Source organism: Bradyrhizobium niftali (assembly GCF_004571025.1).
In the GTDB taxonomy this organism is placed as follows: domain Bacteria; phylum Pseudomonadota; class Alphaproteobacteria; order Rhizobiales; family Xanthobacteraceae; genus Bradyrhizobium; species Bradyrhizobium niftali.
The window spans coordinates 865,074-922,022 of sequence record NZ_SPQT01000001.1; the positions used below are offsets into that span (position 1 = coordinate 865,074).

General features: G+C 61.5%; 52 protein-coding genes and 3 pseudogenes (2 of these 55 running past the window's edge). 32 read left to right on the plus strand and 23 right to left on the minus strand.

Going from position 1 to position 56,949, the window contains the following annotated elements; all coding sequences use genetic code 11:
- Positions 1-2,110, minus strand: the 5' portion of a protein-coding gene (locus E4K65_RS03815; RefSeq protein ID WP_235885455.1) for an adenylate/guanylate cyclase domain-containing protein. 1,079 nt of this gene lie to the left of the window's left edge; 2,110 of the gene's 3,189 nt are visible here — the first part of the coding sequence; it begins with the start codon at positions 2,108-2,110; its stop codon lies off the left edge, out of view.
- A 1,048-nt stretch (positions 2,111-3,158) separates the two neighbouring features.
- Here E4K65_RS03815 and E4K65_RS03820 point away from each other — a divergent pair.
- A complete protein-coding gene (locus tag E4K65_RS03820) occupies positions 3,159-4,058 on the plus strand; it encodes a fumarylacetoacetate hydrolase family protein (RefSeq protein WP_135172961.1) in 900 nt (299 codons plus the stop codon).
- A gap of 112 nt (positions 4,059-4,170) precedes the next feature.
- Here E4K65_RS03820 and E4K65_RS03825 read toward each other — a convergent pair whose 3' ends face one another.
- From E4K65_RS03825 to E4K65_RS03845, 5 genes are all read right to left on the minus strand, one after another.
- A complete protein-coding gene (locus E4K65_RS03825; RefSeq protein WP_347340939.1) occupies positions 4,171-5,088 on the minus strand; it encodes a LysR family transcriptional regulator in 918 nt (305 codons plus the stop codon).
- A gap of 160 nt (positions 5,089-5,248) precedes the next feature.
- The gene (locus tag E4K65_RS03830; RefSeq protein WP_135172962.1) at positions 5,249-6,427 is read right to left on the minus strand and encodes a muconate/chloromuconate family cycloisomerase; all 1,179 of its coding nucleotides are present in this window, start codon (positions 6,425-6,427) and stop codon (positions 5,249-5,251) included.
- 67 nt (positions 6,428-6,494) lie between these two features.
- The gene (locus E4K65_RS03835; RefSeq protein ID WP_135172963.1) at positions 6,495-7,364 is read right to left on the minus strand and encodes an intradiol ring-cleavage dioxygenase; all 870 of its coding nucleotides are present in this window, start codon (positions 7,362-7,364) and stop codon (positions 6,495-6,497) included.
- Between the two features lie 71 nt (positions 7,365-7,435).
- On the minus strand, positions 7,436-7,960 hold the full coding sequence (locus E4K65_RS03840) for a flavin reductase family protein (RefSeq protein WP_135172964.1): 525 nt from the start codon (positions 7,958-7,960) through the stop codon (positions 7,436-7,438).
- Complete coding sequence (locus E4K65_RS03845; RefSeq protein ID WP_235885456.1) at positions 7,957-8,580, minus strand: nucleotidyl transferase family protein; 624 nt, start codon at positions 8,578-8,580, stop codon at positions 7,957-7,959. The genes E4K65_RS03840 and E4K65_RS03845 overlap by 4 nt, the downstream gene beginning before the upstream one ends.
- 276 nt (positions 8,581-8,856) lie before the next feature.
- On the opposite strand from E4K65_RS03845, the gene E4K65_RS03850 reads away from it, so the two are divergent.
- The 3 genes from E4K65_RS03850 to E4K65_RS03860 all read left to right on the plus strand — a co-directional run bounded on the left by E4K65_RS03850 (position 8,857) and on the right by E4K65_RS03860 (position 12,681).
- Positions 8,857-10,434, plus strand: coding sequence for a 4-hydroxyphenylacetate 3-hydroxylase family protein (locus E4K65_RS03850; protein ID WP_235885457.1), 1,578 nt, complete (start codon positions 8,857-8,859; stop codon positions 10,432-10,434).
- 111 nt (positions 10,435-10,545) lie between these two features.
- Complete coding sequence (gene catC / locus E4K65_RS03855) at positions 10,546-10,836, plus strand: muconolactone Delta-isomerase (protein ID WP_135172965.1); 291 nt, start codon at positions 10,546-10,548, stop codon at positions 10,834-10,836.
- 141 nt (positions 10,837-10,977) lie between these two features.
- A complete protein-coding gene (locus E4K65_RS03860) occupies positions 10,978-12,681 on the plus strand; it encodes a class I adenylate-forming enzyme family protein (protein ID WP_209312027.1) in 1,704 nt (567 codons plus the stop codon).
- Between the two features lie 767 nt (positions 12,682-13,448).
- On the opposite strand, the gene E4K65_RS03870 is transcribed toward E4K65_RS03860, so the two are convergent.
- Positions 13,449-14,753, minus strand: a complete 1,305-nt coding sequence (locus E4K65_RS03870) for a PucR family transcriptional regulator (protein WP_135172966.1) — start codon at positions 14,751-14,753, stop codon at positions 13,449-13,451.
- Positions 14,754-14,794: 41 nt separating this feature from the next.
- Here E4K65_RS03870 and E4K65_RS03875 point away from each other — a divergent pair, with 41 nt between their 5' ends.
- On the plus strand, positions 14,795-17,353 hold the full coding sequence (locus tag E4K65_RS03875) for a flavin-containing monooxygenase (RefSeq protein WP_209312028.1): 2,559 nt from the start codon (positions 14,795-14,797) through the stop codon (positions 17,351-17,353).
- A 147-nt stretch (positions 17,354-17,500) separates the two neighbouring features.
- Positions 17,501-18,178: a TetR/AcrR family transcriptional regulator gene (locus E4K65_RS03880; RefSeq protein ID WP_135172967.1), complete on the plus strand. Its 678-nt coding sequence runs from the start codon at positions 17,501-17,503 to the stop codon at positions 18,176-18,178.
- Positions 18,179-18,606: 428 nt separating this feature from the next.
- On the opposite strand, the gene E4K65_RS03885 is transcribed toward E4K65_RS03880, so the two are convergent.
- The gene (locus E4K65_RS03885) at positions 18,607-19,392 is read right to left on the minus strand and encodes an IclR family transcriptional regulator domain-containing protein (protein WP_167770496.1); all 786 of its coding nucleotides are present in this window, start codon (positions 19,390-19,392) and stop codon (positions 18,607-18,609) included.
- A 116-nt stretch (positions 19,393-19,508) separates the two neighbouring features.
- Between E4K65_RS03885 and E4K65_RS03890 the strand changes: the two genes are divergently transcribed.
- The 8 genes from E4K65_RS03890 to E4K65_RS03925 all read left to right on the plus strand — a co-directional run bounded on the left by E4K65_RS03890 (position 19,509) and on the right by E4K65_RS03925 (position 28,064).
- Positions 19,509-20,726, plus strand: coding sequence for an ABC transporter substrate-binding protein (locus tag E4K65_RS03890; RefSeq protein ID WP_135172969.1), 1,218 nt, complete (start codon positions 19,509-19,511; stop codon positions 20,724-20,726).
- 54 nt (positions 20,727-20,780) lie between these two features.
- Positions 20,781-21,728, plus strand: a complete 948-nt coding sequence (locus tag E4K65_RS03895) for a 3-carboxyethylcatechol 2,3-dioxygenase (protein ID WP_135172970.1) — start codon at positions 20,781-20,783, stop codon at positions 21,726-21,728.
- 44 nt (positions 21,729-21,772) lie between these two features.
- A complete protein-coding gene (locus E4K65_RS03900; RefSeq protein ID WP_135172971.1) occupies positions 21,773-23,584 on the plus strand; it encodes an FAD-dependent monooxygenase in 1,812 nt (603 codons plus the stop codon).
- Between the two features lie 76 nt (positions 23,585-23,660).
- Complete coding sequence (locus E4K65_RS03905; protein WP_135172972.1) at positions 23,661-24,707, plus strand: aromatic ring-hydroxylating oxygenase subunit alpha; 1,047 nt, start codon at positions 23,661-23,663, stop codon at positions 24,705-24,707.
- A gap of 40 nt (positions 24,708-24,747) precedes the next feature.
- Positions 24,748-25,629, plus strand: coding sequence for an alpha/beta fold hydrolase (locus tag E4K65_RS03910; protein ID WP_135172973.1), 882 nt, complete (start codon positions 24,748-24,750; stop codon positions 25,627-25,629).
- A 12-nt stretch (positions 25,630-25,641) separates the two neighbouring features.
- Positions 25,642-26,424: a 2-keto-4-pentenoate hydratase gene (locus E4K65_RS03915; RefSeq protein WP_135172974.1), complete on the plus strand. Its 783-nt coding sequence runs from the start codon at positions 25,642-25,644 to the stop codon at positions 26,422-26,424.
- Between the two features lie 21 nt (positions 26,425-26,445).
- Positions 26,446-27,315 (plus strand): fumarylacetoacetate hydrolase family protein, encoded by an 870-nt coding sequence (locus tag E4K65_RS03920; RefSeq protein WP_135172975.1) that lies wholly within the window; start codon positions 26,446-26,448, stop codon positions 27,313-27,315.
- On the plus strand, positions 27,312-28,064 hold the full coding sequence (locus E4K65_RS03925; RefSeq protein ID WP_135172976.1) for an SDR family NAD(P)-dependent oxidoreductase: 753 nt from the start codon (positions 27,312-27,314) through the stop codon (positions 28,062-28,064). The genes E4K65_RS03920 and E4K65_RS03925 overlap by 4 nt, the downstream gene beginning before the upstream one ends.
- Before the next feature lie 323 nt (positions 28,065-28,387).
- Here the strand turns inward: E4K65_RS03925 and E4K65_RS48445 are convergent.
- Positions 28,388-28,630: pseudogene (locus tag E4K65_RS48445) on the minus strand (ATP-binding protein); the annotation flags it as partial.
- 137 nt (positions 28,631-28,767) lie between these two features.
- Between E4K65_RS48445 and E4K65_RS03940 the strand changes: the two are divergent.
- Both E4K65_RS03940 and E4K65_RS03945 read left to right on the plus strand, forming a co-directional pair.
- A complete protein-coding gene (locus E4K65_RS03940) occupies positions 28,768-29,469 on the plus strand; it encodes a GntR family transcriptional regulator (protein ID WP_135172978.1) in 702 nt (233 codons plus the stop codon).
- Between the two features lie 158 nt (positions 29,470-29,627).
- Entirely contained in the window at positions 29,628-30,017 is a 390-nt protein-coding gene (locus E4K65_RS03945) for a transposase (RefSeq protein WP_283813809.1), read from the plus strand.
- A gap of 199 nt (positions 30,018-30,216) precedes the next feature.
- Here E4K65_RS03945 and E4K65_RS03950 read toward each other — a convergent pair whose 3' ends face one another.
- The 4 genes from E4K65_RS03950 to E4K65_RS03960 form a co-directional block, all read right to left on the minus strand.
- Positions 30,217-31,713, minus strand: a complete 1,497-nt coding sequence (locus E4K65_RS03950; protein WP_135172979.1) for a lyase family protein — start codon at positions 31,711-31,713, stop codon at positions 30,217-30,219.
- Between the two features lie 244 nt (positions 31,714-31,957).
- A complete protein-coding gene (locus E4K65_RS46910) occupies positions 31,958-32,134 on the minus strand; it encodes a hypothetical protein (RefSeq protein WP_167770497.1) in 177 nt (58 codons plus the stop codon).
- A gap of 241 nt (positions 32,135-32,375) precedes the next feature.
- Positions 32,376-32,687, minus strand: coding sequence for a hypothetical protein (locus E4K65_RS03955; RefSeq protein WP_135172980.1), 312 nt, complete (start codon positions 32,685-32,687; stop codon positions 32,376-32,378).
- Positions 32,688-32,739: 52 nt separating this feature from the next.
- Positions 32,740-33,570, minus strand: a complete 831-nt coding sequence (locus tag E4K65_RS03960) for an IclR family transcriptional regulator (RefSeq protein WP_135172981.1) — start codon at positions 33,568-33,570, stop codon at positions 32,740-32,742.
- A 99-nt stretch (positions 33,571-33,669) separates the two neighbouring features.
- On the opposite strand from E4K65_RS03960, the gene E4K65_RS03965 reads away from it, so the two are divergent.
- The 4 genes from E4K65_RS03965 (at position 33,670) to E4K65_RS03980 (ending at position 37,419) form a co-directional block, all read left to right on the plus strand.
- Positions 33,670-33,969, plus strand: coding sequence for a CoA transferase (locus tag E4K65_RS03965; protein ID WP_235885483.1), 300 nt, complete (start codon positions 33,670-33,672; stop codon positions 33,967-33,969).
- A 233-nt stretch (positions 33,970-34,202) separates the two neighbouring features.
- Positions 34,203-35,096: an amidohydrolase family protein gene (locus E4K65_RS03970; RefSeq protein WP_167770499.1), complete on the plus strand. Its 894-nt coding sequence runs from the start codon at positions 34,203-34,205 to the stop codon at positions 35,094-35,096.
- A 349-nt stretch (positions 35,097-35,445) separates the two neighbouring features.
- Positions 35,446-36,330: an amidohydrolase family protein gene (locus E4K65_RS03975; RefSeq protein WP_167770500.1), complete on the plus strand. Its 885-nt coding sequence runs from the start codon at positions 35,446-35,448 to the stop codon at positions 36,328-36,330.
- A gap of 285 nt (positions 36,331-36,615) precedes the next feature.
- On the plus strand, positions 36,616-37,419 hold the full coding sequence (locus tag E4K65_RS03980; protein WP_135172984.1) for an SDR family NAD(P)-dependent oxidoreductase: 804 nt from the start codon (positions 36,616-36,618) through the stop codon (positions 37,417-37,419).
- Here E4K65_RS03980 and E4K65_RS49945 read toward each other — a convergent pair.
- The 5 genes and pseudogenes from E4K65_RS49945 to E4K65_RS04005 all read right to left on the minus strand — a co-directional run bounded on the left by E4K65_RS49945 (position 37,354) and on the right by E4K65_RS04005 (position 40,934).
- Positions 37,354-37,830 carry a hypothetical protein gene (locus tag E4K65_RS49945; RefSeq protein ID WP_430649021.1) on the minus strand — a complete coding sequence of 159 codons (477 nt, stop codon included), beginning with the start codon at positions 37,828-37,830 and terminating at the stop codon, positions 37,354-37,356. The genes E4K65_RS03980 and E4K65_RS49945 overlap by 66 nt on opposite strands.
- Positions 37,831-37,975: 145 nt before the next feature.
- A pseudogene (locus E4K65_RS49450) lies at positions 37,976-38,056 on the minus strand (hypothetical protein); the annotation flags it as partial.
- 82 nt (positions 38,057-38,138) lie between these two features.
- Positions 38,139-39,062, minus strand: a complete 924-nt coding sequence (locus E4K65_RS48455) for a D-2-hydroxyacid dehydrogenase (RefSeq protein WP_135172985.1) — start codon at positions 39,060-39,062, stop codon at positions 38,139-38,141.
- 91 nt (positions 39,063-39,153) lie between these two features.
- The gene (locus tag E4K65_RS04000) at positions 39,154-39,939 is read right to left on the minus strand and encodes a class II aldolase/adducin family protein (RefSeq protein WP_135172986.1); all 786 of its coding nucleotides are present in this window, start codon (positions 39,937-39,939) and stop codon (positions 39,154-39,156) included.
- Between the two features lie 14 nt (positions 39,940-39,953).
- A complete protein-coding gene (locus E4K65_RS04005) occupies positions 39,954-40,934 on the minus strand; it encodes a Bug family tripartite tricarboxylate transporter substrate binding protein (protein WP_135172987.1) in 981 nt (326 codons plus the stop codon).
- Positions 40,935-41,022: 88 nt separating this feature from the next.
- Between E4K65_RS04005 and E4K65_RS49950 the strand changes: the two genes are divergently transcribed.
- Positions 41,023-41,499, plus strand: coding sequence for a helix-turn-helix domain-containing protein (locus E4K65_RS49950; protein WP_167770501.1), 477 nt, complete (start codon positions 41,023-41,025; stop codon positions 41,497-41,499).
- On the opposite strand, the gene E4K65_RS04015 is transcribed toward E4K65_RS49950, so the two are convergent.
- From E4K65_RS04015 to E4K65_RS04030, 4 genes are read right to left on the minus strand one after another with little or no spacing between them, the layout of a single operon-like run.
- Positions 41,472-42,197, minus strand: coding sequence for an ABC transporter ATP-binding protein (locus E4K65_RS04015; RefSeq protein ID WP_135172989.1), 726 nt, complete (start codon positions 42,195-42,197; stop codon positions 41,472-41,474). The two genes, E4K65_RS49950 and E4K65_RS04015, sit on opposite strands and share 28 nt — an antisense overlap.
- Positions 42,194-43,960: a branched-chain amino acid ABC transporter ATP-binding protein/permease gene (locus E4K65_RS04020; protein WP_135172990.1), complete on the minus strand. Its 1,767-nt coding sequence runs from the start codon at positions 43,958-43,960 to the stop codon at positions 42,194-42,196. The genes E4K65_RS04015 and E4K65_RS04020 overlap by 4 nt, the downstream gene beginning before the upstream one ends.
- The gene (locus tag E4K65_RS04025; protein WP_135172991.1) at positions 43,957-44,988 is read right to left on the minus strand and encodes a branched-chain amino acid ABC transporter permease; all 1,032 of its coding nucleotides are present in this window, start codon (positions 44,986-44,988) and stop codon (positions 43,957-43,959) included. Before E4K65_RS04025 ends, E4K65_RS04020 begins: the two co-directional genes overlap by 4 nt.
- Before the next feature lie 49 nt (positions 44,989-45,037).
- The gene (locus tag E4K65_RS04030) at positions 45,038-46,195 is read right to left on the minus strand and encodes an ABC transporter substrate-binding protein (protein WP_167770502.1); all 1,158 of its coding nucleotides are present in this window, start codon (positions 46,193-46,195) and stop codon (positions 45,038-45,040) included.
- Positions 46,196-46,312: 117 nt separating this feature from the next.
- On the opposite strand from E4K65_RS04030, the gene E4K65_RS04035 reads away from it, so the two are divergent.
- Positions 46,313-47,218: a LysR family transcriptional regulator gene (locus tag E4K65_RS04035; protein ID WP_135172993.1), complete on the plus strand. Its 906-nt coding sequence runs from the start codon at positions 46,313-46,315 to the stop codon at positions 47,216-47,218.
- Positions 47,219-47,292: 74 nt separating this feature from the next.
- On the opposite strand, the gene E4K65_RS04040 is transcribed toward E4K65_RS04035, so the two are convergent.
- Positions 47,293-47,850 (minus strand): helix-turn-helix domain-containing protein, encoded by a 558-nt coding sequence (locus E4K65_RS04040; protein ID WP_135172994.1) that lies wholly within the window; start codon positions 47,848-47,850, stop codon positions 47,293-47,295.
- Between the two features lie 90 nt (positions 47,851-47,940).
- Here E4K65_RS04040 and E4K65_RS04045 point away from each other — a divergent pair, with 90 nt between their 5' ends.
- The 10 genes and pseudogenes from E4K65_RS04045 to tcuA all read left to right on the plus strand — a co-directional run.
- A complete protein-coding gene (locus tag E4K65_RS04045; protein WP_135172995.1) occupies positions 47,941-49,086 on the plus strand; it encodes a CaiB/BaiF CoA transferase family protein in 1,146 nt (381 codons plus the stop codon).
- Positions 49,083-50,288, plus strand: coding sequence for an acyl-CoA dehydrogenase family protein (locus E4K65_RS04050; RefSeq protein ID WP_135172996.1), 1,206 nt, complete (start codon positions 49,083-49,085; stop codon positions 50,286-50,288). The genes E4K65_RS04045 and E4K65_RS04050 overlap by 4 nt, the downstream gene beginning before the upstream one ends.
- A 9-nt stretch (positions 50,289-50,297) precedes the next feature.
- Positions 50,298-51,683 (plus strand): MmgE/PrpD family protein, encoded by a 1,386-nt coding sequence (locus E4K65_RS04055; RefSeq protein ID WP_135172997.1) that lies wholly within the window; start codon positions 50,298-50,300, stop codon positions 51,681-51,683.
- The gene (locus tag E4K65_RS04060) at positions 51,680-52,471 is read left to right on the plus strand and encodes an enoyl-CoA hydratase/isomerase family protein (RefSeq protein ID WP_135172998.1); all 792 of its coding nucleotides are present in this window, start codon (positions 51,680-51,682) and stop codon (positions 52,469-52,471) included. Before E4K65_RS04055 ends, E4K65_RS04060 begins: the two co-directional genes overlap by 4 nt.
- Before the next feature lie 66 nt (positions 52,472-52,537).
- Positions 52,538-52,694 (plus strand): annotated as a pseudogene (locus E4K65_RS48145) (branched-chain amino acid ABC transporter permease); the annotation flags it as partial.
- Between the two features lie 164 nt (positions 52,695-52,858).
- Complete coding sequence (locus tag E4K65_RS04070) at positions 52,859-53,854, plus strand: hydroxymethylglutaryl-CoA lyase (protein ID WP_235885461.1); 996 nt, start codon at positions 52,859-52,861, stop codon at positions 53,852-53,854.
- Between the two features lie 33 nt (positions 53,855-53,887).
- A complete protein-coding gene (locus E4K65_RS04075; protein WP_135173001.1) occupies positions 53,888-54,118 on the plus strand; it encodes a DUF1330 domain-containing protein in 231 nt (76 codons plus the stop codon).
- Between the two features lie 456 nt (positions 54,119-54,574).
- Complete coding sequence (gene tcuC / locus E4K65_RS04080; protein WP_135173002.1) at positions 54,575-55,906, plus strand: MFS transporter; 1,332 nt, start codon at positions 54,575-54,577, stop codon at positions 55,904-55,906.
- A gap of 58 nt (positions 55,907-55,964) precedes the next feature.
- Positions 55,965-56,426, plus strand: a complete 462-nt coding sequence (locus E4K65_RS04085; protein ID WP_135173003.1) for a hypothetical protein — start codon at positions 55,965-55,967, stop codon at positions 56,424-56,426.
- A 38-nt stretch (positions 56,427-56,464) separates the two neighbouring features.
- Positions 56,465-56,949 carry the start of an FAD-dependent tricarballylate dehydrogenase TcuA gene (tcuA, locus tag E4K65_RS04090; RefSeq protein WP_135173217.1) on the plus strand. It continues 907 nt past the right edge of the window, so only the first 485 of its 1,392 coding nucleotides appear in the window; it begins with the start codon at positions 56,465-56,467; the stop codon falls past the right edge of the window.

The following is a 56,949-nucleotide window of genomic DNA, read 5'->3' on the forward strand; positions in this document are numbered from 1 at the left end:
ATCCCCGGTGGTAAATCCCGATCGCATCCTGGTTGGCGCCGCGCCTCACGGCACGCCGACAGCTGCGCAGCTGATACGGCACTGCCTTTTCCCAAAGTCCCGCCATGAATGCATGATCGGCCAGCCGGTCGATGTGCTCGTCGAGCCGGTCGCTGAACCGGGATTCGATGACTGCGACCGCCTTTGCATGCAGCGAGCGGCGCGTGCCCAGCAGCATCGTTCCGTAGGCAACTTCGCGGATAAGTTCATGCTTGAAGGAGTATTCCGATCCGACGCGCTTGACCTTGCGAAGGAAGTCCGCCTCCTCAAGCCCCTTGAGATCTCCGGATATCTTGCTTGCCGGCACCTCCAGCAGTCCGGAGAGCAGCGCGATCGAAACGTCCGTTCCGATCACGGCGGACGTCTGTAGCAAGGTCTTCGGCACCCCGTCCAATCGGTCGATACGGGCAGCCAGAACGGTATGAATGGTCTGCGGGATCTCGATCCGCCCGGCGGGCTTGCTGAGACGATAGGCCCCGGGGTCTCCAGCGAAGCTTCCGGTCTCTGCGAGGGACTGCACCAGCTCTTCCAGAAAGAGGGGATTTCCCTGCGCCTTGGCGACGATGCGGTCTCTTATCGACTGCAGCGTCACATCTCCCCCGATAAGACGGTCGAGCATTTCCTGTGAGGCTGTCTCGGCGAGCGCCGACAATTCGAGGCGAAGGAGATCGGGATCCGCCAGATTGCCTTCCGGGCGCTGCGTCATGACGAGGAAAATTCGCAACCCGCGCAACAGGCTGAGGAGATTGTGAAGAATGATCCTCGTTTCACTGTCAATCCAGTGAACGTCCTCGACAACGATCAGCAGCGGGGTGCGGCGCTCCTGAAACAGGATCAGAGCCGTGATCGCTTCGATGATTGCCTGCCGCTTCTCCGTCGGCTCTAGGTTCTTCCATTCCTGATCTGCGACGTTGATGTCCAGCACTGAACAGATCGCCGAAACGTATCTCGCCAGAGTTGGATCCAGCGAAACGAGGTGTTCCCTGATCCGCTTGGCGACGATCTCGGGCGTGTCATCGATGTCGATCCCGAAGATGTGACGGATAAGGTCGCTGATCGGATAATAGCTGGATTGGGTATGCTGAGGAACGCACGCGGTTTCCAGCACGATCCAATCGCTGGGGCGCTCGCCGATAAAGTCATGAATCAGTCGCGATTTTCCGAGCCCTGCGGCGCCGACGACATTCAGCGCCTGTCCATTTCCGCTCGCGGCTCTTTGCAGCAGACTCCGTAACGTGTCGAGCTCGGCCTGGCGGCCCACCAGCGCGTTGAGGCCTTGCGAGGAGCGGGCTTGCCAGCGTGTGGTCGAGCGCATGCCTCCCAATTCGAAAGCTTCGACCGGCTCCGCCACCCCTTTCAACACAACCGTGCCGCGAGACTCCGCGACAATGAAGCCCTTGGCGAGCTTTTGCGTCGCAGCGGTGAGCATGATCCCGTTCGCTGGCGCGAGCTCTTCCATGCGGGCAGCCAGATGTACGGTTTTTCCGACCGCATCGTAGTTCATCATCAGGTTGCTGCCGATCGAGTGAATCACGACGTGTCCGGAATTGATTCCAATGCGCAGGGAGATGTCGCCGATCCTCCTGCGGTTCAGCTCCCGAATGCCGGCCCGCATGGCCATTGCCGCGCGGCAAGCTTGCACGGCATGGTCCTCGGTCGCTATGGGCGCTCCGAACAGCGCCATGACACCGTCGCCACGGGCCTGATTCATAAATCCATCGTGCTGATGAATTGCATCCATCAGCACCTGAAGCACCGGTCCAAGGATTTCGAGCGCCTCCTCCGGATCGAGCCCGTCGATCAGCGCCGTCGAGCCGCGGACATCCGCGAACAACACCGTGACGTGCTTGCGCTCGCCGGACATCGCGCCGCCGGAACGCAAGATCCGCTCGGCCAGCTTGGGCGGCAGCTTCGACTGCAGATAAGTCAGTGCGTTCTGGTCGGCCGCGGTCCCGAAGGCCCTGGATCGGCCGCAGCCACCGCAAAAGTGCGCAGTCGGCCGGATCTCGAAACCACAATGGTTACATCGACGGCCCAATTCGTCGGGAGAATCGCCCCGTTTAGTGACCACGGCAAGTGCCCTTCTTCACGCCACGTCGGTGTTATCCATGCCCATACCAATAGTAAGACAACCCGCGAAGACGAGCAAATTGTGCCTAGCCGTCGTGTTAAGCAGCCTACTAAAGGTCTATCGTCAGTGACGGCCGATCGCCCATTTCTATAGCAATGGCGTCTCGTTCATTCGCGGCGGCCTCCGCAAAATTTAAGGCGCAAGGCCTCGCCGTTGTTATAGTGGCATACGCTAGCGCGCTGGCTCAAGTACTCGCTGCACCACGATCGGAAAAAGCGGAAACCGAAGAGCGAGCAACTGGATGCTGCGCCAACTGATAAGGTTTGGCTGCGAAGCTTATCAGTTGCCATCTGATAAGGATTTCGTGCGCTCGATTTGAGGTCGTGGGGACAGGGTGATCACTTCCGATAAGGACAATTATCGGAAGTATACCCACCTGTCCTCTATTTACCACAGGAAGTTCGGAAATTACGAAGTAAATCCAAGTGCCGCAATGGCCAGAGTTTCCGCGGATAGAATGCCGCAGGCAATCAGAATCGAAAGCCTGGATGAGGTCTCAAGAGCGACATTGACCGGCCTCCGTAAGCTCAGGGTGTTGACGGTGGTGGCGACTGACCCGGATATGGCACAGGCATCGAGGGCCGCCCCTTCGTGCGAAATCAGGCGCGGAAGAGGGGACCAGTAGTGGTATTGGTTGAACCCGATGGGTAGCGCGAACGGGGTATGTCCAGCGCAACGACTATACTGTAACGACAGTCACAGCACGCATTCAAGCGCAACCAGCCAAATGTTTGGCACTTCGGTGGTTGCGCTCATACCAAAGCACGCGTCTTACCAGCTCCTACTTCAAAGCCTTCCGGTTGCCCCTGCCTCAGGTGACACGTGAGCGCGCTCTCAAAGTGCGCTGTCGGCAAGCACGCTCAGCTCCCGGAACTGCCGCCCGAGCGCAATCGAATCGTTTATTGACCCACCGCCGGAGTTGGGGAGCACCGTTCTATCGCAGGCCGACACCGCGCACTCAGCCACGGCGAGAACTGCGGAAATGCAAATGCCGCGCGGGCTTACACTGTTGTCCTTGGTCCAGGCCGATGACAGTGAGACGCTCGGCGTCAAACTGTCGAACGGGATTCTTGACGTGGCTTTAGCTGGCAAGACCCTGAACTTGGTCGTGCCGACGACCCTTGACGAACTGCTTGCGCATGGAGACGTCGCGGCGCTCGAACGCCTGATCGCAGCGGCAAAGGACAAGCCGGAGTTCTTAAAGGATGAAGGGACGATCAAGTTCGGCCGGCTCTTTGCCAACCCGGGCAAAATTGTTTGCGTCGGACTTAACTACAAGGCGCACGCGGAGGAAGCCGGCGAAAAGCTTCCAAAAGTTCCCATCCTTTTTAACAAGTACAACAATACGCTTGCCGCGCACAATTGCACCATAAAGCTACCCCCACGTGAGGTCTCTTACAAGTTCGACTACGAAACCGAATTGCTTGTGGTCATCGGGAAGACGGCCCGCAATGTCTCAGAAGCAGAAGCCCTCGACTATGTTGCGGGCTACGCCGTTGGACATGATTTCTCCGCACGTGACCTTCAATTCGACACGGGTGGCCAATGGATGGTCGGTAAGACGCTGGATGGGTTCGCACCCATCGGACCCTACTTCGTCTCGGCCGATCTGGTCGATCCGAACAACCTTGCGATCGAGACATTCGTGAATGATGAAGCTCAGCCACGACAATCCTCGCGTACCTCAAAGTTCATCTTCAACCCGCAGAAGGTGATCTCTTACGCCTCGAAACTGTTTGCGCTGGAACCAGGCGATATCATTTTCACGGGCACGCCGGAGGGAGTGATCATTGGAATGCCGAAGGAGAAGCAAGTCTGGCTGAAGGCCGGCGACAGGATCATCAGCCGAATTGAGAAGCTTGGCACACTGAAGTTTGATTTAGCGTAGGAGCCATTCTCAGGGGTTGCGGGGAGAACCGCGTGCGGCTGGGTGCGAGGATCGACATGTTATGCCATCGCACGCGCCGACGATCGCGCGCTCGCGCCCTGAGAGCGCGAGACTATGGCTTGCACTGCCGCCGCGTGACGTCTTTTGCGATCTTCAGGAAGTTGAACAAATGCGGCATCCGGTTGTCGCGCCGGTAGTTCAGCGACAGCGCGGTCCCTGGATTATGTCCCTCATAGGCGCGGTAGGCGACGCCGGGGCGTTCCGCCTCCGAGACCGATTTCGGCACCAGCGAGATGCCAACGCCGACCGAGACCAGGCTGATCGCGGTCTGATAGTCCTGGGCCAGCACCTGCGATTTCGGAATGAAACCCTCTTCGAGGCAGATGTTGAGGATGTGGTCGGCGAAGCTCGGGCGCGGCTTGCGAGGGTAGAGGATGAATGTCTCGGCCTTCAGCGCCGACAACCTCGTGACCGGCTGTTCGAGCAAAGGCGAGGTGTCGGCCAGCGCTAGGATCAACGGCTCCTGCAGCAGCGGTTCCGACTTCAACTCCTCGTCGTCGAGCGAAGGGCGGGCGATGGCGATATCGATCTCGCGCTGGATCACCGCGCGCTTCTGCTCGGCGTTGTTCATCGCCGACAGCGCGAGTTCGACGTCGGGATAGGCTGAGCGAAACGCCTTGATCACATTGGGCAGCACGCCATACGTCGCCGATCCCACGAAGGCGACGCGCAGATGTCCCGAAAAACCTTCGCCGATCCGCTTGATCTCGCGATGCGTTCGATCGAGTCGCTCCAGCACGTCGCGCGCACGCTCCAGAAGCACGCTGCCGGCCTGGGTCAGCCGGATCTGGCTTCGGCTCCGGTCGATCAGCATGACGCCGAGATCGCTCTCGAGTTGCGCGATCTGTCGGCTGAGCGGCGGCTGCGCGATCGCGAGCCGCGAGGCGGCACGGCCGAAATGCAGTTCCTCGGCGACGGCAACGAAATAGACCAGTCGCCTGAGATCCATGACGTCGTCGCGGTCGGTCACGGTCAGCCGGACGCTTGTTCGCGCGCTTCCGCGGAAGCGGCCTGGAGGTCCCGCCGGGTTTGGTGTCGCGTGGTCATCAGCGCACGATCGATGGTTCCAGCGTAAAGACTGGGCGTAGGTCCCCGGATTGTCAATCGTCCGCGGGAACGACGCCGCCTGCCTAGTCCTTCCGGGCGAAGGCCCGAATCTTGTCCTCGTCGACCTCGACGCCGAGACCGGGACCATCGGGAACGCAGATCTCGAACTCCTCGAATCTGATCGGGTTGACGACCAGATCCTCCACCAGGATTCGCGGACCGAAATGCTCGGTGCCCCATTCGAGCTTGGGCAGGGTCGAGAATGCGGCGAGATGCGCGGCCGCGCCGATGCTGCTCTCCAACAGGCAACCGCCGTAGAGCTCGAGGCCGTGCGCGGCCGCGACCGCGGCGGCGCGCTTGATCTCGAACAGGCCGCCGCTCTTCACGAGCTTCAGCGAATAGACGCTGCCGCAGCCCATCGCGCCTATGCGGGCGATCTCCTCCTTGGTGAAGGCGGCTTCGTCGACCAGCAGTGGAATCGAGGTGCGCGCCGCTACGCGCGCCATGGCTTCCAGCTGCAGCGCCGAAACGGGTTGCTCGATCAGGGCAACATCCAATTCCTCCAGCGCAGGCATGAAGCGGATGCACTCGGCTTCGGTCCAGCCCTGGTTGACGTCGACGATCAGGCGCACCTCGCCGCCGAGGCCGGCGCGCAACGCCTGCAGCCGCTTCAGATCGGCCTGCGGCGGGATGAAGCCGAACTTGATCTTGAACTGGCGGTGTTCGCGGCGCCGCAGCTTCTCTTTGGCTTCCTCCAGCTCCTGGCCGCTGTCGCCGGAGGCCAGTGCCCAGATCACCTCCATGCGCTCGCGCACCGCGCCGCCGAGCAGCGCGCTGGCGGGGAGGCCGAGCGTCTTGCCGGCGGCGTCGAGCAGGGCGGACTCGATGGCGCCCTTGGCCGCGAAATTGCGGGTGGCGGCCTTGCCCATGCGGAGCGCATTGGCCTCGAAGGCGAGGGCAGACTGCCCGAGCAGCGCCGGCCCCAGATAATTCGTGACCGCAGCCTTGATCGACTCCACGCTCTCCTCGGCCCAGCGCGGTCCGCCGAGCGTCGAGGCTTCGCCGATGCCCGTCACGCCGTTGTCAAGCAGGACGCGCACCAGCACGTAGCCCTGATGCGTGACTTCCGTGTTCGAGAGCTTGTGCCGACGACGGGTCGGCGCCTCCACGATGGTGGCGCGGATGCTGCGGATCGCGGTGTCCTTTGTGTGAGCCTGCACTCGCTCCACAGGCTCGGCGACTTCGATCACGGCACGACTCATATATCCTCGCAGGTCAGTTCAGAATGAGTCCCGCCAGGCCGGTGGGGCTGGCAGGACATTACGGGTATTACTCTGCAGCGACGAGCCGTTCGACGGCCGCCTTCTTGAGTTTGAAGTCGAAGTTGAGAACCAGATCGGTGTCGGCACCGGCCGGTGCCTTGTTGAACTTGCCGATCAGGCTCTGCTTCACGGCGAATACCGAGTCGTTGTCGAGATACTTGGTCTCGGAATCGTAGATCTGCGAGATCAGCGATTGATAGCCGTCCTTCGAGAGCATGAAGTGGATGTGGCCCGGGCGCCAGGGATGGTGGCCCATGTACTTGAGGAGCTCGCCGCCCGCGCCGTCATAGGGGATCGGATAGGGCTCGGGGCGGAGCGCCACGAACGCGTATTCGCCGTTGGCGTCGGTCGTGAACCGGCCGCGCAGATTGTAGGCCGGCTGCTCCGGATCCTGCAGATCGTAGAGCCCGTTCGGCGCGTCTTCCCAGACGTCGATGGTGACGCCCTCGATCGGCTGCCCTGCGGTGTCGTTGATGCGCCCGCTGACCTTGACAGTCTGCGCGTTGTCGAACGTCTTCTTGATGATGGAGGCGCCCTTCGGCAGTACCGGCGGGTTTTCCCGGTAGAACGGCCCAAGCACGGTGGACTCGCTCTCGCCGTCGGTGACCCGGTGGTCGAGCATATCGACAAGCACCTCGACGCCGAGGATATCAGCGATCAGGATGAACTCGTTGCGCTTCTCGTCCGAGATGTCGCCGGCGCGCCGCAGGAATTCGCAGGCGGCGAACCACTCGGCAAAGGTCAGGTCGACCTCCTTGCAGAACGCGTGCATGTGGCGGATCAGGCTAGTCATGATCTGGCGGTTACGATCCGGAATATCCTTCGCGAGCGCGGCGATCACGTGGTCGGTGATGGTGTCCTTGGTGACGTTCAGCATGGTCGTTTCCTCCTTTTCTTCCAGTTTGATCAAACTTGCATTCCCGTTTTCGGGAATATCGGTTGGTGGCTTCACCACACAAATTCGTAAGCAGCATTCTCCAGCATCGCGGGCGCAGGGTGCGGGTCGGCAAGGCCGCCAAAGCGGCCGCGGAAGAACAGCAGCGGCTTCTTGCTGGGCTCCAGCGCCATCTCGCGGACGCGGCCGAGGAAGATGGTGTGGTCCCCGGCGACGATCTCGTCGGCGAGATCGGTCACGAAATAGGCCGCCGCGTTGGCGATCACGGGTAGCTCGTTGCGCCGTTCGAAGATGTCGCAAAGGTCGAGCCGCGGCTTGCCGGCGAAATGCCACGCGAAATCCTCCATCCCCTCGGCGAGGACGCTGACAGCGAAGCGGCCTGTGTTCTGGATGTTGCGAAGCATCTTCGCGCTTTTCGCGATCGAGATCGCGACCAGCGGCGGATCGAGCGAGACCGACATGAAGGCGTTGGCCGTCATGCCATGGTCGCGGCCCTCGCAATGCGTGGTGATGATGGTGACGCCGGTGCCGAACTGGCCACAGGCGTTGCGCAGCTCGCGCGGATCGATCGCGGTCATTGGCTTGCGGCCTCAGGTTGCGCCAAACCAGATCGATTGGCCGAGGGCGCGATGTCTCGCCAGTTTTCCAGCGTCGCCGCCGCAGCAGCAAGTCCGGATCGCCGCAAGCTCCGGATCCGGCTGCTGGAGACGATCTCGCCATTGCCGCAGCGCACCGGTGGCAGGATGCGGGTGTTGAAGTGTTGCCGCAACAGCAACGCCGTGCCGCCCTTGCAGGACCCGAAGCGGAAATCCTCGCCGACGACCACTTCACGCGGCTGCAGCCGCCGCAGCTCGGCGAGGAAATCCGCCGCTGTGCGCCGCACATAGATCCGGTTGAAGTCGGCGACGATGATATGGTCCGGCGCAAATGTTGCGATGCGCTTGAGCTTTTCGCGCAGCGATATCAACGCCTCGGCCTGGCCGAAGTACACCTTTGGCGGCGGATCGAAGGTGTAGACCACGGCGGCAACGCCGCGGCGTTGCGCTGCCGCAATTGTCTGCCGGATCAGCTCCTGATGGCCGCGGTGGACGCCGTCAAACGCGCCGATCGTCACGACGCAGGCTTCGAGGGCCAGTTCGCCATCACGATGGAAAGCGACAGCGCTGCTGTCAAAACCCTCGCCTAAACCCGTGGTCATGGCTCGCTCCGGTTTTCGCTTCCTTGCCGTGCTGCGCGACTGCTCCGTCGCCTGCGGCGTTGCGTCGGCCGGACGATCATTGCCGTCCGGTCCGTGCGATCGAGTCATAGCCCGACTTGGGCCGGTCCGCGCGGTATGGTGTGATACCTTTCGCCGCTCCTCGTGAGCGCATAGCGTTTCCTCCGATGTCGCGCCGACCGAGAGCGTGACGGGATTGGTCCCAGGCCGGTGCTGCAACGCCGCCGGTCCAACGACACAAACGGAGGAGAAGTGTCCATGACTACAGCAGCCGCCCTGCGAGCCGACATGCCTGCGTCGACCACCAGCGTCTATACCGGCGCGGAATTCCTGGACAGCATCCAGGACGGAAGAGAAATCTACATCTACGGCGAGCGCGTCAAGAACGTCACCCAGCATCCCGCCTTTCGCAATTCGGCGCGGATGGTGGCGCGCTGGTACGACCGTTTTCACGAGAAGAAGGATCAGATCGGCGTCCTGACCGATACCGGCTCGGGACAATTGACTCATCCGTTCTTCCTCGGCTCGAAGACGGCCGACGATCTGATCAAGGGCCGCGACGCGATCGCCGAACTCCAGAAGGTTGCGTTCGGCTGGATGGGCCGTTCACCTGATTACAAGGCATCGTTCCTTGGCACGCTGGGTGCGAATTCGAGCTTCTATGGCGACTACGCCGGCAACGCCAGGAAGTGGTATGCCCGGACCCAGGAACGGCTCGACTTCTGGAATCACGCCATCGTCAACCCTCCGATCGATCGCGATCGGGCGATCGAGGAGGTGCGCGACGTCTTCATGCATGTCGAGAAGGAGACCGACGCCGGCCTGATCGTCTCCGGGGCTAAGGTGGTCGCAACCGGCTCGGCCTTGACGCACTACAACTTCATCGCCCACTACGGCATCCCGATCAAGGACAAGTCGTTCGCGCTGATCTTCACGGCACCGATGGATGCCAAGGGCATCAAGTTGATCGCCCGCTCGTCCTACGAATTCACGGCGGCGGCGACCGGCTCGCCGTTCGACTACCCGCTGTCGAGCCGCTTCGATGAAAACGACTCGATCCTCGTGTTCGACAAGGTGCTGGTGCCCTGGGAAAACGTCTTCATCTATGGCGACGTCGACAAGATCAACCAGTTCTTCCCGGCGTCCGGTTTCATCCCGCGGTTCACGCTGCACGGCGTGACGCGGCTGGCCGTGAAGCTCGACTTCATCGCCGGCCTGTTTTCGATGGCCGTAGAGGCGACCGGCTCCAAGGACTTCCGCGGCGTGCAGACCGCTGTGGGCGAGGTGATCGCCTGGCGCAATCTGTTCCACGGCATTGCGGACGCGATGGTGAAATCGCCGATCGCCTGGCAGGGCACCGAGGGCTACAGTTTGCCCAACCTAAACTACGGGCTGGCCTATCGTGTGTTCGCGCCGATGGCCTATCCGCGGATCAAGGAATTGATCGAGCGCCATGTCGCGAGCGGTCTGATCTATCTGCCGTCGAGCTCAGCCGATCTGGAGAGCGATGCGATCCGGCCCTATCTCGATCGGTTCGTGCGCGGCTCCAACGGCTATGCCGCGATCGACCGGATCAAGTTGCTCAAGCTGCTGTGGGACGCGGTCGGCTCCGAATTCGGTGGCAGGCACGAGCTCTACGAGCGCAACTATGCCGGCAATTACGAGAACCTGCGGGTCGAGACGCTGAACGCCGCGGCTGCCACCGGCGACCTCGGCGCCATGCAGGATTTCGTGCGCAACTGCATGAGCGACTACGACGTCTCCGGTTGGACGGCGAAAGATCTGGTTAGTCCTGATGACATCAACCTCGTCAGCCGCGGACTGGTGCAGGGCTGAGGACAAGGCTGACGATCTGGTAAAGACGATCAAGGGAGCCGCCGCGATTGCGCCGCGGCTCCACGCCGTTTTCGCGCGGTCGCTTCATCCTTGCAGAAAGATTTCATCGTCATGCTGTTTCACGTCGAAATGGAGGTACGGATCCCGCACGATCTGCCGACTGAGCGAGCCGACACGCTGAAGCAGGCGGAGCGTGTCCGCGCCATGGAGCTGCAGGGCACAGGGGCCTGGCGCCATTTGTGGCGGGTGGCCGGGCGCTACGCCAATGTCAGCATATTCGACGTCTCGGGCGCGCAAGAATTGCACGACATCCTGTCCAGCCTGCCGCTGTTTCCATTCATGGAGATCCGGGTCGCGCCGCTGTGCCGGCATCCGTCGTCGATCCATGACGACGACCGGTAGCAGCGCTGCCGGCGCCGTTGCTCCAAACTAACATTACAGTTGCATTTTTTGTCTGAGATGGGCTCGTCTGGCATAAGAGGTATGGTCAGGTAGCGAATTGCAACCACTCCGAGAAGGCTCGGATCTAATAAGGGCTCGAAAATGTCGACTAAAAGCCATCTGGACGAACTGAGCCCCTACGCCGCACGGCCGTGGGGGGCCCTCTATGAAGCTAACCAGGAAGGCGGAGTTCCAAAAGCCTCGAATATCGTCTCGATCTTCAAGAAGTCGGTTCGGTCAGCAGCGGCGCAGCCCGCTGTCATCTATTTCGATCAGAAAATCTCCTACGCCGAACTCGACGCATCGAGTGATGCGTTTGCAACGGCACTCGCGGACGAAGGCTTCGGTCAAGGTGACCGGCTCGCGCTATATCTTCAAAATACTCCTGCGTTTGTCATCGCTGCGCTCGCGGCCTGGAAGCTGGGCGGGATCGTTGTCACCGTCAATCCGATGAACACCGCCCGCGAACTGGCGCTTATCCTCGATGACAGCTTGCCCAAGGCACTTGTCTGCCAAGACGAGCTGTATCGCGATGTCGTCAGTGGCCTCCGACGCACGTTGCCCGCAGTCTTCACGACATCTGCGTTCGATTTTCAATCGCGGAACGATCGTCGCATATTCGGCGGCCTGTCCAGGGGGAAGGTAGCGTCGAATTTGATTCAGCTTATCGAAGCCAGAAAGGGACGATCCGCTACGATCATTGAACCTGCGGCATCCGACCTAGCCATGTTGGTTTACACCTCCGGAACGACAGGCGTTCCCAAGGGCTCGATGAACACGCATGGCGGTGCCGTGATAACGGCGGAAAGCATTGCACGCTGGATGCATGTCGAAACGGGCACACCGGTCCTTGGCGTCGCTCCACTTTTTCATATCACGGGATTGATCGCAGGTCTCGCGCTGGCGCTCGTTCGCGCGGCGCCACTCATCTTGACCTATCGCTTTCATCCCAATGTGACTGCGGACGCGATAGAGGAGCATGGCGCTGGCGTCGCGTTTTGCGCCATCACGGCTCTGATGGCCATGTTGAACGAAGGCACCGTGCGCGCCGACCAGTTGAAGAGCCTCACTACGATATGTTCGGGAGGCGCACCGGTTCCTGCGCAGGTGCTGAGGGACTTCAAGGCCAAGTTTGGGCACTACATCTATCACGGCTATGGCATGACCGAGACCAATGGGCCGGTCGTTCTTGTGCCTGCGGATCGCGAGGCACCGATCGACGAACTGACGGGAACACTGTCCATCGGTGTTCCGACGCCGCATACACAGGCCTGGATCGCCGACGAGAACGGCGCTCCCGCTGCCATCGGCGAGCAAGGGGAGATCATCATCAACGGGTCATCATTGTCCGCTGGATACTGGAACAATCCGGAGGATACCGCAAAGACGATGCAGCCGGATGGGCTGCGCAGCGGAGACATCGGTTTTATGGATGCGAATGGTTGGTTCTACCTCGTAGATCGCAAGAAGGACATGATCAACGCGGGCGGGTACAAGGTCTGGCCGCGAGAGGTGGAAGACGTGCTCTATACTCATCCCGCGGTCCGCGAGGTCGCTGTGGTCGGCACCCCCGACTCCTACCGCGGCGAGACCGTGAGGGCGGTCATTAGCCTCAAGCACGGCCAGCACGCCACGATGGACGAACTGCAGGAGTTCTGCCGCCAGCGAATGGCCGCATACAAATATCCGCGGATAATCGAGATCGTGGAAGAGCTGCCGAAGAACTCGAGCGGCAAGATATTGCGCAGGGCGTTGCGGGATGCGTTCAGCGCCGGCCAAGCCGCGCCGGCACCGAAGATTGGATGAGATGCACAGTCATTTTGACAAAGCCGACGCTGGTAACGCGACTTCCTACAACGCCGTGGCATGGGTCGACCGCAACGTTGAGCTTGGCAGAGGTGACAAGATCGCGTTCATCGACGTCGCGCCCACGGCTGGAGCTCGCTCTCAAGAATCACGTGAGAGCAACGGGTGGGCCTTGGAAATATCCGCGATGGATTGAGATCGTTGATGAGTGTTCCGTGACCGTATGTGAGACAGGTCAGCCGAGCCATACGTTACTTCAGCGCGAGAAACAGCATAAAATTGCGGAGCTTCGTACGTTCCAAGTGGGTTGATCGGGCGGCTGATTGGGTCGCCGCGCGAAGCGCCGTCACAGGCGAAACGGTTGCGCTCGTCCCCAGCGGCGGCATCGGGAGTTCTGCTCCAGCGAATGGCTGCATACAAATATCCGCGGATCTCGAGCGGATAACTGTTTGATCATTCGACGGATCTTGAGATCGACCACACGCTTGGCATGCCGTTCTCTGGCGAGGCGCATGGCGCGCTGCACCGAAGCTTGGTTGTCGCGGCGGCGCGAGACGAGGCCACGAGCTCAAGCTCTGCAAGTTGGCGCTTCAGGTCGAACTCGGTCCCCTCATGGAATCGGTGGAGCATCGACGTCATCCACCAGGAGAAGTGCTGAGCGCGCCACACGCGCCGAAGCGCGGTGCGCCAATAGGCATCCAAAAGGTCGGTCGACCGATTGTCGTAGTACGACGCCAGCGCCCGAGCGAGGACGTGCGCGGCCAAATTCAAGCCCTTGGCGCCGGTCGGGGCGCGGCAAGCCGGTCCGCTAGGTGGAGGGCGAGTTCAAGATGCAATCGATTTTGCTTGAGCGGACGTCCAAGGAGTGTCTCCGCGCGATCGAGACGATAGCGAATCGTATTGTGATGGAGGCCGAGGCAGGCGCCGGCTGCGCGGAGATTGCTGTTGGCATCAAAGAATCCTTTGAGTGTGGCCCGCAAGCGACGTGCTTCGATTGTCTCGTCTGCCAAAAGCCCAAGCTTGTCGGCTATGAACGCGCGGCAGTACGCGGGATCGCTCCCGCAAAGAGCTGCAAGCTCCACGTGGTCAAAGTGAGTCACGGTCCCGGCAGGATAACCTGCAAGACGTGCGACTCGAATTGCGTCGCAGGCTTCTCTGTGGCTGCGGCGGAATCCGATGATCCCGACGGCTGGCCGACCCTGACCGACAAGTACCGCAGCTTGCGGTGGACGAGCTTCATGCCCGACTTGTGCTGGGATCCAGCACCAAACCGTGTCGATGTCGGGACGGACTAGCAGTGGCTTTGCTTGGCTCAACGAGCCGGCAATTTCATGTGCGGTTGAATCGAGAGGCGTTTGATCCCCGCTTTGATGTCGGTGCAAAACGAGCGCAACATGATGCCCCGCAAGGTTATAGCTCAGGCGCAGGGCTGCATCGCGCATATTGACATCGTCTTCGGTCAAAATACGCTGGACGAAGGCCGCCCACGCCAGCGAGCCCTCCCGCGCAACGCGCTCGGCTTCATCTCTATACTCGGCACTCAGCCGGTGAGTGATCAGATCTAACCAGCCGATCAAGAATGTCGTCCCATAACTAACAACCGAGACGGCAGTAGACGTATCCCGGCAATGCTGCTCGACAGCATCGGACCAGCGCTTGCACCAATAGATCAGTCCCACTCGGTAAGCCCGCATGATTGCGTCATAGCTGAAGTTGTGCTGGACCATGGCGCGCGTGGACTGCACCACTTCGGCGGGGGGAGCGATCTGTTCGAATGGGACTGAATTGATCAGCGCATGCAGGATCGCCTTGCTGTTTGCGTGGCAGCTCGCCCGCGCGAGGTCGATCATGCCGCCCTGGGGGATTTCTGGCATCGCCGCCAGAATGTGGGAAAGGGTCCCGTCACCAATCGAGGGCAATTCGGGCACCAACGCCGTGGCGATACGGCGAACGGTTGCGAGGATCAATTTTTCCGAAGAACGTGCCATAGGTCGAGCATATCGCCAAATGGTCAATTTTGCTCCAGAAATTTGAGCGTTTAGCCGAAGACAGCCGATGTCGGTCGGGTCCAAGCTCTGTGCTGGCAACGCAGGAAAACCTGGGGCCGCTTCAGATGGAGGATACGCTGATGGGATCGCATTACGATGTCGTTGTGGTCGGCGCAGGTTTTGCCGGTTTGTACGCAGTGCACAAAATGCGCGACGAGCTTGGGCTGGATGTTCAAGCCTTCGAGGCGGCCGGAGGAGTGGGCGGTACATGGTGGTGGAACCGGTATCCCGGTGCCCGTTGCGATTTCGAATCGATCCACTACAGCTACTCTTTTTCCGAAGAGATACAGCGCGAATGGGAGTGGTCGGAGCGCTTTGCCGGGCAGCCGGAAATCTTGGCCTATCTGGAATGGGTGGCTGACAAGCTGGATGTCCGCCGCGCATTTCGTTTCAATACGCGCGTGACGTCGACAACGTGGGATGACAAGGCCGCGCGTTGGATAATCTGTACCGATGACGGAGCCACCTGCACGGCACGCTTTGTGGTGTCTTGTGTCGGCGGCCTTTCTGTCGCGAAGGAGCCGGAGTTTCCGGGCTCAGAGACATTCAGGGGCGAACTCTACCGGACGAGTAGTTGGCCGCACGAGCCCGTGGACCTCACTGGCAAGCGGGTTGCGGTGATCGGCACGGGCTCGACAGGCATCCAGGTTATTCAAGAGATTGCGAACGAGGCGGCGGAGCTGACCGTGTTTCAGCGGACGCCCAATTTCGCCGCTCCCCTGGGCAATGAACCCGTCGATCTGGCGCAGCGGCGATGGAATGCAGAGCATCACGCCGAGCTGCGAGCGGGCTCGCGCCAACATATGATCGGCGTGCCCTACGACCCGCCCAGCGGTCCTGCACTTGCAGCGACGCCGGATGAGCGGCGCAGGATCTTTGACAAGTATTGGGACCGCGGCGGCTTTCGCCTGCTCGTCTCGACATTCAGCGATGTGATTTTTAACCAACAGGCCAACGAAACTATCGCAGAATATATCCGCGAACGTATCCGTGAACGTGTGAAGGATCCTGCGACGGCAGCGTTGCTTTGTCCTACGGACCATCCCTACGCGTCGAAGCGTCCGCCGTTCGAGACCGGATATTACGAAGCCTACAACCTCCCGCATGTTCATCTTGTCGACGTGCGCTCCGCGCCGATTGAGGCGATCACGCCAACCGGTGTCCGCACGTCGTCGAAATCCTACGAATTCGATGTGATCATCCTCGCAACTGGATTCGATGTCTTCACACGGCCGCTGTTGAATCTCGGGCTGAGGGGGCGCGATGGTCTGAAGCTCGAAGACAGATGGGCGAACGGCCCCACGAGCTATCTGGGTGTCCAGATCGCCGGATTTCCAAATCTGTTCGTCATCAACGGCCCGAAGAGTGCGGTCGCGCTCTATAACGTTCCATTGGCGACCGAGGACAACGTCAACTTTGTTGCTGCGGCTCTCGCTCGCGCCATAGCGGATAAGACCGCGACATTTGAGGCAACTTACGAGGCTGAAGAAGCCTGGGGCCGCCTGTGCGAAGGCATTCTCAACCTGACCGTCATCCCGCATTCCAAGGGCTCCTGGTACATGGGCGAGAACATCCCGGGCAAGGCGAGGGCGGCGTATTTCTTTTCGGGTGGCGCGCCCTTGTACCGGGCGATCTGCGCCGAGATCGCGCATGTGGGCTATGGCGGATTTGCCCTTGACCGTGTTTCGGCGCCTATTCCCCCAATGGTCAGACTCGATCCCGCCGCGGCGCTCCTCCTGGGCTCAATGCTGGCCCGCGGCATGAAGCCTCTTGATGAGCTCAATCTGGATGAGGTACGAGCGGCGGCCGAGTCCCTGAGGGAGCTGCAGCTGCCAGGACCCGCAATGCGAGTCGAAACCGTCGAGGCGCCTCGCGCGCGAATCTACATCCCCGACCGCGCGGGCCCTCTACCGGTGATCGTGTTCTATCATGGAGGTGGCTGGATCTCCGGGTCGCTCGATTTGGCCGACGCTCCCTGCAGACGGCTCGCCGACGAAAATGGAGCAATGGTCGTCTCCGCGCACTATCGGCTCGCGCCCGAACATTCGTTCCCGGCTGCAACCGATGATACATTCGCTGCGCTAAGCTGGGTCTGGAAGCACGTCAGCGCATACGGCGGCGATCCTGGCCGGATCGTGGTCATGGGTGAGAGCGCCGGCGCGAATCTGGCCGCAGTCGCCGCGATCCGCGCACGCGATGCCGGCATTCCGCTGGCGGGGCAGGTGCTGATCTATCCTCCGATCGATCCGGAGGCATCCACGGCATCCCGCACTGAATTCGCTGATGGACCCTTCTTTACTCGGGCCATCGGCGAGAAGATGTGGGGCGCCTACCTCGGTGGCGCCGGACTAACGGCGCTCGCCGCGCCCTCGCGGGCTTCCTCCTTGGCCGGACTGGCACCCGCGCTGGTCCTAACGCTCGAGCTCGATATGAGCCGTGACGAGGCTGAGGACTATGCCGGTGCTCTGGCTTCGGCAGGGGTTCCTGTCCGGTTGCATCGGTTCGATGGACTCTTCCACGGTGTGTTCAACATGAGTGCGTTCATCCCGCGGGTTCGAGAAATGTACGCGTCGATCGGCGAGTTTGTGGCCACTTGCAAAGAGCAGATAACCGAAGCCGCGTAGTCGACCTTAGATGACGGGAAGCGATGCTGCTGCGCTGCCGGCTAAGTATGTCAATGCGAAGAAAGTCCCCGAGGCAACCCAGGCTCGAACACCTAAGCATTATACGCGCGATTCACAGCATGCGAGAATAGCCAGCGTTTCAGGGCCATGAAACATAAGAACTTAGCAGCCGAACATTCTGCTACCTGCCGTCGCATTCTGGACGCTGCTACCAGACTGTATCGGATGATGGGTCATAGGAAGACGTCGGTGGCCGATATTGCGCGCGAGTGTTCGATGTCGCCGGCAAACGTCTATCGGTTCTTTAGCTCGAAGCAAGCGATGAACGATGCTGTCGCAGATAGGTTGTTTGCCGAGGTGATCACTCTCGCGACTGAAGCCTCTGTAACCCCGCGAACTCCCGCCGAGCGATTAAGAGCGACGTTGGCGGCTATCGAGAAGTGCCATGCTGATCGCTTCCTCAACGAAAAACATCTCCATGAACTAGTGGTGATTTCGATACGAGAGGACTGGTTGGTTAGCCGTTCCTTCACTGAGCGGATCGAGTCCATCGTGGCCGACATCGTCTCGGAAGGGATAGCACGACACCAGTTTCAAAGCGGAGATAGTATAATCCTTGGGCGATGTCTTCTTGTGACGACGGCTGTGTTTTGCAATCCGCGCCTAATCGCTACGACGGGAGGTTTTCATCGACCAAATCTAGAGCAGATCATGGACTTCGCAATTGGAGCACTTCGTGGAGACAGCATTATTCACTTCACGGGCGATCAACTCCATGCCTCCAGAGAGCCGGTTCGCGCTGGGTCGACATCGCCTGTGCGATAGTCACTTCCCTCAGATGCTTGTGAAAAGAAGTGGACCGGCAGTGTGAAAATAAGCTCGAGATTCTCCGACGGCGACGTTCGCCGCAAATGAGCGCACCCATCCTCGGGGTCGATAGCGATATATCGACGTCCGAGACGGTACTTTGCCGGCGAACCGTCAATTCCCGAGTGTGTCGCGGCTCCGAATATTGACCCCTTTCGGCTTCCAACATGCACCCCGGCTCCTCATTGCGCTAATTCGAAATGCATCCAGGCGCTTACTGCATACCGGGCGGGGTCAGTGTTGGACGCCGGTCGTGGAGGCAAAAGCCGCGCCGATCCACAGCCCTTATGATACGAACGGTGTGGCTTGAGGGCTTACAGTGAGCCCGATTACCCTAAACGACTATCGAAGCCTAGCTAAACGTCGCGCAACTTCGGTGCAGACCCTCATGTGACCTTTCCTCGCGCCCTATTTGCCGCAGACCACCGACGCTCAATTTCCTTCACCGTCTTTTTCAAGCTCGGCAGATACTTCTTCGCAGCGGCCTCTGGCGTCATCGAGGACGAGAAGAAGATGAGGTTGAGACTGCCGAGAATCGGACCGCCACCAGGAATGGCCAATGCGATGGCGCTGATGCCGGCTTCGGACCCTCCAACTGACGATGCGTAGCCATCCTTTCTCGTCTGCAGAAGAATGTCCTCAATGAAGCGGCGATCCTTCGCCAGCTCGGCATCCTCCTCGACGAGCGAGGCGGTTAGATTGAGCATCTCGCGACGCAACTCGGGCGGTGAGGCAGCCAGGATGGCCTTGCCCAAGGCGCTCCGGACCAATGACCTTCTGCGCCCCACCATTGAACGATGAACCGAGAAGGGGCTGAAGGGGTGGGTGCTCTCCCGGATTAGCACGGTGCCGAGTTCAAACACTCCGAAGTCGCTGGGCCACGATACCTGGTCGAGCAGGCTGAACATTGCCGGAAGCGCGGCCTGGCTCGACAAGTCGCGCGACGAAACGCCTTCGCTCAGGGCGCGCACTTGGGGCGTCAAACCGAACAAAGCGTTTCTTTCGTCGAACGTTACGTAGCCGTCTTCGCGCAGCGTATCGAGTAAACGGTAGCAGGTTGTTCGGTTGAGGCCGGTCCTCTTTGCGAGCTGCACGACGTTCGATGGCCCACTCGCGTTGAGCTCATTGATCAGGGCCAACCCTCGGGAAAGTGCCCTGACGTTGCGGTGCATGATCGCCTCCGGACGTGTTCGCACTGCGAACATTTCACAGACTCAGATGGAATCATAGTTCAATCGGCGGCAAACCATCGCCCGCACGCCCAAACAGGCGGCGACGGGAGGAAACGATGGTTCAGTCAAGCTTTTATTTGTCCGCGGCCGTGTGTCTGGCCTTGGCGGCGCCAGCGGCGGCGCAGACCGCCGGAGGCACTCCGAAGCTCAGCGATGGCAAGGTCAAGATCGGAGTTCTGACCGACATCGCCGGTCCGACATCCATGGCTAACGGCAAGGGCTCGGTCGTTGCCGCCCAGATGGCCGCCGAAGACTTCGGTGCCGACCTGAACGTCGAAGTGATCTCGGCCGACCATTCCGGCAAGCCCGATATCGGCTCCCAGATCGCTGGCCGCTGGTTCGACGTGGAAGGCGTCGATGCCGTTGCGGACATGCAGGGCTCGCCGATCGGCTTCGCGGTGCAGAACATGGCCGCGCAGAAGAGCAAGATCATGCTGCTCTCGGGATCGACCTCGTCGGACTTCAACGGCAAGGCCTGTTCGCCGCTGACGGTGCAGTGGACGGTCGATACCTACAATCTCGCAAAGGGCGCAGCCAAGTCCGTGATCGAGGCAGGTGGAACCAAGTGGTACTTCCTGACCGTCGATCAGGCGTACGGCAATGCGCTTACGCGCGATACGTCAGAGCAAGTCAAGCTCAACGGCGGCCAGGTGGTGGGCAACTCCGTGTTTCCGCCGAACACGTCCGACTTTGCATCCTTCCTGCTGACCGCCTCCAGCGCCGGCGCCAACGTCATCGCGATCGCGGCTTCCAGCGGAGATACCGTCACGGCGCTGAAGCAGGCCGATGAATTTGGGCTGAGCGCAAAAGCGAAGATCGTGCCGCTGCAATCGGTGCTGACGGACGTGCACGCGGTGGGCCTGAAGATCGCGCATGACGCCTACGAAGTTTCGCCGTTCTACTGGGACCGGACGCCAGATACGCGCGCCTGGGCCGAGAAATTCTTCGCCAAGGCGAAGCAAATGCCGACTGGCTTCCACGCCGGCGTCTACTCGTCCGTCGCGCACTACCTCAAAGCGGTCAGGGCGACGGGCACCGACGACGCGCCGACCGTAATGACGCAGATGGAAAAAGAGCGGGTGCACGACGTCTTCGCGGCCGACGGCTACATCCGCGAAGATCGCAAGATGATCCACGACATGTACCTGCTCCAGGTGAAGAAGCCCGGAGAGAACAAGGGCGCTTGGGATCTCTACAACGTCGTGCAGACGTTGTCTGGTGAATCCGTTAACCGACCGCTTTCCGAAAGCCCATGCCCGCTGGTGAAGAAGTAGCTGGCCGCAGCCAACCGTTCGACAACTTAACTCGGCGTTCGAAGGAATTCGCCCATGTCAGTCGCCATCGTCTGCGCTTCCCATACTCCCCTAATGTACAAGGGGCCTGCCAGCAATGAGACCGAGCAACGTGTCCGAACCGCGTTCGGACGTCTCGGAAGCTTCGTGAAGGAGTTTGCGCCGGACTACATCGTCCAGTTCGCGCCCGATCACTTCAACGGCTTCTTCTACGATCTAATGCCCTCGTTCTGCGTCGGAGCGGGAGCCGTGTCCCTGGGCGATTGGGGAGGCGGGACGGGCCCGCTGGACGTTCCGGAGAAGACGGCGCTCGAACTCATCGACCATTTGCGGGCCGAGGATTTCGACGTCGCGGTGTCCTACCGCATGCCGGTCGATCACGGCTTCGTCCAGTTGTGGGAAGCGATGCTCGGGGACTTCAAGTCCATCCCGATCTTGCCGATCTTCGTGAACGCCGCTGCTCCGCCGGTGCCGACCTATCGCCGGGCCCGCCAACTCGGGGAATCCGTTGGCCGCTTCGCGATGCGGTCCGGCAAGCGGGTGCTGTTTGCCGCGTCCGGCGGACTCTCGCACGATCCACCGCTCCCGTCGATCAGGGATGATCCTGAAATCCGCGAGCGGCTGATCAACGGCCGGAATCCGACGGCTGAGGCCAAGGAAGCTCGCGAGAAGCGCGTGCTCGAGGCGGGTCTTCTTGCCGAGGCGGGCAAGGGGCCGTGCCAGCCGCTCAATCCGAAGTGGGACGCGGAATTCATGGAGATCCTTCGTAGCGGACAGATCTGGCGCGCTGACGCGCTCGATACCAGCCAGGTCCGCGAAGTCGCTGGACGCGGCGCAAACGAGGTCCTCGCATGGGTCGCCGCCTTCGGAGCCTTTTCCAGAAGCGGCCACTTCAAGATGGATCAGGAATTCTACGAAGCGATTCCGGGCTGGATCGCCGGCATGGCGATGATGGCGGCCAAGCAGGCCGACGGCGCTCATTGATCGACTAACCCCGCGCGAATGCGGCAGCATCGCGGAGCAGGCAAATGGCATACGAAACGGACGTGCTCATCATCGGCGCCGGCCCCACGGGCTCGACGACCGCCCTGGCGCTTGCCAATTGTGGCGTTCGCAGTCACATCATATCGCGTGGCAACTGGATGGCTGACAGCCCCCGCGCCCACATCACGAACCAGCGTGCCAACGAGGTCTTCCGCGATCTCGGGGTCGCGGAGGACGTGGCGCGGTACGCGAGCACCTGGGAGCTCATGGGCGACACGACCTTCACGACGAGCCTGGCCGGCTCCGAACTGATCCGGATGCGGACATGGGGGACCGGCGACGACCGCCGCGGCGATTATCTGCGCGCAAGCCCCTGCGGCATGGTCGACATCATCCAACCGTTGCTCGAGCCAATTCTGTTCCAGAAGGCGGCCGAAAAGGGCGCAACCTTCGCGTTCAACACCGAGTACGTCCGTCATGAGCAGGACGCGGACGGCGTGACGGCCACGCTGCGCGATCGGCTCGACGGGCGAGAGTACACCGTCCGCGCGCGTTACATGGTCGGCGCGGACGGCGCGCGCTCGATGGTGGTGGATCATCTGGGCCTGCCGATCGAAGGACAGATGGCGCGCGCAGGTACCGTCTACACTGTCTTCAACTGTGACCTGACCAAATACAGCAAACATCGGCCGAGCATCCTGAACTGGATCGTGACGCCGGATGCGAGCTTCGGCGAGATCGGCATGGGCCTGCTCCGGGCCGTGCATCCGTGGACACAATGGATCGCCGGTTGGGGCTTCGACATCAGCAAGGGCGAGCCGGACCTGTCGCCGGAAGCCATCATTCCGAGGATCAAGGTGTTGATCGGCGATCCATTGGTGGACATCGACATCGTCCGGACGTCGATCTGGTACGTGAATCAGGCCTACGTGACCCAGTATTCGAAGGGCAGGGTGCTCTGCGGCGGCGATGCGGTCCACCGGCATCCGCCATCGAGCGGATTGGGCAACAACACCTGCGTCCAGGACGCCCACAACCTCGGTTGGAAGCTTGCCTATTCGGTGAAGGGCTGGGCCGGTCCGAAGCTGCTGGAGAGCTACTCGCAGGAGCGCGCTCCCGTCGGAAAGCAGATCGTGCTGCGGGCAAACCAATCCCGGCTCGACTACGCCCCGCTGAACGCGTGCTTCAGGGTGCCGGGCGCGGAGAACCCGGTCGCCGCAGGTATCGCGCGCTTCCGCGATCCGGGGCCGGATGGCGTAGCTGCCCGGAAGGCGGCGCAAGCAGCGCTGGACCTGAAGCAGACGGAGTTCAATGCCCAGGGCACCGAGATGAACCAGCGGTACGAATCCTCGGCAGTGATTCCGGACGTCGATGCCAAGCCGGAGGAGTGGCGGCGAGATCGCGGCCTCTACCATCAACCGACGTCGCGCCCTGGTGCGAAGATCCCGCATGCATGGCTCGTCGACCGTGACGGCTTGCGCATGTCGACGCTCGACGTGACCGGAAGGGGCCTATTCACGATCGTGACCGGCCTTGCCGGCGGGGCGTGGAAGGAAGCGGCGTTGCGCCTCGACCTCCCGTTCCTCCGCGTCGTGGTAACGGGCTCGCCAGATGCGCAGGACCTCTATTGCGAGTGGCAGCGCATTCGCGAGATCGAGGAAGCCGGAGTTCTGCTGGTTCGCCCCGATGGAGTGGTCGCCTGGCGCGACATTGAGGGAACGCCCGACGCAAGCGCGGCCCTTGACCGGCTCAGTGCGGCCATTCGGACGGTCCTGGATCTCCAGGACCTCTCGGCCATCCCGCGCGAGAAATCATCCTCTCCGTCGAAGCCCAGCGGCACGCCGCTTTTCGCCTGACACGCAAACAAACGAAATTCAGTCGTCCGAGCCGGTCTGAACGAGGTGGCGCCAAGCCATCGCATGGGAGGTACAAATGAATGATTTAGCCTGGTTGAAGAATGCATGGTACGTCGCGATGCTCTCTGCAGATTTGGAGGCCGGCAAGATCTACAAGCGCACCATCCTTAACGAGGGGATGGTGATTTACCGAACCGACCATGGTCACCTCGTTGCACTCGAGGACAAGTGCCCTCACCGATACGCTCCCCTTTCCATGGGCAAGCTCTGCGGCGACAACCGGATCGCGTGCGCTTACCATGGTCTTCAATTTGATGCGACAGGCGCCTGTGTTTACAATCCACATGGTAACGGCCGGATCCCGCCCGCGGCAAAAGTGAAATCATACCTGGTCGAAGAGAAGTACGGTATGATCTGGGTGTGGATGGGCGATGCGGACAACGTGACTGAGACGCCGACCATCGACTTCCTTGAACCCGGCACAGGCTACAAGCTCAACAAACCCGCGTACCTGCACATGGCCACACCATGGCAGCTTATCATCGACAACCTTGTAGACCTAAGCCACGTAAGCTTTCTTCATGACGGCCTTCTTGGAGGTGCGGACATGATCGGCACGCGCAACCAATTGGTCCAATCCGGGAATACGATCACGGTCTCACGAACTATGCCGAACGTGAGACCACCCGAGTATTCGGATCTGATCTTTCATGCCGATGGTCGTCCGGTGGACAAGCAGCACGTCGTGAAGTGGATAGCGCCATCAATCATCCTGCTTGACATCAATGTGACCTCGCCAGGAGCGAGTAGGGATGAGGGGACCGGGGTCCATGCGGCTCACCTCATAACACCAGAGACTGAAGCGACGAGCTTCTATCATTTCGCGGCAGCACGATGGGGGTTGATCGAGCGTTCCCCGCAGGAGGAGGAGGAAATCGAGGCGCGTCTCGCCGCAGCCCGCAGGAAGGCCTTCGCTGAGCAAGACGAGCCAATGATGCGAGCGCAGTATGAGGTGATCAAGCGCTATGGCGGAGAGTTCAAGCCCGCGATGCTTGACATCGATGTCGGCGTCGTTCGTTGGCGCCGGATCCTAGCAGATCTGGTCGCAAAAGAGCTCGCCTGACCGTTCGTCAGCGACAATTACAAACCAAAGAGATTCAGTCATGAGCGACAAAAGACCAGAAAACTTTTCCAGCGTCTGGGCCGATCTTAGGGGTGTCTCCTTCAAACAGCACTTCATCGATGCCGGCGGAATTCGAACCCGCTGCATCGAGTCGGGCGACCCCTCCAAACCGCTCGTCCTCGCGCTGCACGGCGTCGGCGGCCATGCAGAGGCATATTCCAGAAACTTCGGTCCGCACGCCGATCACTTCTGGTTCGTCGCCATCGACATGCTCGGCCATGGATGGACCGACAAGCCGGCCATCGACTACCAGGTCTCGGACTACGCCAATCATGTCCTCGCTGTCCTCAAGACGCTCGGCAGGGACAAGGCGATGATCAGCGGTGAATCGTTGGGCGGTTGGGTCGCGACCTATCTCGCCGTGCATCGTCCCGCCGCGGTCGAGAAGCTTGTCCTCAACACCGCCGGCGGCTGGACAGCGCACCCCCAAGTGATGGAGCGACTGAAGAAGCTGTCTAACGAAGCTGCGTCCGATCCCTCTTGGGAACGGATCAAGGCGCGTCTCGAATTCCTGATGTGCGATAAGAGCATGGTTTCGGACGATCTGATCGAGACCCGCCGCGCAATCTACGCACAGCCGGGATTTGCCGACACCATGAAGCGGATCATGTGCTTGCAGGAGATGGAAATCCGCCGGCCTAACATGATCACCGCCGACCAATATCGGTCTATCAAGGCGCCGACGATGGTCGTGTGGACCTCGCACGATCCGACGGCGACGCCCGAGGAGGGGAAGCAGATCGCGGACATGATTCCGGGTTCGAAATTCGTGGTCATGAATCGCTGCGGCCACTGGCCCCAGTTCGAGGACGCCGAGCAGTTCAATCGGCTCCACATCGAATTCCTGCGGACCGGCAAATAAAGGATCGTTCAGATGAACCAGCAGGCCAAGCACAGCGACCTTGCCGCTCAGATCCGCGCCGCTTATGCGGGCACCCCGATCGCGCCCATTCGGCCGCAGTTGGCGGACCTCGACGTCGATGGGGCCTACGCCATCCAGCAGGAGAACACCGCGCATTGGGAGATGGAAGGCCGGCGCGTGGTCGGAAGCAAGATCGGGCTGACATCGCGCGCCGTGCAGAAGCAACTCGGCGTCGACAGGCCGGATTTCGGAGTTCTCTTCGCCGACATGATCGTGGGCGAGGACGAACCTGTCGCTGCGGGGCGTGTCCTTCAGCCGAAGATCGAGGCGGAAGTGGCTTTCCTTCTTGATCGGGACGTCGAGGTCGAGGCGCCTACGGTGGCCGACGTGCTGCGCGCGGTGGCCTACGCGATGCCGGCCCTCGAGATCGTCGGCAGCCGCATCACCAATTGGGATATCGGCATCGTCGATACCGTCGCCGACAACGCGTCGTCGGGCCTCTTCGTTCTTGGAGGGCCCGTGCGCCGGCTCGATGGCTTGGATCTCCGTGCTCTCCAGATGCAGATGACGAGGAAGGACGAGGTCGTCTCGAAGGGGGCCGGCGCGGCCTGTCTCGGCAATCCGCTCAACGCGATGGCTTGGCTCGCCGGCGAACTTGCCCGCCGCAAGCGGCCGCTGCGCGCCGGCGACGTCGTGCTGTCCGGAGCGCTCGGCCCGATGGTCGCGGTGAGCCCGGGCGACGCGTTCGAGGCCAACATCGCGGGGCTTGGCACCGTCTCAGCGCGGTTCGCTTAACCACATCCGAAGGAACACCAGATGAAGCTCGCCAGATTCGGCAATCCAAGTGCCGAAAAGCCGGGGCTCGTTGACGATCAGGGCCGCCTGCGCGACCTGTCAAATGTCATCGCCGACCTCACCCCCGCCAACCTGTCGCGTTCAGCGCTACAGAAGATCGCTGCGATCGCTCCATCCACGCTTCCGCTCGTCGCCGGCGAGACGCGTTTTGGCGCGCCGATCGCAGGCGTCGGCAAATTCATCGCGATCGGTCTGAACTATGCCGACCATGCGGCGGAGGCGAACCTTCCGCTGCCCTCCGAACCCATCGTCTTTCAGAAGGCGATCACTTCGCTCAGCGGACCAAACGACGATGTCGTTCTGCCGAAAGGCTCGACGAAGTCCGACTGGGAAGTGGAACTCGGAATCGTGATCGGCACGCGAGCTTCCTACGTCGAGCGCGCCGACGCGCTCGCCCACGTCGTCGGCTACTGCATCGTGAACGACGTGAGCGAGCGCGAGTACCAGATGGAACGCGGCGGCACGTGGGACAAGGGTAAGGGCTGCGACACCTTCGGTCCTGTCGGGCCATGGTTGGTGACGACGGACGAGATCACCGACCCCCAGGCGCTCGACGTCTGGCTCGACGTCAACGGGCAACGCATGCAGGTGGGCAATACCCGGACCATGATCTTCGACTGCGCCGAGGTCGTCAGCTACGTCAGCCGCTTCATGACGCTGATGCCCGGCGATATCATCGCGACAGGTACGCCGCCTGGCGTGGGCATGGGCAAGAAGCCCACTGCCATCTATCTCAAGCCGGGCGACGTCATGACGCTCGGGATCGAGGGTCTCGGAACGCAACGTCAGCAAACCCGTGAGTGGTCGCCTGCTGTGGGGCCGCGGTCGTGACGGTCTATCGCGGAAGATTCGAAGGACGAACGGCCGTCGTCACCGGCGCGGCGTCCGGCATCGGTCGCGACGTGGCTCGTCGCCTAGCGGCCGAAGGCGCTCGGGTCTCCATGTGGGACTTGAACGCCTCCGTTCTCGCCACAGCAGCGGCGGAGGCCGGCGCGGCGCACACGCAGTCGGTCGACATCGCGGAGGAAGACGCCGTCGATGCGGCCATGCGGCGGAGCATCGACGATCTGGGCGGCCGGCTAGACATTCTGGTGGCGAACGCCGGCGTCACCGGCCCGAACGGAGCCGTGAAGGACTACGCCGCCAGCGATTGGCGCAAGGTCTTCGACGTCAACGTCAACGGAGCCTTCTACTGTAACCGCGCCGCTGTCCGCGCGATGGAGAAGGGAGGCTACGGTCGCATCGTCAACGTCGCCTCGGTCGCCGGCAAGGAAGGCAACCCGAACGCTTCCGCCTACAGCGCGTCCAAGGCCGCCGTGATCGCGCTCACCAAATCGCTGGGCAAGGAAACGGCCACGACGGGTATCCGCGTCAACTGCATCACGCCGGCGGCGATCAGAACGCCGCTGTTCGAGCAGATGACCCCTCAGCACATCGATTTTATGCTGTCGAAGATACCGCTCGGACGGTTCGGTACCGTCGAGGAAGCGACCTCGCTGGTATGCTGGCTCGCGAGCGAAGAATGCTCGTTTAGTACGGGTGCGGTGTTTGATCTGTCTGGCGGCCGGGCGACATATTGACGGAAGCGCCGGATACGGACGAAATCGTTGCAATTCGCGGATTGCTGCTGGGAGGACACGAGCCACGTGATCGTTGCGTCGGGCCATCCTCTTAGGCGACGGCGAAAGTTGACGCTGGCTGATACGCTTCACGAGAAATGGACGATCCCGCCGCCGGCACCGGTCCGCATCAGCACGTCGAACGTGTGTTCGCCGAACAATGCCTCGGCATGCGTGACGTCATCGTCAGAACTCGATCACGGTGCTTAAGAGCCTTGTCGTCGATTCCGGCTTCTTGAGCTGGATGGCGGACCCGATGTTCGAGCCGGAGCGGCGCGCCGGCCTCATCGCTCCCCTTTCGATCGCCGGGGTCGATGGGAGGCGAAGGCTGGTGGCGTTTCGGCGCCGGCGGGGTCTGGCGCCGGTTTGACACGCGCGATCACTGGTAGCGTGACGCAAAACCGTGCGCCACCCAAAGACGAGTTGTTTTCGGCGCAGATGCGGCCTCCATGTGCCTCAACGATGGATCTGGAGATGATCAAACCCATGCCCATTCCAGTCTTTTTCGTCGTGAGCATACGTTCAAAGCGACAGCCAGGCGCGCCATTCGCCAATTCGGAGGCGAGGGCTCCCGATTGGACAGCCATGGCCCGCCCCATTTTGCCTAGCCGGGGTCTCTTGCTAAGATGTGCATTCGGCAGATCGGCGAAGAGGGGCGGTTCGGTTGATATCCAAGGGGGGCGATAAAACCAATTTCGAGAGCTCGATACGCGCGGTCGAGCGGGAGACGCTGAATGACCGGGTCTACCGCGAGCTACGGACGATGATCATGTCCGGCGGCTTCGTTCCTGGAGCCGAGATGAAGCTTCGGACCTTGGCGCAAAGCCTACACGTCAGCCTCATGCCGGTTCGCGATGCCATCGGCCGCTTGGTGGTCGAGCGCGCGCTGAAGATGCTGCCCAATCACAGGGTGATCGTGCCCGAAATAACGATCGACGAATTCCTGGAGATCCGCCGCGTGCGTATTCTCTTGGAAGGCGAGGCAGCCGCGCTCGCCTGCGCGCACATCGGCACTGATGGCATTGCCGAGCTCAAGCGACTCCATGAGAAGATCAAGTCGCTGGGCACGAACAAGCAGCGGCAGTTTTGGGCGCTTAATCAGGAATTCCACTTCACCATCTATGAAGCGGCCAAGAGCCCGTTGTTGCTCTCGATCATCGAGTCGCTCTGGCTTCAAATCGGGCCTGTATTCAACCAAATCCCGATGAATCTCACATCGGAAGGTGCCCGAGGGCACCAACGCATCATCACGGCCCTGAGCTCCCGTGATGCCAAAGCGGCGCGGGCCGCGCTCACCGAGGATCTCATGAAGGGTGGAGATCGCGTCATCGCTACCCTCATTCAGGACAAGCAGCCGGCGGGCTGAAAGCTCTGATCTCACTATGCAGCGAGTGCCGGCGTTCGTTGAATGCCGGAACGGATGCGCGCGGCCGAGCGGCAGAAGCCAACAAATCTTGCGCCGACGGCTTGTAATGGCATGCCGCGATCTGCAAACACCCCGACCTCGCCAGGAGGCTTGCTCTGATCAACAGCGTCGATGGCATCGGACTGCCGACCGCCGTGGCGATCCTGGTGCGCCTGCCGGAGATCGGGCGGATCACACGGGAGCAGGCTGTCGCCCTTGCCGGTCTTGCGCCCTATGACGACGACAGCGGCGAGCAAACCGGTGTTCGACATATCGAAGGCGGACGAAAGCGGCTGCGTCGCGCCTTCTACACTGCTTCATTGGCGGCGTCGTTTCGATGGAATCCGCAGCTCATCAAGCTCTATCAACGGCTGACTGCCGCAGGAAAGGAACACAAGCGCGCACTCATTGCCTGTGCCAGGAAGATGCTCATCTTCGCCAACACAGTGGTGGCTCGCGGTACCCCGTGGTGCGGCGAACCACCGATGCGATCATTCCCTGTTTCTTAGTTCGACCTGGACGCGTTTCTTCGTCCCGACCTTCGGACGCCTATGACGTCGCGCGCAACGTCGGTCAAGGATGGCCGTCGCTCGCCCTAACCTCACCTGATCTGCCGCCAGGCCACGCCTTGACCGACGCGAGCACGCCGTCACCATTGGAAGACGCAGACGATCCCAAAGGCAGCAACCGTTTAATGGTTGCTACGAGCTATTTCCCCTCACGCAATCCCATGAAGGCCTGCTGCAGCTTTTGCGATGCATCTGCGAGTTTCGCCCGCGCTGCATCGAGCCAGGCACGATCGGCCGCGAGGTGATCGCCCGCGCCCTTGAGCATGCGCGCGACCTCGGCCGGCTGCGGGCCGCCGAGGCCCTTGCTCGCTTCGACCATGTTCTCCGCGCTGAGCGAGCGGCGGAATTGCTCTTCCGACAGCGGCAGTTTTGTCTCCATCTTCGCAGCCGTCGCGATGTCCACGTAGATCCGCTGCGCCTCCGCATACGGAATCTGGCTCGCACGCAGACGGCGGCCGCGACCGTAGTTGACCAGCTCCGATGCAAAATGATGCCCGATGCGGAAGGGCACGTCGGCCTCGCGCTGCAGGGTGTCAGCGAGTTCTGTCGTGGTGGAGTAGTCGCTGTTGACTTCGTCGAGCGCGCGCTCGGGGCGGAAGCGCATGGTGCGGATAATGCTCTCGGCATGCGCGAACAGCGCCGCCATGTCCCGCAGCATCACGTTCGGATATTCCTTCGGATTGCCGAAATCCTTGTAATCGCTCATGCCAGGCTCGACATTGTGGGCGATGATGGCGAAGGTCGCGGCCTCGCCGATCAGCGTGCTCGCCTCCGCGCGCAGCCGCACCAGCCCGCTCGGATTGCGCTTCTGGGGCATGATCGAGGAGATGCCGGTCTCGTTGCCCTCGGTCAGGACGATCCACGGCTCGGTCTGGGCATATTGCGTGGTGACGTCGGCGATGAAGGCGCCGAGTATCAGTGCGCTCGATGTCGCAAGCCCCGCCAGCTCGGCGCCGCCGTCGATCGGCGAAACCTGGTTGGCGTCGAGCGAGTTTTCGACCGGTGCATCGAAGCCGAGCAGTTGGGCCAGCCGCGGCCGGTCGACTGGGAAGCTCGACGTGCCGAGCGCGGCGGCGCCGAGCGGCGACTGGTTTAGCCGCGCGTAGGCCTCGCGCATCCGAGCGGCTTGTCGATCCAGCGCGTTGGCATAGGCGGAAACATAGTGGCCGAGCGTCACCGGCTGCGCCTGCACGCCCCAGGTATATGCCGGCAGGATCGCGTTCGGCGCCTGTGCTCCGAGCGCCAGCAGCGCGTCGCGCATGCCGTTCAGCTTCTCGAAAGCGGTGAGGAAATCGTCGCGCGTGATCAGCCGTTGTGTGGTCGAGCCGATGTCCTGCCGGCTGCGCCCGGAATGCAACCGGCTGATGTCGGGCCCGCCCGCCGCCATCAGCTCTTTTTCCACGATGAGATAATCGCCGGAGCGTGCCGCTCCCGGTGCATCGCCCGAGCTATCGACCTTGTTGATCGCGTCAAAGATCTTGGCGCCCAGCGGCTTCGGCACGATGCCGCGCTCGACGACCATCACGGCTGAGGCCTTGTTGATCTCCGACAGCCAGAAGAAGCGGTCGCGCGGGGCGGCCTGTGACGGGACGATGAGAGCGGCTGACAACAGGATTGCGGCGGAATGAGCGCGCATTGCGATAACCTCCCTTGTTTTCTGCCTTATGACGTGAAGTGCTGCCGGGCGCCAGCGCAATGCAGCCATGAGCCTGCTCCATTGATCTCGTGCGCGGGATCAGCATGATTGACTGAGTAGTACTAGAGAAGCCTACGATCGTGATTGTCGCCGAACACAAACAGCGGAAACCGGAGTCCGACTGTCGAAATAGCGCCAGATTGCTCGCAATGCCCATCGCGAATGAAAGGTCGACCTCGCGCAACTATCCTCCCGCTTCTTCAGGACGTCCGGCCGCTCCTGCTCGGCGGCGTGCGCGGTCCTTTTTGAGCGTGATGGTCCGGCGCTGGAAGAAGCGCGAGAGCGCAGAGACGCTAAAGGCGTGACCGTAGGCGGCGAGCATCGCTTTCAACTCCTCGAACGTGCTGTCGGGCTCGGTCACAATCAGTGCGAGGATGCGTTCGGCCTGCGCTTCGATCGCCGCCCTCTGGCTTCGGCGTCACCTTGCTCGTTTCGCGCGCCTGCGCCACCCAGCGGATCGCGCTCGACACCCCCACACCAAAGTGCGCAGCCTCCTCCCGACGCGACATGCCCCTGGATGGCGGCAACCACACGCTTGCGAAGATCGACCGACAGAAATGTTGCCGCGCCCGCCGACCTCCTTCGCCAGCAGGTAGCTTGAATCAGCCTGATTTGGGAATCCCAAACGATTCAATCAGATCCTGGCCCGCTCTAAATGCAGGCGCAGCAAAAGCAAGAGCGGGATGGGAGAGCCGGTAATCATCGGCGGCATCGCGATCGGTGCGGGCAATCTCAGCTCGTCCGGGGTCACGGCGGCGATACTCCAAATGCCTCAACGCTGACGCCATCAACGGGCGGCCGGTTAAGTACCGGGATGAGGGATGACGCCTGAAATCCGGAGCAGTTGCAACTGGCGGCCAGGCTGATTCACGACCGGGGCCCATGGTGCTCGTCGGCAACATGAGCTTCTTCATTCGAGGCTGCAAATCTGTCAATGCCGGAACTCCCTCGCTGGGCAAGTCGCGCTCACGCAAGATGCAAAGCATTCTTCAATGCTTCTGTTATTTTTGTCCTATTCGGCTCGATGTAATCGACGGGACCTCCGATGCCGATGGCCATCGGCAAGTCTCGGTCCGACAAGGCGAGGGGGGCTGCAATTACCGCCGCTCCAACTGAGGCCGCATTGACTGAATACGCAATAGACGTGCGCCGCACCTCGACCAGATCATTCATCAATGCTTTGAAATTGATCCGCTCGGCTTTGTTGTTGCGAGCATTGATGCGGCGCACAGTGGCGGCGATTTTGTCCTCGGACTGTTGCGCTAACAAGATTTTGCCAACGGCTGTACGACAAAGCGGGCGTAGCTGGCCGATGCGCATCACCAACTGAACGGGCATAAGGGTCGGTACGACTTGAATATATTGCAGATCGATGCCGTTTTGGATACCGAGCACAACACTGCCCCCAGTCTCGTCGCGCAGCGCAGTCATTAAGGAAGTCAGCTCCGAGCCGCTAAAGTGTTGGTCGCGTAGCCAGCTCGAGGTCAGCGCCAATCGTAGCGTCGGCCGGTATGTCCGCTGCCTCACATCATGTTGCATATATCTCAATTCATGGAGGCACTTCATGAGCACGGACGTGCTTGATTGCGGATAGCCGAGTGCCTTGGAGATCTCTCCGATCGTTGCCGAGCCGCGCCGCTGGGCAAAGAATTCAAACACCTCCAAGACGCGCTTCGCGGATTTTATTGCAGAGCTATCCATCGTTTCAACCCGTTGCTTCGAAGCTGCTGCGATCGCACATGTCATGCCCGCGCAGCGGCCCACTTTATCACAACCATGATAAGTGGACACAAGCATGATGGTTATTCTTTACACATGACGCTTGTCCTGCTTGTTTTTGCGCCGATCGGAGCGGCCTTAAGGCTGTCTTTGATCACGGGAGGACAGATGTCAGAAATGCCCTTGTCGGGCCTTACCGTGCTGGAATTGGGCCACAGCATCGCTGCGCCCTACGCGGGATTAGTGCTTGCTGAGCGGGGTGCAGAGGTCATTAAGGTCGAGCGAACGGGTGTTGGCAATCCGGTGAGAGATTGGGGCCCGCCATATACCGACGGAATAGCGACGCCGTTTGCGCCGTCGCAGAGTTGTCGGTGCTATGCAACAGCGATCCATCCGCCCGCCTGGTGGCAAAGGCTCAAGGCGCTGAATAGCCGGGCTTTCGCGAATCTCGGCAAATTCGAGCCGGCACGCTCCTAGGATGTTCGGGCGAGGTGCCGAATGATTAGCGAGTACCTTCGCCGCGGCTTCGCACCCACGGCAGCGGAACTGCACGATGCGCGGGGGGTACTCTGAGAGGCGCGTAAGAACGGGAAGCCGCCTTCGCACTGGTGGGGCGCATGGTCGATGCGCCGTTCTTGCCTAGGCGCGGCGGTTGCTGAAGCAGGCTGGCAGGAATCGTACTTTGGCGACGCACATGAAGGAGACAGATGGTGGCCGAGACATCCGGCGCGCCGCCCTATCACCCGCAACCCAGCACGCCTCGGCGCAAGGTGCCCGCGGGCGCTTGGGACACGCATTTCCACATCTTCGAAAGCGCCGATCGGGGGGCCGCCGATCCGACGGCGGCCTATGCGCCGATCGACGCGCCGAGAAGCGCCTTGGACCGGATGCACGCGCGCCTGGGCATCGACTTCGGCGTGTTCGTGCAGACGACGGCCGTGCTCGCGAATTACGACCGCTACATCGAGCAGCTCAGGGCCGACCCAAGGCTCAGGGGCGTCGCCGTGATCGACGACGACACGACGCAGGCGCAGCTCGAGGCCCTGCACTGGGCGGGTGTGCGCGGCGCGCGGTTCCACTTTGCCGCTTTTATCAAGAAGCGGCCCAGGATGGAGACCTTCCACCGCAGCGTCGCGCGCATCGCCGAGTTCGGCTGGCACGTGGTGCTGCACACGGAACCCAGCGACCTGATCGAGTTGGCGCCGGTGTTCGCGAAGCTGCCCATCCCCTTTGTCATCGACCACTTCTCTCACATGCGAGTCAGCGAGGGCGTCGAGCAGCCCGGCTTCCACCGGCTCCTGAAGTTGCAGCAGCTGGAACGGTGCTGGGTGAAGATCAGCAACAGCGACCGTTGGTCGGACGTCGGGCCGCCCGACTATTCCGATGCCGTGCCGCTCGGACGGGCCCTCATCCGCAATGGCAGCGACAGGTTGATATGGGGCACCGACTGGCCGCACGTGCTCTACCGGCGTCCGGGCGATCCCGGGCAACCGCCTCCCGACGACGGCGAGCTGATGAACCTGCTGTTCAGCATAACCGACAACGACGACGAGATCGTGCGCCGGATCCTCGCGGAGAACCCGCTGCGTCTCTATGGTCGCTGATCCGGGATAACGTCATGGATGGATTCGGAAAAACCTTGAATCAGCGACGAATGCCCGGTTCTCCTACGCTAACCGGTGCCACCGCACCTATTTCCGTCGCGACCGGCGGTGCCGTCGCGCGACACCCACAACGAAACCGAGACAAGATGACATTGAACCGCCGAACGCTCTTGAGCGTTGCCGCAGCCGCCGGCGCGGCTTCTTCGATTACCCCGGCAGCCACGGACGCGGTTGGGCATGCGCGTGAGGCGAAGATACTTGGAGGCGTGGGTAGTGCGCCTTGGGCTTCGACCCAGGATGTCTGAATTCGGGGAGGAAGAGTCCAGCTTCTTTTCCGGAGAACATGCTCATGCCGATCGCATCCGTTTGCCTGCCGCCTCCAGCCCACTATGAGGCGCCGCGTTTCCCTGTCCCCGCGTGGTCGTGCGATTCACACTGCCACGTGACTCCGCATGACTACGAAAACACCGTACCCGACGCCGGCTACAGTCCTGCACCGGCTACGCCGGCAGCGCTGCGCCAGCTTCGGGCTTCAATCGGGTTCGGAAGATCCGTGGTGATTCAAGCCAGTGTGTACGGGTTGGACAATCGGGCCGTCGAGCAGGCGCTGCGTGGCGAGCCGGATGTTTTGCGAGGCGTGGTAGTGGCCGACCGTCGGGTGAGCGATGCTCAGATCGACCAGTGGCATGCGCTCGGCGTACGCGGAATGCGGTTCATCATGTCGGGCCAACTGGGTGGCACGGTGGGCATCGAGGATCTGGTACAGCTCGCGTCGCGGCTGTCGGAACGAGGCTGGCATGCAGAGGTGGCACTTCGCTCGGAGCAGTGGACGGAGCTGATGCCCGTGTTGCGTTCATTGGGATGTCCCCTCGTGATCGATCATCTGGGAGGACTTCCTCCCGAGATGGCTGGCGAAGCGGAGCAGGCGATCTTTTCCCTGCTATCAGCGGGTCGCGCATGGATCAAATTGATTGGCTATCGCTTGTCGCCTGACCTCATGGAGCCCCGACTGATCCATCGCGCCCAGCGACTATATGCAGCTGCGCCGGAGCGGATGGTATGGGGTACGGACTGGCCACACGTCGGGCTTATCGAAGCGAGCGACGCAGGCCGGTTGCTCAACGCCTTCGCCGGCTGGTTTGAGCATGATGCCGGAGTCCTAAATCAGTTGCTGTCCCTCAACCCTGAGGTGCTCTTCGATTTCCCGCGTCGGGCGAACGTAACATTAGGCTGAAGGTACAACTCCGCATCCCAACTATGGCAGTCGATCTCCGAGCTGTCGTTAGGCGGGGCCTCTTAACTTCCACAACCGAGAACAAGATGAAATTACTCACGAAGATTTCCGAATCGCAATGGCGGGCGAACGGGGTAGAGCCGTGAAGGAGAACGCGCGCTGGAAACAAACTTTGGATGTGGCGGACGTGAAGCTGGAATAGTGCAAAACCTCAGGCTGCGAAACTTGTCCTCAACAATCCTGGCCCTGAGATGTGGGTCCGGCCAATGACACCTTGGAGCTTTGATGCAGTTGGTAGGAAAAACAGCGGTTGTCACCGGAGGCGCCCGTGGCCTTGGACGAGCGTTTGCCTTACGTTTGGCGTCGCTCGGAGCCGACGTCGCCATCATCGATATCGACCTTAACGCTGCTGCAGCGTTTGGAGAGGTTTTAAAGGCTCCCAGCGTAGCGGAGGAAATTCAGAACTTGGGTCGGCGTGGCATCGGTATCCAGACGGACTTGACAGATCGCGAGAAAGCCGTCGAGGCAATAGAACAGGTCTATTCGACTCTGGGGAGAATTGACATTCTCGTGAACAACGCCGGAGGTGCAATTACTCCGACGCAATTCAGCGCTGCTTCGGCCACTCGCAATGAAGACCTGCGTCTACTTCTGGACGTGAATCTCTTCAGTACAGTCAATTGTTGCGTCGCGGCCGCACCGTACATGTCGAGTATCGGCGGCGGTGTGATCGTGAATATGGCATCCACGACAGGGACCACCGTCTACAGCAAGGGTGTACTGGCTGGCTATGGCGCGACTAAAGCTGCGATCGCACATTATACCCGTTACCTCGCGGCGGAACTCGGACCGAGAGGCACGCGCGTGAATTGCATGGCGCCGGCAATCATCTGGACCTCGCGCGTTGCTGCGCAAGCGGCTGCACGAGGGGTTGGCACACAGGACGAGACGGCATCCATACCCTTGCGACGTTTCGGGTCTATCGAGGACTGCACTGGGGTCCTAGAATTCTTGACGACTCCGTTATCGCAGTATGTGACAGGCCAGGTGATCTCCGTTTGCGGTGGTTCGGTGCTGACTCCGAGTTGAGCTGACCCACTCCGCAAACGCAGCAAGGCCTCGCCGAGCGCCTGCTCCGAGAGGACTGGATCTCATGCAGCGCGCAGGATCACTCCGTCGAGGGCCTCGAGCCGTTGCAGCTGACCGTACAGGCGAGCGGCATCGTGCCCATTCCCCGCCACGCAATCCATGAACTTTGCCTCGAGTTCGCCGGCTATCAAGGGGATGTGCGATCCCGCCACGCGCTTCCTCGATCTCGCCGCTGTCGAAAAGGCGTCCATCGTCCATCTGCACGGCTACACGGTCGCTGGCGGCGAGCGTCGGTTCGTGCGGGCAAACGATCTCCACCTTGCGCATCAAAGCCCGAACATCGTCGCGCAACAGGGAACGAGCCTGCAGCTCGGACAAGCCGACCTTCCGAACAGAAAGGGCCGCCGCGATCGGGAACTCTAGGCTGAACTTGGCTTCGAGTCCGGTGTGGGGTTCGTGGTGCGCAGCATGGCTGCCTGCGTGAGCCTGATGCTCCCCCGGACCTTCCGGACGCGCCTGCGTCGAGGCTGTGTTGGCGCGCGAGGTGCGGCTTCTCGATCTTGATCACATCGGTGCCGAGGTCGGCCAGGATCTGCCCCGGCGAAAGCGCAGCAATGCTGTGGCCGAGCTCGATCACTACATGGGCGGCGAGCGGCAGGGGCGAAGCGGGGGTCTTGCGGTCGTTCAAGCGGTGTCTCGAGATTCCTGCGCTCGCGGCCTCACTGCGCGATCGCCGGGTTGCACAGAGGTTCGCGCCGGACCCAGCGCTCCAGGTTGTGCAGGAAGATCGCGCCAGTACGTGCTTCGAAGCCCTGCGAGAGCCCGGCGCTGTGCGCCGACAGCAGAAAGTTCGGCGCATCCCATAGAGGCGAATCGGCCGGCAGGGGCTCCACGCTGAACACGTCGGAGTACGCACCGGCGATGGTCCCCTCGCGCAGGGCTCGTGCCAGGTCGGCCTCGACCACGACAGATCCGCGGGCCACATTGATCACCCGCACGTGCACGGGCAACCGATCCAGCATGGCCCCGTCCACCAGCCCGCGCGTCTGTTCGGTGAGCGGGCACGCCAGGAACAACCAGTCGGTGCGGGGCAGGGCCAGCGCGAGCTGATCCAGGCTGACGATCTCATCGCATTCGGCAATCGGGGCCGACTGCCGGCGCACGCCAGTTACATGCATGCCGAAGGCCCGGCACAGTCGGGCGATTTCGCGGCCGATCTGGCCCAAGCCGACCACAACCGCGCGTGAGCCGTCGAAGTCGCGCGGCGAGTCGATTCCGCGGCGCGGCATCCACTTGTGTGCCGCCTTGGCCTCGACCCACAGCGGCACCTCGCGGGCGAACGCTAGTGCGGCCGCGAGGGCGGTGTGGGCCACGGCGCGTGCGTTGGCGCCGGTCGACGTGGTGATCTGCACTGCACGCGCCATGAGCTGCTGGAACTCCGGGCGGTCGACGCCTGCGGAGCAGACCTGCAACCAGCGCAGGCGCGGGGCGTTGGCCAGCGCATCGAGAAAGCTGGCAAGCGCCGGATTGGCGGCCGGATTGCTGCTCGCTCCCATGTAGTCCACGGACAGGAAGGCGAGCTCGACGTCCGCCAGTTGTTCGCGGGTGGCCAGCCGCCGGCCGTCGAACACCTCAAAACGCAAGCCGCCCGCCGATGCGCAGATGCGGCGGATCGCTTCGCCATATTCGGCGACGCTGCGTGGAGAAAGAAGGATGGCTGTGATGCGTGCCCCCTCAGGCGCGGTACGAAGGATCCCGGCGGTCCAGCAGGCGCAGCATCGCGGGCCACTCGGTCAGGCCCAGGGGGCTCGGCTTGCGGTCCATCGAAACCGGGTTCGCGGCGTACTGGGCACCGGTCTTGCGCACCAGGTCCGCGGGGATCTTGACGATGGGGCTGTTGCAGGCCATCGCGGCCGCCTGGATCTGGCAGGCGCGCTCCAGCCGATAAATGTTGTTAAAGGCCTCGGCGATCGTCGCGCCACAGGCCAGCAGTCCGTGGTTGCGCAGGATCATGACGTCGCGGTGGCCGAGATCGCGGGCCAACCGCTCCTTCTCCCCGGCTTCGAAGGCTACGCCCTCGAAGTCGTGGTAGGCCACGTCCGCAAAACGCATCGCCGACTGACTGACCGGCAGCAGCCCGCACTCCAGGGAGGCGATCGCGATGCCCGCGACCGTGTGCGTGTGGATCACGCAGCCGACGTCCGGACGGGCCTCGTGCACGGCGCTGTGGATCATGTAACCGGCCAGGTTGACGGTGTAGTCCGCGTGCGGGTTGTGCAGCACGTTTCCGGCCAGGTCGACCTTGATCAGAGAGGACGCCGTGATCTCTTCGTACATCATCCCGAACGCGTTGATCAGGATCTCGCCGTGCCGCTGCGGTACACGCGCGGAGATGTGGTTCGACACCAGGTCGGTCATCCCGAAATGATCCACCAGCCGGTAGCAGGCGGCGAGGTCGACGCGCGTCTCCCGCTCGCCCGGGGCGTAGGACGAGAAGTCGCTGGAAGTAAAGTTCTGCATGGCGGCGTGCTCCCTCATTCCGGTTTGGCGCTCAAGGACGTGACCACCGGCGCCCAGCGGATGATTTCGTCGCGGATGAAGGCGCGCGTGGACTGCGGCGTGGAGCCGGCCAACAACACCGTGCCCGCGAACTTGCTGCTCAGGGCCTGCAGCTCGGGCGAGTTCAGCGCCGCGTTGAGGGTCGCATTCAGCTTGTTCACGACCGCCGGCGGCGTGTTCTTCGGCGCCTCGATCACGAACCAGATGCCGACTTCAACCCCGGGGAGGCCGGCCTCCGCGAAGGTGGGCACTTCTGGCAGCAGCGGGTCGCGCCGCGGCGAAGTCACCGCGATGGCGCGCAGATCGCCGGACCGGATGTGCGGTACTGCGCTGTCCATCCCCAGAAAGGCGAAGGACAGATCGCCCGCCAGAAGTGCGGGTACCACCATCGAGTTACCGCGGTAGGGCACGTGCGTCACGCCCTGGAGCCCACTGCGCGCCAGGAACATTTCGCTGGCGAGATGCATGCCGCCGCCGATGCCGGAACTGCCGTAGTTCACCTTCTCGGGCGCGGCCCTGACCATCGCGATGAACTCCTGGAGCGTGTGCGCCGGGGAGTTCGCCGGGACGGCCAGCACAAGGAAGGTGTTGGCCACCTGGCCAATCGGCGCGAAGTCGTCGAGCGTGTCGTACGGCAGCTTCGGGTATAGGGTCGCGGAGATCGCCATCGAAAAGGTGCCGAACAGCAACATGTAGCCGTCGGCCGGCGCCTTGGCGACGATTTCGCTGCCCACGATGGCGCCAGCGCCGGTCCGGTTCTCCACCACCATCTGCTGGCCGAGGAGCGCACCCATCTTCTGGGCGACCGCGCGCGCTGTCGCGTCCGTCGGGCCGCCGGCCGAGAACGGCACGATCAGACGGATCGGGCGAACGGGATAGTCCTGATCCTGGGCGATGCTGGCGGTCGACACCAGCGCGGCCAACGCGGCCACAAGCAGTCGGATAAGGGCTTTCATGACGTTATTGTCCGAAGGGTTGTCCTTGAGCGCGACGCGCACGCCGCACGACGGAGGTCGACGCAGTTGCAGCGCGTGCGAGCGTAGGATGACTGGGCATTCCTCGCTAATTCATTGTTTTCTGAAACCCATTCCAGGAGGTTATCCCCGTGGACCTTCGCTTACTGCGCCACTTCCTGAACGTGGCCAGCCACGGCTCGATCGGCAAGGCGCCGGGGCCTCGCAAATCACGCAGCCGGCTCTGAGCAAGGGCATCCGGCGTCTGGAGCGGGCGCTCGAAGTGGAGCTGTTTAAACGCACGGTGCTTGGAACGCAGCCGACCGCGTTCGGCCGCTTCCCGGCCGATTGGCGGATTGTAGGCAGGCACACTGATCGATTGAGCATTGGCGGTCCACGCCAAGAGGCTCATCAGCCCGATGGTTACCCAAAAGCCCGCGCCAAATTGCTGACGCTGATCACCCGCCTGATCCTGAGGCCGCAACCTAGCATAGGGTTGGTCTCGTACCGGCACGGCTGGGTCGGAGGTTCGAACGCACGTCAGCGCGCCGACCCTAGCCCCAGGTAGCTCTCCACTACCCGCGGGTTTTGTGCGAGCTCCGCCGCCGACCCTTGGAGTGTGATCTCGCCGTGCTCCATCACATAGCCATGGTCGGCGATGGCGAGCGCGGCACGTGCGTTCTGCTCGATCAGCAGGATGGAGACGCCGCTCTTGTGCAGGTCGGCGATGATGCGGAAGCTCTCGCGCACGATCTGCGGAGCAAGTCCCAGGCTCGGTTCATCGAGCATCAGCAGCCGGGGACGCGACATCAGCGCGCGACCAAGCGCCAGCATCTGCCGCTCGCCGCCCGAGAGAGTGCCGGCGAGTTGACGATGGCGCTCGCGCAAGCGCGGGAAGAGGGCGTAGACCTTGTCGAGTTCCGCACCGATCTGATGGTGACGGCGATGTCGGAAGCTGCCAAGGCGCAGGTTGTCCTCCACCGTGAGCGAGCCGAACAGCTCGCGCCGTTCCGGGACCAGCACCAGCCCGGCGGCGACCCGGTCTTCGACTCGCGTGCCGCGCAAGTCGTGGCCCTCGAAGCTGATTGCGCCGGCTTGGTCCAGCAACCCCATCATGGCGTTGAGCAGCGTCGTCTTGCCGGCGCCATTAGCGCCGATCACGGTGACGACGCTTCCCGCAGGAACCTCGAGCGAAACCGAACGAACGGCCTCGACCTTGCCGTAGGCCACCGAGAAGCGATCGACGGCGAGCAGTGGTGCGCTCACTCGACGCCTCCCAGGTAGGCTTCGATCACCAGCGGATTGACGCGGATCTCTTGCGGCAGTCCTTCGGCGATCTTCTTGCCAAAATCGAGCACGACGATACGGTCTGCAAGTCCCATGACGAAGTCGACGTCGTGCTCGACGACCAGGATGCTCATCCCCTCGCCTTTGAGCTCGCGCAGCAACTTGGCGAGCGCCTTCTTCTCGGCCGCCCGCAGCCCGGCCGCCGGCTCGTCGAGCAACAACAGCCGAGGATCGAGACACAGCGCGCGGGCGACTTCGACGAGGCGCATCTGGCCGAGCGAGAGGTGGCCAGCGGGGCGAAACATCTCCTTGGCGAGCCCGACGCGTTCGAGGCGGCGCGCCGCATGTGCAAACAGGCGGCGCTCTTCGGCGCGATCGAGCCGCAGGACCGCAGAGGCGACACCCGCATGGCCGCGCGTATGCGCGCCGAGCGCCACGTTCTCGAGCACGGATAGTTCGGGCACCAGGCGGACGTGCTGGAACGTGCGGGCAATCCCGCGCCGGGCGATCATCTGCGGTGACAGGCGCTCGATGGACGCGCTGTCGAACGAGACGCGTCCAGAGCTGGCGCGCCGAACGCCGGTGATCAGATTGAACAGCGTGCTCTTGCCGGCGCCGTTTGGGCCAATCAGCGCCACGGTCTCGGCATGGCCGACGTTGAAGCTCACGTCATCCACGGCGACAAGGCCGCCGAACGTCTTGCGTGCCTTGTCGAGCGCCAGCAACGGGCCGCTCGATGTGGCGGGCGCCCGTGCCGGCCTCTCGATATCGGCGGCGGGATCGATGCTGCGCGGCGTCGTCGGCGGGAGCCAGGATGACAGCAGCGGCCAAATGCCGTCGCGCGAGTATTGCAGAATACCGACAAGCATGATTCCGAATACGAGATCCTGGAACATACCGAGCCGGCCGAGCATGTCCTGCAGCAGATCCTTGAGCACGATGACGATGCCGGCGCCAAGCAGGGCACCGAACACCTGCCCCACCCCGCCGACAATCGCCATCAACAAATAATCGATATTGGCTTCGGCTCCGAATGCGCTGGCACTCAGCGTGCGCTGAAAATGCGCATAGAGCCACCCGGCAACGCCGGCGAGCAGCGCCGCATAGACGAACACGATGAGCTTGGCGCGCGCGGTCAAAACGCCGAATGCTTCCGCCGCAATAGCATTATTGCGCAGCGCCCGAAATGCGCGCCCGACCCGGCTGTCGAGCAGGTTGATCGTGGCCACGAGCGACAGCACGACCGCGAGCCAAACGAGGATGTAATAAGATCGCGGACCGATGAGCGAAAATGAGCCGAGCCTGAGGGGAGGGATGCCGGTCATTCCGGTCTGCCCGCCGAGAAACGCGCTGTTGCCGAAGATGTAGAAGATGCTGATCCCCCAAGCGAGCGTGCCGAGCGGCAGGTAGTGCCCCGAGAGGCGCATCGTAATCGCGCCGAGGGCGCACGCCGCAAGCCCAGTGACGACGAGGGCCGCCGGCAGGCCCAGCCACGGCGAGAGCCCGTACGTGGTTGAAAGCAGGCCCGTGGTGTAGGCGGCAAAACCGACGAACGCAGCCTGTCCGAACGAAGTCATGCCGCCCATCCCGGTCAGAACGACGAGGCCCAGGGCGGTTAGGCTCGCGAGCCCGATCAGGATCAGCAATGTGACCCAAAATTCCGGCACCAGTGGCGTCAGCGGCACGACCAACGCCAGTATCGCAAGCCCCCCCGCCTGCCAACGCGCAGTTGCCCCCTTCACTCGTCTTCCTCCACGGCTGGAGCGCGCAATGACCGCAGCAACAGGATTGGAATGAGCGTCGTGAACACTACGACTTGCTGATAGTTGCTGTTCCAGAATGCGGCGAACGACTGCAGCAGGCCGACGAAGATCGCTCCCGCGACGGCCAGCGGGTAACTGCCCATACCGCCGATGATTGCGGCCACAAATCCGATCAGCCCGATCAGGAAGCCGGTGTCGTAGTAGACCATGGACACCGGGGCGATCAGCACGCCGGAGACCGCCCCGATAAAGGACGCGAGTGCGAACGTGATTTCGCCGGCCTGGCTGATTGGAATGCCGACGAGCCGCGCGCCAACGCGGTTGACGGCGACCGCACGCATCGCCTTGCCGATCAGCGTGCGATCGAAGAGCAGCCACAACAACACCATGATGACCAATGACACCGCGACCATGATGGCGCTCTGGCCCGAGATCACGATACCGGCGGCTTCGAAATGCGCGCTCGAGAGTGGGTTTGCCAAAAAGCCTTCCGGCCCGAAGAACACGAGGCCCAGCACCGTGAGTGCGATATGGACCCCGACAGATGCGATCAGCAGGGTGAGCACCGATGCCTGCTCCAGCGGTTGGAAGGCAAGCCGGTAGAGGTAGGGGCCGAGCGGCGTGATCAGCGCCAAGGTCAACACGATTTGTATGGCCATGTTCGGCCGCAACGGCACGAGCCAGGTCACCAGAGCGTACATGATCGCCGGCAGTGCGAGATCGCTGGCAACGCGGCGCATCAGCCACGCTCGCGTGACGCGCGAGCGCAGCAGATCAATCACGAATGCCGCAAGCCCGAGTGCGAGCAGCAGGCCGGCCGTGCCGGGAACATTGCCGCGCTGAAATTGGCTAAGCGTGAGCGCCGCGAATGACATGTACACGCCTTGCGGCAACAAGATCACGCGCGTCACCACAAAGACGAGCACGAGCCCGATAGCCAACAGGGCGTAGATGGCGCCATTGACGACACCATCGACCACTAGGGTCCAGAAGATCATGGAATCCATCAGGACACCCGGTCAGTGCGATGCGATGGCAAGGGATGCGTGCGCAGTTCTATTTCACGAGATGGAATGCTCCATCTTTAACGGTCATGACGAACTGACCGCCCGGGTCGTAACCAGCGTGGTTCGTGGGCGAATTGCTCAACAGGCCATTATTGAGGTACAGCCCCTTGACGTTTTCCAGTGCGTCCCGGAGTCCGTCCTTGAATTCCTGCGTGCCGGGCTGGCCGCGCTTCAGGGCTTCTGGAACTGCCATTTCTAGTAGTGTCGCGCAGTCGGCGATGTGCGCCGCCATCATCGGCGGATCAGCCTTGAACTTCTCCTGATACGCCGGAACGAACTTCTGCGCGAGCTTGTTGTAAGGACTGTCAGCCGGCAAGTCGCGCCAGATGATGAACGGTTCACCGACCATCACCACGCCTTCCACATCCTTGCCGCCGCGATCGATGAAGTCCGGGAGCCCGATACCATGGCTGGCGAGGATGATACCCTTGAAGCCGCGCTGACGCAGGTCGCGGATGGGGACGACCGCGGGTGTGCCGCCGGCTGCAACGAAGATCGCATCCGGTTTGGCCGCAATGAGTTTGAGCGCTTGCGGAGTCGTGCTGGTCGCGGAGCGCTCGAACGACTCAACGGCAATCACCTTCATGCCCGTGGACGGCAGCAGCTGATCGAACAGCCCGGTCCACACTTGCAGATAAGCGTCGTTATAGCCGATGATGCCGATGGTCTTCACGCCCTTGTCGGCAAGGTATTTGACCACGGGCGGCGCGGTGGTGTCGTCATCGGGTACGATCTTGAACACCCAGCGCCGCACGTCATCCACCGGGTAGGCCAGGGCCTTAATGGGGCTGGTGGCGAGCAACGGGGTCTTCGCCTCCCCGGCTATCGGCACCATGGCGAGCGACGTCGGCGTCACGACCTCGCCGATAAGAACATCGGCCTTGTTTTCGGTGATCAGCTTGCGGGTGTTGGCTGCCGTCTGAGTGACATCGGTACGGCTATCGAGTGCGACGTAATTGACCTTGAGCCCGCCGATCGTGGGCGGCATCAGGCTCACAGCGTTCATCATTGGCACACCGAGCGATGATCCGGGTCCGGTCTGCGGCAGATTGAGACCGACCGTGAGTTCGCCCGCACCGGCAGTAACGGCCGCTGCGCCGAAAATGGCGGCGGTTAAAAGCAGCCTCCTCAAGGCCGTCCCTAGCATACCGTGTTCCTCCCGATGTGTCTTTCGTGTGACGCAGTGGCGCATCTTAGCGTAGGATGAACCGGGCATTCCCCGCCAATTCAATTTTTTCTGAAACCCATTCCAGGAGGTTATCCCGTGGACATTCGCTTACTGCGCCACTTCCTAAACGTGGCCAGCCACGGCTCGATCGGCAAGGCGGCCGAGGCCTCGCACATCACGCAGCCGGCTCTGAGCAAGAGCATCCGGCGTCTGGAGCAGGCGCTCGAAGTGGAGCTATTTGAACGCACTGTGCTTGGAACGCAGCCGACCGCGTTCGGCCAAGCCCTGATCGAACACGCCGACGTGATTCTGAAGGACGTGGAACGGCTGCACGTGCACATGGCCGACCTGCGCGCGGGCCGCTTTGGTCACGTCACCATCGGCGCCGGCAGCAGCATCCTCGACACCCTGATTGCGCGCGCGACGGCAAACCTCTGCTCGCGCAATCCCGGCCTGCGCGTAACCGCCGTAGCCGGCCCGACCGACCAGCTCATTCCGGACCTGCTGCGCGGTGGCCTCGATCTCGTGCTCGGTGTGCCGCCCGCGAACTACGCGGATCCCCGCGTCGCGTACCGGCCGCTGTTTCGCGACGAGATCGGCGTGGTCGTTCGCAAAGGCCACCCGCTGCTGCGGCGGCGCAATCTCTCGCTGGCCGACATCGAAGGAGCACGCTGGATCCTACCGTCGCCCGACCACACCTTCACGAAAAGTTGCCTCACCTGCTTCGCCGCCGCCGGCCTCATGGGACCCGCGCCGGCGGTGGTGAGCGGGTCCGTGGCCTTCACTGCCAGCGTGGTGCGCGACACGGATTTCCTGACCTTCATGCCCCTCCCACTCTTGCAGTCCGCTGCACACCGAAGCGCGCTCGTGCAGTTGCGCGTGCCAGACAGCACTTGGCGACGCGAGGCCATTCTCTTTCAGCGGGCCGGCTCCGCGCTCACGCCCGCCGCGGCCAAACTGGTTGCGGCCCTAGAGCGCGCAGCAGCCCTCCAACGTGGCTGAGGCGTCCGCCCTCTCTTGGAACTGCGCATGGAAGCGCCGCCCGCGGCTGTTGCCGCCGACATAAAACTGACCAGCTACAGGGTCTGAGGCCGACTGAATATTGACCAGGGTGAGCAACCTACGCTGCTGCATTTTGAGGCGATGCGCATCACTAACTGAACGGGCATAAGGGTCGGCACGACTTGAATATATTGCAGATCGATGCCGTTTTGGATACCGAGCACAACACTGCCCCCAGTCTCGTCGCGCAGTGCAGTCATTAAGGAAGTCAGCTCCGAGCCGCTAAAGTGTTGGTCGCGTAGCCAGCTCGAGGTCAGCGCCAATCGTAGCGTCGGCCGGTATGTCCGTTGCCGCACATCATGTTGCATATATCTCAATTCATGGAGGCACTTCATGAGCACGGACGTGCTTGATTGCGGATAGCCGAGTGCCTTGGAGATCTCCCCGATCGTTGCCGAGCCGCGCCGCTGGGCAAAGAATTCAAACACCTCCAAGACGCGCTTCGCGGATTTTATTGCAGAGCTATCCATCGTTTCGACCCGTTGCTTCGAAGCTGCTGCGATCGCACAGGCGTATGTCATGCCCGCGCAGCGGCCCACTTTATCACAACCATGATAAGTGGACACAATCATGATGGTTATTCTTTACACATGACGCTTGTCCTGCTTGTTTTTGCGCCGATCGGAGCGGCCTCAAGGCTGTCTTTGATCACGGGAGGACAGATGTCAGAAATGCCCTTGTCGGGCCTTACCGTGCTGGAATTGGGCCACAGCATCGCTGCACCCTACGCGGGTTTAGTGCTTGCTGAGCTCGGTGCAGAGGTCATTAAAGTCGAGCGAACGGGTGTTGGCGATCCGGTGAGGGATTGGGGCCCGCCATATACCGACGGAATAGCGACGGCGTTTCAGACCTACAATCGCAGCAAGGCTGGTATCGAGATCGATCTTCGCGACGACCAGCAGCGTGCTGCGTTGCAGAAGCTGATCATCGATCGTGGTGACATTGTCCTTCAAAACCTTAAGGCAGGAGCCGCCGATCGTGCTGGACTAGGAGGCAAGCAGCTCACGGAGTTAAAACCTTCGCTCATCTACTGCAACCTCCATGCGTTCGGCGCCGTGGGACCGCTCAAGGATCGTCCAGGTTACGATCCGTTGATGCAAGCTTTTGGTGGGCTCATGAGCGTAACAGGCGAACCCGGCGAAAGGCCTCCGGTACGGATCGGGGTGTCCATTATCGATATGGGCGCTGGAATGTGGGCTGTGATCGGCATTCTGGCTGCACTTGCCGAACTCAGGCGAAGCGGGCGCGGAAGCATTGTCGACGTATCTCTCTTCGAAACCGCAATAGGTTGGATGATGTGGCCCCTAAGCTCCTATCTGGCAACGGGCCAGATTCCAGGCCGGCAGGGATCGAGCATGAGCACGATCGTTCCGTACCAGGTGTTTCCTACGCTGGACTCCAACATCATGATTGCGGCTGGCAACGATAACTTGTTCAACAGGCTTTGCCGGGCCTTGGGTAGAACAGATCTCGCCTGCGACGAGCGCTTCGCAACCAACGGCGGGCGCGTCCGCTTTCGTGACATTTTGCTTCCCGTGCTTGAGGAGATATTCGCGACGCGCAGTACTGCCGAATGGAGCGAGCTGCTCGCTCGAGAGCAGGTCCCCGCCGCACCACTGCAGAATGTGGCCGACGTAGCTGCTGCCGAACAGACGCGGGCCTTGAACATGCTGCGAGCCGAGGTCGGCTTGAGCCATCCATACGTTGCGCTTCCGATCAGCTTCGACGGTGTTAGACCTCGTTCCAAGAATCCGGCCCCAGCTCTCGGCGCCGACACAGACCGCATCTTGCGAAAGACTACGGTATGACAAATCAAGCGAGTGATCTCATCCGCTCTGATGAGCTGCTTAGACTCGAAATCGGAGCGGATCACGCTGACCTGCGCGAGGGAGTGCGGCGCTTGTGCTCTCGTTTTCCAGGTGAATACTGGCGATCGGTGGAAGAGAAGGCGGCCTATCCCGGTGAGTTTGTCAAAGCGCTGACGGAAGCTGGATATCTTGCTGCGCTGATCCCCGAAGAATATGGCGGCGCCGGTCTCTCCCTAAGGGCAGCTGGTGTTATCCTCGAGGAGATTAATGCATCAGGCTGTACTGCGAGCCAATGCCATGCTCAGATGTATATTATGGGTACCCTGCTGCGACATGGCAGCAAGGAACAGAAGCAGCGTCTTCTGCCACGCATCGCCTCAGGGGAGCTGCGCCTCCAGGCCTTCGGCGTCACTGAGCCGACGACGGGCTCCGACACCAAGAAACTGAAAACACGTGCCGTGCGCGACGGCGACAACTACGTGGTGCACGGCCAAAAAGTCTGGACATCGCGGGCGCTTCACAGCGATCTGATGTTGCTCCTCGTGCGAACCACACCTGTTGATCAGGTTGTCAAGAAAACAGACGGTCTTTCCGTTCTGCTCGTAGATCTTCAGCAGAGCAAAGGCAAGGGGATGGAGATCAGGCCACTCAAAGCCATGATCAACCACAACACCACCGAGATTTTCTATGATGGATTGAAAGTGCCAGCCGAGAATCTGATCGGTCAAGAAGGCCAAGGTTTCCGATACATTCTGGATGGAATGAACGCCGAGCGCATCCTTGTGGGTTCCGAGGCGATCGGCGATGGGCGCTGGATGATCGAGAGGGCGACGGCCTACGCAAACGAAAGGATAGTATTCGACCGTCCGATTGGACAAAATCAAGCTATACAATTCCCTATCGCGCGAGCCTATGCTTCCTTGCAGGCTGCCGACATGATGGTGCGCAAGGCCGCCGCGTTGTTCGATGCACATCGGGACTGCGGCGCAGACGCGAATATGGCGAAGCTTCTTGCTGCAGACGCCGCTTGGGAGGCGGCGGAGGCGACCATGCAAACCTACGGTGGCTTTGCCTATGCGACGGAATACGACATTGAGCGTAAGTGGCGCGAGATCCGAGTGGGCCGAACCGCTCCAATCTCGGTAAATCTAATCCTGGCTTACATCGGTCAGCACGTGCTCGGCATGCCCCGTTCCTTCTGAGGCCATGCGATGAGACGCTCCTATCGAAACAGTCAGCAACCGGCGCTGACAGCCCATCTCGGGGCTGCAATCGCAAAATTGCATGGGCGGGATCTGCCGGCGCAGGCTTGCGCCATCGTCCGTCGCGGTCTCGTCGATTGCATTGGTGTAATGATCGCCGGCAGCACCGAGCCGGCCGTGGAGCGGGTTAGAAGTGTCCTAGGACCTCCATGGAGCGGCGAAGCGCGCCTCTTCCCGGATGGCATCCGATGCTCCGCCCGCGATGCGGCGCTTGTCAACGGCATGGCCGCTCACGTTCACGATTTCGATGATGTGGCGCTCGATGGTCATCCCAGTGCGGTTCTCGTGCCGGCCCTCTTGGCGGAAGCCGAGGCGATTGGAGCGAAAGGTGCCGACGTCATCCGGGGCTATGTTGCGGGCTACGAAACATGGGCTACGCTGTGGAAGGCGAGCGCAGGGCCGCTCCACGCGCGCGGATGGCATCCAAGTGGCGTGTTCGGCGTCGTGGCAGCCGCAGCTGCTTGTGCGGCACTGCGCAGACTCACGCCGGATGAGACGACGAGCGCTCTTGGCTTAGCCGCGGCGCAGGCTGCAGGCCTCATCGCCAACTTCGGAACAATGGCGAAATCGTTTCAGGTTGGGCACGCGGCCGAGGCTGGCCTCTTCTCGGCCCGTTTGGCTCTCGGCGGAGTCAACGCCTCCCATGAGGCGTTGGAACACAAACATGGTTTCCTAAATGCTTATGCTGGTGCACACAGCGACGGGGGAGGCGGATTTGGGGACCCCGACTGGGCAATTCTTGAGCAGGGTCTTGATATCAAAGTCTATCCTGTCTGCTATGCAGCTCATCGCCTGATTGAGGGCGCGCTTCAGCTTGCCAAGGAGTTTGCCCTCACCCCGCCCTCGATCGATTCCATCGAACTGCGGCTGGGGCGCATCCAGTCTGATTTACTTCACAGCCATCGTCCACGCACAGTGCTGGAGGCGAAATTCAGCGCCGAATTCGCGGTTGCCGCCGCGCTCGTGGCAAAAGCGGTCGGACTTAACGAGCTAAGAGAAGGCTTCGTCTTGAGCGACGATGTCCAGCACCTTATCGACCGCACTGTGCGGATGATCGATCCAGAGCTCGGCGAGCCGCCTTTCTCCCCTTTCGACCAAGTGAAAGTTCGCCTTTCCGATGGCCGTGTGCTCGAGGGCTCACATGTCAAACATGCAAGCGGCAGTCGATACGCTCCACCTTCCAAGGCGGAATCCTGGGAGAAATTCAAGGGCTCGGCCGGCTATCATCTGCCGGTTGGTAGCACGCGGCAGCTCTTTGAAGCCCTGTGGGACCTTAATCCATCCAGATCTATCACCGAACTGCTCGATGATACCGGCTTGAGGACTGCGGCATGACGCGTTCGTTCGAAACATTGGCCATTTCTCGCCCGCTCGAAGGGATACTCCAGGTCGCGTTCAACCGGCCGGCTGCAATGAACGCCATCAACACTCAGACTGGCCGCGATTTGCTGTCCGTTCTCACGACAGTCGTCCAAGAGGAAGATGTACGTGTCATTCTCCTCACGGGCACTGGCGACAAGGCCTTCTCGGCTGGAGGTGATCTTAAAGAGCGCCAAGGGATGAGCGATCATGACTGGCTGCGGCAGCACGCACTGTTCGAGGAGGTAAACCTTCGACTTCTAGAATGCCCAAAGCCTGTTCTTGCAGCTGTCAATGGTGTGGCGTTCGGAGGTGGGTGTGAAATCGCGCTATGCTGCGATTTTATCTACGCGGCGTCGAATGCGCGGTTTGCGCTCACGGAGGTTAGGCTTGGCATCATGCCCGGCGGGGGTGGCACACAGAATCTACCCCGCGCCGTCGGAATCCGCCGTGCCAAGGAACTCATCTTCTCAGCTCGTCCGTTCTCCGCAGAAGAAGCGGCGCACTGGGGGCTGGTTAATCAGGTTCTTGAGCCGGCATCCCTGCTGCCGCGCGCGATTGAAACTGCGGCTGCGATTGCGGCCAATGCGCCACTTTCGGTGCTGCAGGCCAAAAAGTCGATTTCCTTCGGCATGCAGACCGACATACGCACCGCGATGCAATTCGAGATCGAGGCCTATAATCGTCTAGTCACGACCGAGGATCGGTTCGAAGGTGTCCGAGCATTCAACGAGAAGAGAAAGCCCGAGTTCAAAGGGCGCTGAGGAACTTCGCATGGAGAGTGTCTTGATTCCAACGCTGGGGGCGGTGGATCGCGCGGACGGTGCGCTATGACAGTCACTGTCGCGGCTATCATCTCATTAGACGGGCTCACAAGCGGAGCAATCTACGCGCTCATCGCGCTGGCGCTGTTGATTGTGTTCACTGTCACACGCGTGATCCTGGTTCCGCAGGGACAATTCGTCACTTATGCTGCCCTCACATTCCGGATTGCGCTTCGCGAAGCGATCGAAGCCACGCGCGAGCTCCATGCAACGGCCGGCGTGTTCAACTTCTCACCAAACGATCATGCGGGCTTGGATAAGAGAGCGGCCGTCGTCGTGCGTGTCGACGGCGGTAAGTGGATACTTGAAGATTAGGTTGGACGCATCATGCTTCCGAAGCAGGTCGAAATCGTCGAAGTCGGACCGCGCGAGGGCTTTCAGTTCGAAGGCATCAGCAGGCCGGAGGCAATTGCTTTCGATGACAAGCTCGCACTAATCGCCGCTCTTGCTGCTACGGGCGTCAAAACGCTGCAGATTGTCTCGTTCGTGCACCCGAAGCAGGTACCGCAGATGGCCGATGCCGAGCGCATCGTCGAAGCGCTCCAACCCGTCTCAGGCGTCACCTATACGGGCATTTACCTTAACGACGTCGGATTGAAACGCGCGATCGCAAATCCCAAGCTCGCTCTCGTGCCCGATCTGGTGTTGTCGGCGTCGGAAACCTTCGCGCTCCGAAACCAAAAGCGCACTTTCGATGAAGATGCACAAGCCGCCCGCAGAATGGGTGCCCTCTATCGTGATCTGGGAGTTGCAGTCACGACTGGGAATGTTATGGCGGCTTTTGGCTGCAATTACGAGGGTCCGATACCACTCTCGCGCGTACTCGAACGCATCGGGACTTTATCAGACATCGCCGAGGAGACTGGCGGTCGACTCTCAACACTGAACCTCGCCGATACGATGGGATGGGCGGATCCGACCCTGATTCGTCGTACAGTCGCTGCGGTGCGTGAGCGCTGGCCAGCAACACGGATCGGGCTCCATCTGCATGACACGCGCGGCCTTGGCCTCGCAAATGTTTATGCAGCCCTTGTCGATGGAATCGACCGATTTGAATGTGCTATCGGGGGATTGGGGGGATGTCCATTCGCGGGCCATGGGGGAGCCGCGGGGAATGTCGCCACAGAGGAGGTCGTATTTCTGTGTGATCGGCTGGGCGTTTCGACCGGCATCGATCTTACCCGCCTGCTGGATGCAGGGCGACTAGCTGAGCGCGCAGTTGGACATCCACTGCCTAGCCGTCTTCTCAGATCGGGAGTCGAAATTGGGCTTCAGAAGGCTGTGAACGACTCAGGAGTTCATCTATTTGATCACGGCCGATAGTTTTTCCCTCACAGGCAAGGTCGCGCTTGTTACATCGCGGCCAACGCCGTACCATTTAAGAAGTACGGGGCGCGGTTCCTTGTCCGAAACGGTGCATGCGAGGTGCACGGCGACGCACTTCAGGGGCGTCGCCATGTCGTCATCGAGTTCGAAAGCTACGCAATAGCCAAGGCCTGCCACGACTCACCCGGGTATCGGGCGGCGGCCAAGATTCGCGACGAAGCCAGCACCTCCGATTTCGTGATCGAGGGCCACGAGGACTAACAGCGATCGGAGCCGCCGACACACGTAACCGGCCGCGCGGCCGCCAATCCCCCGCTTCGTGGATTTCTTGTTGTCGCGAGAGGGGCAGACCCTGCTGGCACGATACTCGCTGGGATCGGTCCGCGGAATCGATTCCCGGATACGCCGAGACCGAAAAGGCCTTGCGTCCGATCGCGCTGAGCATCGAACTCCTGACCTATCTCGACCAGTCCAAGCGCAAACGGTTCTTGAGGGACTGGAAGGACGCCCTGTGCGGGAACTAAAGGCCTGGCGCGCTCATCGCTCGTTGAGCGCGCATGGATGCCATGGGTCGGTTGGACCACCGCAAAGCACTTCTCCAGTCGGCAACGGCACGTGACAGGTTGCTGACAGCTTTGTGACCGTATCCTCTCCGCAGAATGACAGGCCGCAATGTGCCTGCACCCCTGTCCGGGACCATAGGCCAAGGAGGAGACAATGTCCGCGATCGACACCGTAGGTGCGTCCGCGCCCGCAACCCGCCCGCAAGTGCCTGCCATCAAGTCGCGCCTCGCGGCAATCTTGCGTACCACCAGCGGAAACTTCCTCGAACAGTTCGACTTCTTCCTGTTTGGCTTCTATGCGACGGCGATCTCGAAGGCATTCTTCCCGACGGGGAATGAAGTCACCGCGTTGATGCTGACCTTCACGACGTTCTGGCTCGGTGCTCTGATGCGCCCGGTCGGAGCCATCGTGCTGGGCGCCTATGTCGACCATATCGGGCGCCGCAAGGGGTTGATCGTGACGCTATCGATCATGGCGATCGGCACGATCCTGATTGCGGTATGTCCGACTTACAATAGTATCGGCATTCTTGCACCTATCATTGTCCTTGCGGGCAGGCTGCTGCAGGGCTTTTCGGCCGGCGTCGAGTTGGGCGGCGTTTCAATCTACCTGTTCGAGATATCGACGCCCGGAAACCGCGGCTTCTACACGTCCTTTCAATCAGCCAGTCAGCAGGTCGCGATCTTCGTGGCTGCGCTTCTTGGATATTCGCTGAATGCCGCAATGCCCGCTGATGTGATCGTCGAATGGGGCTGGCGCATTCCGTTCTTCATCGGCTGTCTGATCGTTCCATTCATCTTCATCATTCGTCGCTCGCTCGAGGAGACGCCGGAGTTCCTGGCGCAGAAAAAACATCCGACCAGCGGCGAAGTGTTCCGCGCCATGATGGCCAATTGGCGAATCGTGGTCCTCGGCATGATGCTGACCGCAATGACGACGGTTACATTCTATTTCATTACGGTTTACACGCCGACGTTCGGCAAGAACGTTCTGAAATTGTCGACGACCGACAGCCTTCTGGTCACGCTGTTCATCGCTATCTCCAATTTCTTCTGGCTTCCGATAGGCGGGGCAATATCCGACCGTCTCGGCCGCAAGCCGGTTCTGATGACCATAACCGCTCTGGCCTTGCTGACGGCCTATCCCGGCTTGTCCTGGCTGGTCAACCAGCCAACCTTCGCCAAGATGCTTCTGTTCGATCTTTGGCTCTCGATGCTCTTCGGCATGTACAACGGGGCGATGGTGGCAGCCCTGTCCGAGCAGGTGCCGCCCCATGTCCGTACGACGTGCTTTTCCCTGGCTTTCAGCTTGGCGGTGGCCCTTTTCGGGACGTTCACCCCGCTGGTGGCAACCTGGCTCATCGACAGGACAGGCGATCCAGCTTCGCCGGGTTTTTGGCTCGTGGGAGCTGCCTCAGTAAGCCTGATTGCCACGATGATCGTATATCGGCAGCGCAAGCCTGCACCGCGGGTTGCGGCACGGTGACGGAAGACGTGGACATGCCCGGGAAACTTGAACTCAAGTCCAATGGAAGAGACAGGCGATGACGCCGTGGCGAAGGCTGTTCGCCCCCGCCACAGCTGCGCTCATGGCGATCTTGCCTGTAGCTGCAAGTCCGGCCACCGAGGTCAAGGTCGCGATTTCCGGCGGCATGACCGCGGCTTACAAGGAAGTTGTGGCGGTATTCAAACGAAAGACGGGACTCGCTGTCAGCACGGCTTACGGGCCGTCGATGGGCACCGCGCCAAACGCCATTCCCGTGCGGCTGGCGCGCGGCGATTGGCTTTCGGCCCGCATGGCCGCGGTCGGTCTCGCGGCCATCAACACCTGGGCTCACATCGGCACCGCAGGAGAGACAGCGCTCCTCGGCGTGATTAAGGAACTGATGGGCAGCTTCGCAGTGGCGTTGCTCCCGCTCGTGACCCTGACGGCAACTGCCGCCATTCTGGTCGTGATGGCCGGCCACAGACGGCAGCGCGCCGTGGCGGAGTTCAAAACAATATGATCGCGCGCGGTCATTCTTGGGGAAGAAGCATGGCTGATTTGACGAGACCTTACGACGTCCTGGTGATCGGCGGCGGCAACGCCGCGCTGTGCGCCGCCATCAGCGCCCGGCGCGCGGGTGCGTCCGTTCTCGTGTTGGAAGCCGCGCCGAAATTCTACCGCGGCGGCAACACCCGTCACACTCGCAACATGCGCTGCGCCCATGACGCGGCGACCGAAATCCTTACTGGTCCCTACACCGAGGAGGAGTTCTGGCAGGACCTGCTGCTGGTGACCGGCGGCCAGACCGATGAGGAGCTGGCGCGCTTCATGATCCACGAGTCCAAGGACATCCTGAACTGGATCGTCGAACAGGGCGTGCGCTGGCAGCCTTCGCTGGGCGGCACGCTCAGCCTCGGCCGCACCAATTCATTCTTCCTTGGCGGCGGTCGCGCGATGCTGAACGCCCTCTACCTCACGGCCGAGAAACTTGGTGTCGAGATCGCCTATGATGCCGAGGTCACCGATCTGCAGATCGAAGACGG

What these genes read in the sequence shown, in the direction of transcription:
- E4K65_RS03835 (WP_135172963.1), bottom strand. Translation starts at nt 7,364, where the DNA reads ATGCTGAACGTCACCAAGGACACCATCACCGACCACGTGATCGCCGCG.
- E4K65_RS03880 (WP_135172967.1), top strand. Translation starts at nt 17,501, where the DNA reads ATGAAACATAAGAACTTAGCAGCCGAACATTCTGCTACCTGCCGTCGC.
- E4K65_RS03965 (WP_235885483.1), top strand. Translation starts at nt 33,670, where the DNA reads ATGCCCTTGTCGGGCCTTACCGTGCTGGAATTGGGCCACAGCATCGCT.
- E4K65_RS03950 (WP_135172979.1), bottom strand. Translation starts at nt 31,713, where the DNA reads ATGCGCGCTCATTCCGCCGCAATCCTGTTGTCAGCCGCTCTCATCGTC.
- E4K65_RS03960 (WP_135172981.1), bottom strand. Translation starts at nt 33,570, where the DNA reads ATGCTTGTGTCCACTTATCATGGTTGTGATAAAGTGGGCCGCTGCGCG.
- E4K65_RS04000 (WP_135172986.1), bottom strand. Translation starts at nt 39,939, where the DNA reads ATGCAGAACTTTACTTCCAGCGACTTCTCGTCCTACGCCCCGGGCGAG.
- E4K65_RS03885 (WP_167770496.1), bottom strand. Translation starts at nt 19,392, where the DNA reads ATGCACCGCAACGTCAGGGCACTTTCCCGAGGGTTGGCCCTGATCAAT.
- E4K65_RS03955 (WP_135172980.1), bottom strand. Translation starts at nt 32,687, where the DNA reads ATGAAGAAGCTCATGTTGCCGACGAGCACCATGGGCCCCGGTCGTGAA.
- E4K65_RS03875 (WP_209312028.1), top strand. Translation starts at nt 14,795, where the DNA reads ATGGAGGATACGCTGATGGGATCGCATTACGATGTCGTTGTGGTCGGC.
- E4K65_RS03860 (WP_209312027.1), top strand. Translation starts at nt 10,978, where the DNA reads ATGTCGACTAAAAGCCATCTGGACGAACTGAGCCCCTACGCCGCACGG.
- E4K65_RS03975 (WP_167770500.1), top strand. Translation starts at nt 35,446, where the DNA reads ATGCCGATCGCATCCGTTTGCCTGCCGCCTCCAGCCCACTATGAGGCG.
- E4K65_RS03845 (WP_235885456.1), bottom strand. Translation starts at nt 8,580, where the DNA reads ATGACCACGGGTTTAGGCGAGGGTTTTGACAGCAGCGCTGTCGCTTTC.
- E4K65_RS03850 (WP_235885457.1), top strand. Translation starts at nt 8,857, where the DNA reads ATGACTACAGCAGCCGCCCTGCGAGCCGACATGCCTGCGTCGACCACC.
- E4K65_RS03915 (WP_135172974.1), top strand. Translation starts at nt 25,642, where the DNA reads ATGAACCAGCAGGCCAAGCACAGCGACCTTGCCGCTCAGATCCGCGCC.
- tcuC (WP_135173002.1), top strand. Translation starts at nt 54,575, where the DNA reads ATGTCCGCGATCGACACCGTAGGTGCGTCCGCGCCCGCAACCCGCCCG.
- E4K65_RS04030 (WP_167770502.1), bottom strand. Translation starts at nt 46,195, where the DNA reads ATGCTAGGGACGGCCTTGAGGAGGCTGCTTTTAACCGCCGCCATTTTC.
- E4K65_RS03895 (WP_135172970.1), top strand. Translation starts at nt 20,781, where the DNA reads ATGTCAGTCGCCATCGTCTGCGCTTCCCATACTCCCCTAATGTACAAG.
- E4K65_RS03840 (WP_135172964.1), bottom strand. Translation starts at nt 7,960, where the DNA reads ATGACCGCGATCGATCCGCGCGAGCTGCGCAACGCCTGTGGCCAGTTC.
- E4K65_RS04070 (WP_235885461.1), top strand. Translation starts at nt 52,859, where the DNA reads ATGCTTCCGAAGCAGGTCGAAATCGTCGAAGTCGGACCGCGCGAGGGC.
- E4K65_RS04055 (WP_135172997.1), top strand. Translation starts at nt 50,298, where the DNA reads ATGAGACGCTCCTATCGAAACAGTCAGCAACCGGCGCTGACAGCCCAT.
- E4K65_RS03890 (WP_135172969.1), top strand. Translation starts at nt 19,509, where the DNA reads ATGGTTCAGTCAAGCTTTTATTTGTCCGCGGCCGTGTGTCTGGCCTTG.
- E4K65_RS04025 (WP_135172991.1), bottom strand. Translation starts at nt 44,988, where the DNA reads ATGGATTCCATGATCTTCTGGACCCTAGTGGTCGATGGTGTCGTCAAT.
- E4K65_RS03905 (WP_135172972.1), top strand. Translation starts at nt 23,661, where the DNA reads ATGAATGATTTAGCCTGGTTGAAGAATGCATGGTACGTCGCGATGCTC.
- E4K65_RS03900 (WP_135172971.1), top strand. Translation starts at nt 21,773, where the DNA reads ATGGCATACGAAACGGACGTGCTCATCATCGGCGCCGGCCCCACGGGC.
- E4K65_RS03920 (WP_135172975.1), top strand. Translation starts at nt 26,446, where the DNA reads ATGAAGCTCGCCAGATTCGGCAATCCAAGTGCCGAAAAGCCGGGGCTC.
- E4K65_RS03830 (WP_135172962.1), bottom strand. Translation starts at nt 6,427, where the DNA reads ATGAGTCGTGCCGTGATCGAAGTCGCCGAGCCTGTGGAGCGAGTGCAG.
- E4K65_RS04085 (WP_135173003.1), top strand. Translation starts at nt 55,965, where the DNA reads ATGACGCCGTGGCGAAGGCTGTTCGCCCCCGCCACAGCTGCGCTCATG.
- E4K65_RS04050 (WP_135172996.1), top strand. Translation starts at nt 49,083, where the DNA reads ATGACAAATCAAGCGAGTGATCTCATCCGCTCTGATGAGCTGCTTAGA.
- E4K65_RS04045 (WP_135172995.1), top strand. Translation starts at nt 47,941, where the DNA reads ATGTCAGAAATGCCCTTGTCGGGCCTTACCGTGCTGGAATTGGGCCAC.
- E4K65_RS03820 (WP_135172961.1), top strand. Translation starts at nt 3,159, where the DNA reads ATGCCGCGCGGGCTTACACTGTTGTCCTTGGTCCAGGCCGATGACAGT.
- E4K65_RS04005 (WP_135172987.1), bottom strand. Translation starts at nt 40,934, where the DNA reads ATGAAAGCCCTTATCCGACTGCTTGTGGCCGCGTTGGCCGCGCTGGTG.
- E4K65_RS04040 (WP_135172994.1), bottom strand. Translation starts at nt 47,850, where the DNA reads ATGATTGTGTCCACTTATCATGGTTGTGATAAAGTGGGCCGCTGCGCG.
- E4K65_RS49950 (WP_167770501.1), top strand. Translation starts at nt 41,023, where the DNA reads ATGACTGGGCATTCCTCGCTAATTCATTGTTTTCTGAAACCCATTCCA.
- E4K65_RS03980 (WP_135172984.1), top strand. Translation starts at nt 36,616, where the DNA reads ATGCAGTTGGTAGGAAAAACAGCGGTTGTCACCGGAGGCGCCCGTGGC.
- E4K65_RS03910 (WP_135172973.1), top strand. Translation starts at nt 24,748, where the DNA reads ATGAGCGACAAAAGACCAGAAAACTTTTCCAGCGTCTGGGCCGATCTT.
- catC (WP_135172965.1), top strand. Translation starts at nt 10,546, where the DNA reads ATGCTGTTTCACGTCGAAATGGAGGTACGGATCCCGCACGATCTGCCG.
- E4K65_RS04060 (WP_135172998.1), top strand. Translation starts at nt 51,680, where the DNA reads ATGACGCGTTCGTTCGAAACATTGGCCATTTCTCGCCCGCTCGAAGGG.